Consider the following 50763-nt stretch of genomic DNA (forward strand, 5'->3'; position numbering starts at 1 on the left):
AACTGAAGCAACTCCGCAACGACCTCTCCGAGGCGCTTGAGCGCAAGCTCACCGCGGCCGACATGGCCCGGCTTTGCGGATTGCCGGAGCAGGGCGGCGTCGACACCATCCGACGCTGGGAGGTGAGCGGCCCGACACCATCGGCAACCAAGGTGCTGCGCGTGCTCGCGATGGCGAGCGAGCGCCATCCGATTCTGGAGAAGTTCGACGTCTTCGATCGCCATGACGTGCGCGAGCAAGACCGGCCCGCAAAGCGCGCTGCATTCCGCGAACAGATGCGCGATGAGGCGCGGCGCCGTCTTGGTTAATGAGACACGCGCGCAAGGTACCGGAACAGCGCTGGATTAAGTCTTCCTTCACCACTTCTTAAGCCGGCATTAAGCACGAAAATCATTTACAGGCCAATAAGTTAGGTTGGCTGCCGCTGTGCCATGCATGTGACAGCATTTTCGTCAAAAGCGAGCTATCTGCAAAGCCAACGACGGCGCGGAAAGCGCGCCTGCCGGGGACCAAAGTGTTGGAGTTTGGACTATGAAGAAGATTCTGTTTGCGACCGTTGCGCTGCTCATGGTGGGCGCTGCTGCGCCGGCGATCGGTGCCGATCTCGGTAACCGCAATTATTACAAGACGCCCGCGCCGGCCTATGCCGCGCCGATCTACAACTGGACCGGTTTCTACATCGGTGCGCATCTCGGTGGCGCATTCTCCAGCGACAATAATTTCAACGGCCTCTCCACCGGCAACAACGGCAATGGCCGCTTTCTCGGCGGCTTGCAGGCCGGTGCGGACTGGCAGTTCCACCCGAATTTCCTGGTCGGTGTCGAAGGCCAGTATTCCTGGCTCTCCGGTAGCGTCGGCGCGGTGTTCCCGGGCGGCGTCGCCTACACCAACGACCAGCGAGGCCTCGGTTCGATCACCGGCCGCGTCGGCTACACCTGGGGTCCGGGCCTGCTCTATGTGAAGGGCGGCTACGCCTACTCCGACAACAACGAGAAGGTCACTGTCGGCGGCACCCCGGCGCCCTTCGTCATCGCTGGCGATCACCGCAACGGCTACACCGTCGGCGCCGGCCTCGAATACATGTTCGCCCCGAACTGGTCGGCCAAGGCCGAGTACCAGTACTACAATTTCGGCGACGCGCATTTCATCGGAGGTCCGCTGGCGGGCTCCGGCAACTTCACCACCGACGACCACACCATCAAGGCGGGCGTCAATTACCGCTTCAACTGGGCCAACTCGGCGGTCGCGCGCTACTGAACGGTTACCAAGACCTTATCGTGATGACGGGCCGGCATTGTTGCCGGCCCTTCTTTTTTCGCTGTGCGGAACGCGCGCAACCAATTGAGCAACTTGCGAATTTTTAACCCGCTCCAAGGATACTCCGCGGCGAAAACATAAGATCATGGGTGGGGGAATTTCGATGGCGATCCGTCTTGGTGGCATTCTTGGCCCTGTCCTTGGCCGTTTCAAGCCTCGCTTCAAGATGCCGAAATGGGGCGTGCGCGGCAGCCTGTTCACGGCCTTCGCAGTGATCGCAGGCATGGGCCTCCTGATCGCCGCAGGCGCCGGCTTCGTCTTCAACCATCTCGGCAGCACCATGATGGACCTGAGCGGCCGCGACATTCCGCGCCTCTCCGCGAGCCTTCAACTCGCATCGCAAAGCGCAACGCTCGCGGCGCAAGGGCCCGGCCTCCTGGCATCGCCGTCCGACGAGGCGCTGAACGAACGCACCAAGAAGGTGCAGGAGATTCAGCAGCTCGCCATGGCCAAGCTTGGCGAGATCATCGAGCTCGGCGCCGACAAGCAGATCGCGACCGCACTGCGCGACACCGCCAAGAGCATCGACGAGGCGACCCAGAGCCTGGTGTCGGCCGCGCGCGAGCGGCTCGATACCGGCGCGCTGCACGACAAGCAGTATGAAGCGCTGCGCAAGGCGCAGATCACCTTCGTCGGTGCGGCCGGTCCTGCCATGCTGGATGCGCAAACGCGCCTGAACGCGATTCTCGGCGCGGCGGAAGTTTCCGCCGATGATGCCACCGAAGCCGCCCGCACCGTCTCCCAGGTCGCGACCATCTCCGCCAACGGGAATCTGATGGCCGCCGACATGATGGCGGCGCTGTCGGCCAACAACAGCGACACGCTGGAGGCGATCGAGAAGGAGTTCAAGGCGACGCGCGACCGCGTCAGGTCGAACCTCGAGGACCTGCCGAACATGACCTCGATGCAGGCGGTGCGCGACACCGTGCAAAAGCTGTTCGCCTTCGGCGAGGGCAAGACCGGCGTGTTCAAGATCCGCCAGAAAGAGCTCGACGCCATCGACTACGGCCAGACCATTCTGGACGAGACCCGCAAGCTCAATGTCGGCCTCGGCATCAGCGTGCAGCAGCTCGTCGAGGGCGTGCAGAAGGAGACCAACGCGTCGACCTTCCAGGCGCGGCAGGAGATCTCGCTGGCGACGACCGCGATGCTGGCGCTCGGCGCGCTGATGCTGGTCGGCTCGGCGTTGTTCGTCTGGCTCTATGTCGGCCGCAACATCTTGCGCCGGATCACAGGCCTCCAGCGCGCCATGCAGCTGCTCTCGGCCGGCGACCTCGACACCGAGATCGCGCGCGCGAAGCAGAATGACGAGATCGGCACGATGACGGATACGCTTCAGGTGTTCCGCGACAGCATGATCGAAGCCCGGACCCTCGCCGGCGAGCAGGACAAGGATCGGCTCGCTAAGGCCGAGCGCGCCGCGCGCATGGAGGCGAAGATCGCCGAGTTCGAGGGCACGGTGCGCTCCGCGCTCGACAATCTCGCGCAGTCGGCCAATTCGATGCAGACGACCGCGCAGAGCATGTCGAACACCGCCGACCAGTCCAACGCGCTGGTGAACGCGGTGGCGTCGGCCGCGGAGGAAACCTCGGTCAACGTGCAGACCGTGTCATCAGGCACCGAACAGCTGTCGTCCTCGATCCAGGAGATCAGCAAGCAGGTGATCACCTCCGCCGAGATCGCCAGGAAGGCCGTCGACGAAGCCGGTTCGACGGACGCCACGGTGCAGAGCCTTGCCGACAGCGCGAGCCGCATCAACGTCGTGGTCGATTTGATCCAGACCATCGCCTCGCAGACCAATCTGCTCGCCCTCAACGCCACCATCGAGGCCGCGCGCGCGGGCGAGGCCGGCCGCGGCTTCGCGGTGGTCGCCTCCGAGGTGAAGAGCCTCGCGAGCCAGACCGCCAAGGCAACGGAAGAGATCCGCACCCAGATCGCCAGCATGCAGCAGGTCACCACCTCGGCAGTCGGCGCGATCCAGGGCATCGGCCGGATCATCGGAGAGATCAACGACGTCACCACGACGATCGCCGCCGCGGTCGAGGAGCAGGGCGCGGCGACGCGCGAGATCGCCCGCAACATCCAGCATGCGGCCGGCGGCACCAGCGAGGTCTCCAGCAACATCGTCGGCGTCTCCACGGCTTCGGCGGAAGCCGGCGCAGCGGCGAACGAAGTGCTGGGCGCCTCCGACGCGCTCCGCCGCGAAGCCGACATGCTGCGCGGAGAGATCGACGCGTTCCTCAACAACATACGGGCGGCGTAAGCCGCCGCCGGCCTGTCGTGGCTCCATCCGGGTCACGGAAAAACCCTTGCGGTATGACGGCCATGCGACGGCCGCCGCGCGGCTTTTTTCGGCTGGCGCGCCGCAGCCAGTGGGTTTAAGCCGGTAGAATGAACGCAAAAACCGACACCGTGCAGTCCTCCGCCGAGGCCCTGCGCTATCCATGGGAACAGCATCCCGGCCCCGAAGAGGTCGTCGAGGTGAAGCCGGGCGTATTGTGGGCTCGGCTGAAACTGCCGTTCCGCCTCAACCACGTGAACATCTACCTGCTCGCCGACGGCGACGGCTATGCCATCGTCGACACCGGCTTCGGCAACGAGGAGACGATCGAGGCCTGGACCAAGCTGTTCGACGGGCCGCTGAAGGGCGTCAACATCACGCGCCTGATCGTGACTCATTCCCATCCCGATCATGTCGGTCTGGCCGGGTGGATCGTCGAGCGATTCAACTGCCCGCTGGTGATGTCGCAGGTCGAATATCTGCAATCGGTCTATCACCAGAACCGCGGCACGGAGGAGCGTCAGCAGGCGCAACGGCTGTTCTTCCGCCGCCACGGCATGGACGAATCGCTCACCGAAAAGCTGCTCGGCCGCGGCCAGGATTATCTCAAGCGTGTCTCGGTGCTGCCGCCGTCCTACCGCCGCATCTCGCATGGCGACGACGTCGTGATCGGCACGCGCCGCTTCAAGGTGATCACCGGCGGCGGTCACGCGCTCGACCAGGTGATGCTGTATTGCGCCGACGACAAGCTGTTCCTCTCGGCCGACCAGGTGCTGAGCAAGATCTCGCCGAACGTCAGCGTGTGGGCGGTCGAACCCGACCAGAATTCGCTCGGCGAGTATCTGGCCTCGCTCGCCAGCCTCACCACGACGCTGCCCTATGACGTGCTGGTGCTGCCGGGCCATGGCGTGCCGTTCTACGGGCTGAAGCCCCGCATCAAGCAGCTGGCCGATCACCACGAGGAGCGCTGCCGCCTGATCGCTGAAGCCTGCCGCGAGGTGCCGCAGACCTCGCGCGCCTTGGTGCCCGTCGTGTTCAACAAGCACGTGCTCGACGAACACCAGATGGGTTTTGCCGCCGGCGAGTTGGTCGCCCATGTCAACTACATGATCGTCGAGGGCCGGCTGACGGCGGAGACGAAAGACGGCGTGCTTCAATTCAGAACGAGTTGAGCGTTGACTTCAATTCAACTGATGGCGCAGAGCAACATTGCATCTCGCGCGAACTTGATCGGGATCAAGTTTCAAATCGCACGATAGGGCATTTTGCCCAAATGCCCCGCAGGTCCAAATGTGGGATAGCGCATAGACATTAGAGCTGGAATAGCTCTAAGAAGATGCCGCCCTTTGGTCAGTTCCGTTGCAGGTTTGACGATGGATTACAGCCAGTTTTTCAATTCCGCCCTTAATCGCCTCCACACTGAGCGGCGCTACCGCGTGTTCGCCGATCTCGAGCGCATCGCCGGCCGGTTCCCGCATGCGCTCTGGCACTCGCCCAAGGGCAAGCGCGACGTCGTGATCTGGTGCTCCAACGATTATCTCGGCATGGGCCAGCACCCGAAGGTGGTCGGCGCGATGGTCGAGACCGCGACGCGCGTCGGCACCGGCGCCGGCGGCACCCGCAACATCGCCGGCACGCATCATCCGCTGGTGCAGCTCGAGGCCGAGCTCGCCGATCTCCATGGCAAGGACGCCTCGCTGCTCTTCACGTCCGGCTACGTCTCGAACCAGACCGGCATCGCGACCATCGCGAAGCTCATTCCGAACTGCCTCATTCTCTCGGACGAGCTCAACCACAATTCGATGATCGAGGGCATCCGCCAGTCCGGCTGCGAGCGGGTCGTGTTCCGCCACAACGATCTCGCCGATCTCGAAGCGCTGTTGAAGGCTGCGGGCCCGAGCCGGCCCAAGCTGATCGCCTGCGAGAGCCTTTATTCGATGGACGGCGATATCGCTCCGCTGGCAAAAATCTGCGATCTCGCCGAGAAGTACGGCGCGATGACCTATGTCGACGAAGTCCACGCCGTCGGCATGTACGGCCCGCGCGGCGGCGGCATCGCCGAGCGCGACGGCGTGATGCATCGCATCGACATTCTCGAAGGCACGCTCGCCAAGGCGTTCGGCTGCCTCGGCGGTTACATCGCCGCCAACGGACAGATCATCGACGCCGTGCGCTCTTATGCGCCGGGCTTCATCTTCACCACCGCGCTGCCGCCGGCGATCTGCTCGGCCGCCACCGCTGCGATCAAGCATCTGAAGACGTCGAACTGGGAGCGCGAGCGCCACCAGGACCGCGCCGCCCGGGTCAAGGCGATCCTCAACGCCGCCGGCCTGCCGGTGATGTCGAGCGACACCCACATCGTGCCGCTGTTCATCGGCGATGCCGAGAAGTGCAAGCAGGCTTCCGACCTCTTGCTCGAACAGCACGGCATCTACATCCAGCCGATCAACTATCCGACGGTCGCCAAGGGCACCGAGCGCCTGCGCATCACACCCTCGCCCTATCACGACGACGGCCTGGTGGATCAGCTCGCCGAAGCCCTGCTGCAGGTATGGGACCGCCTCGGGCTGCCGCTGCGCGAGAAGTCGCTGGCGGCGGAGTAGGCGTTTTCCGTCGTCCTGACGGAAGCCAGGACGACATTGGGGCTGATGGCCTGCCGGGCACCTTAACGACAACCCCAGTTCCCGCGCCCGCACGGCATTTCGCTGTCGCCTGCCGCCGGCCAACGCGCTAGATTTGCAGGGAAAATGAGATCGGGCGCTGCCAGCGCGCCCAGGGAGAAGCACGCTCGCCATGCTGCACGACTGGGGCGTGATCGCCGCCGCCTTCGGCTATATCGGCTTTCTGTTCCTGGTGGCGAGCCATGGCGACCGCCGCTCGCCGGCCGGGCGCGGCCGCGCCTCCGGGCTGATTTATCCGCTGTCGCTGGCGATCTACTGCACCTCCTGGACCTTCTTCGGCTCGGTCGGCTTCGCCACCCGCACGTCCACCGACTTCCTCGCGATCTATGTCGGCCCGATCCTGATGATCGGGCTCGGAGCCGGCGTACTCCGCCGCGTGATCCAGCTCGCGAAAGCCCACAACATCACCTCGATCGCCGACTTCATCGGCGCGCGCTATGGCAAGAGCCAGGCGGTGGCGGCGACCGTCGCGCTGATCGCGATCATCGGCTCGGTGCCCTATATCGCGCTCCAGCTCAAGGCGGTCGCCTCCTCGCTCGAAACCATCCTGGGCGAAGACCAGGCCTTCTCTCACATCCCCATCGTCGGCGACATGGCGCTGATGGTGACGCTGGCGATGGCGGCCTTCGCGGTGCTGTTCGGCACGCGGCAGACCGACGCCACCGAGCATCAGCACGGCCTGATGCTGGCGGTCGCAACCGAATCCATCATCAAGCTGGTCGCCTTCCTCACCGCCGGCATCTTCGTCACGTTCTGGATGTTCTCGCCGCACGAACTGATCGAGCGCGCCATGAAGACCCCGGAGGCGGTGCGCGCCATCAACTATTCGCCGTCGATCGGCAACTTCCTGACCATGACGCTGCTGTCGCTGTGCGCGATCATGCTGCTGCCGCGCCAGTTCCACGTCAGCGTGGTGGAAAATTCCTCGGATGCCGAGGTCGGCCGCGCGCGCTGGCTGTTTCCGCTCTACCTCGTCGCCATCAATCTGTTCGTGATCCCGATCGCGCTCGCCGGCCTCATCAGCTTCCCGTTCGGCACCGCCGATCCTGACATGTACGTGCTGGCGCTGCCGATGGAAGGCGGCGCGAATCTGCTCAGCGTCGCCGTCTTCGTCGGCGGCCTGTCGGCGGCGACCGCGATGGTGATCGTCGAATGCGTCGCGCTCTCCATCATGGTCTCGAACGACCTCGTGATGCCGCTGGTGCTGCAACGACGGCCGGAAGGACGCACCGGCGGCGCCGATTTCAGCGACTTCCTGTTGCGCTCGCGCCGGCTCGCGATCTTCGCCATCATGGTGATGGCCTACTTCTACTACCGCGCGCTCGGCAACACCCAGCTCGCGGCAATCGGCCTGCTGTCTTTTGCCGCCATCGCCCAGCTTGCACCAAGCTTCTTCGGCGGGCTGCTGTGGCGGCGCGCGACCGCGCGCGGCGCCATCGGCGGCATGCTGGTCGGATTCGCGGTGTGGCTCTACACGCTGTTCATCCCGAGCTTCATGGATTCCTCGACTTCGGGCATCCTGCTGCTCCAGCACGGCCCGTTCGGGATCGAGGCGCTGCGGCCGCAGGCGCTGTTCGGCGCCGACCTGCCGCCACTGATGCACGGCGTCATCTGGTCGCTGTCGCTCAACATCCTCACCTATGTGCTGCTGTCGCTGGCGCGCCGGCCGTCTTCGATCGAGCTGGTGCAGGCCGATCTGTTCGTGCCCAACACGCTGGCGCCGATCTCGCCGAACTTCCGCCGCTGGCGCACCACGGTCACGGTGCAGGACATCCAGACCACGGTGGCGCAATATCTCGGGCCGGACCGCGCGCGGCATTCGTTCGAGGCATTCACCGCGCGGCGCAATGTGCGGCTGGAGCACGGGGCACCCGCCGATCTCGAGCTGTTGCAGCACGCCGAGCACCTGATCGCCTCCTCGATCGGCGCAGCCTCCTCGCGGCTCGTGATGTCGCTGCTGCTGCGCAAGCGGACGGTCTCCGCCAAGGCTGCACTCAAGCTGCTCGACGATTCCCATGCGGCGCTGCATTTCAACCGCGAGATCCTCCAGACCGCGCTCAACCATGTGCGTCAGGGCATCGCGGTGTTCGACGCCGATCTGCAACTGATCTGCTCCAACCGGCAGTTCGGCGATCTCCTCAACGTTCCCCCGCATTTCATCCAGTTCGGCACGCCGTTGCGTGAAATCCTCGAATTCATGGGCGTGAGCGAGCCGAACGATCCGGTCGAGCGCGAGGCCATGCTGGAACGCCGGCTCGCAGCTTACACCACCGACGGCGAGCCTTATCTGGAGCGCCTGCCCGATCGCCACATGGTGATCGAGATTTTGACCAACCGCATGCCCGGCGGCGGCTTCGTCATCACCTTCACCGACGTCACCCCCACCTTCGAGGCGGCCGCAGCGCTGGAGCGCGCCAATGCGACGCTGGAAAAGCGGGTGCGCGACCGTACCGAGGAGCTGACCCGGCTGAATTCCGAGCTGGCTCAGGCCAAGAGCGCGGCCGAAGACGCCAGCATCTCCAAGACGCGGTTCCTTGCCGCCGCCAGCCACGACATTCTCCAGCCGCTGAACGCGGCGCGGCTCTATGTCACGAGCCTGGTCGAGCGCCAGCACAGCGGCGAGGAGACGCGGCTGGTCGAGAACATCGACGAATCGCTGCAGGCGATCGAGGAGATCCTCGGCGCGCTGCTCGACATCTCCCGGCTCGATGCCGGCGCGATGACGACCTCGATCTCGAGCTTCAAGATGGCCGATCTGATGCGTTCGCTGGAGATCGAATTTGCGCCGATCGCACGCGCCAAGAATTTGGAGCTCGCCTTCGTGCCCTGCTCGCTGCCGGTCGAGTCTGACCGCTTGCTGCTGCGGCGCCTGCTTCAGAACCTGATCTCCAACGCGATCAAATACACACCGCGCGGCCGCGTGCTGGTCGGCTGCCGCCGCCAAGGCCCCTCGCTCAATATCTGCGTCTACGACACCGGCGTCGGCATCCCGCCGGTCAAGCGCAGCGAGATCTTCAAGGAGTTCCACCGCCTCGAGCAAGGCGCGCGGATCGCGCGCGGCCTCGGGCTCGGGCTGTCGATCGTCGAGCGGTTGGCACGGGTGCTCAATCACGGCATCGCCATCGACTCCAATGTCGGCGGCGGTTCGGTGTTCTCCGTAACTGTGCCGACGGCGAAGGCGATCACCCACACCGCCGCAGTGACGAGCGCGACGCCGCTGGCGCGCGCGCCGATCTCGGGCGCGCTCATCGTCTGCATCGAGAACGACGCGGCGATCCTCGACGGCATGCGCACGCTGCTGAAGGCGTGGGACGCCGAGGTGATCGCGGTCGCCGATCCCGAAGGCGCGATCGCCGCGATCGAAACTGCCGGCGGCCGCGTCACCGGCCTGCTGGTCGATTATCATCTCGACCGCGGCAACGGCATCGCCGCGATCCGCGACATCCGCCGCCGGTTCGGCGACGGCATCCCCGCAATCCTGATCACCGCCGACCGCAGCCCCGCCGTGCAAATGGCTGCACGCGACGAAAAGGTCGCGGTGCTCAACAAGCCGGTGAAGCCGGCATCGCTGCGCGCCCTGCTCGGCCAGTGGCGCACCCAGCAGATGGTCGCGGCGGAGTGAGACGCCGCACTCACGGCGCAAGCCGCGTGAAGACGTAATCGCGGCTCCTGACACGGGCTTCGTGGCAGGCAAAGCAGGTGCGATGCAGGGCCTCGTCGACCGGCTTGCCGTTGACGAAGCGGCCAAAACCCCAGCCGCCGGTCGAGGCATATTTTCTGAAATCCTTCACCATCACCTGGACGGTGGTGGGCTCACCGGGGATCGTCGCGGACGAAAATTCGGGCGACTGTTTCCGCTTCCAGGCGCGCTTGACCAGAATGGTGCCGTCCGGGAACGGAAGCTTGTTGTCTTGATAAGCATCGATCGCAGTCTTGTTGCCGACGATGGCACGCAGCTCGGCCAAGGGAGCCGCCTCCTCGGCCGGTGCGATCAGCTGCCACTGCTTGTAGCCGGACGGAACAGTGATGCCGAAGATCGGCGAGGCATCCGCCGGTTCCTCCGCGAAAGCGATCGTGACCAGATACGGCACGCATGTCAGGACAACGACGAGGAGGAGCGCAGCCAGCACGATCATCGTCGTGTAGGACGGAAATTTGGTCTTTTCAGATTTCATCGTCATGACGCTTCATCAAGCTGGGATCACGTGTGAGGCCTCGGCCCAGCCGCGCTGGACCGAGGTGTCGAGCAAAATCCTCAGGCGCCGCCGTCGGCATCGATGACGGCCTTGGCAAAGGCTTGTGGAGCTTCCTGCGGCAGATTGTGGCCGATGCCGCCGGTGATCAGGCGATAGTCGTACCGACCAGAGAATCTCTTGGCATAGGCGCTCGCGTCGGGATGCGGCGCGCCGTTGGCATCGCCTTCCATCGTGATCGTCGGCACGTCGATGACCGGAGCCGCCGCGAGCTTCTTTTCAATATGCTCGTATTTCGCTTCGCCCTGGGCGAGCCCGAGCCGCCAGCGGTAATTGTGGATCGTGATCGCGACATGATCCTTGTTGTCCAGCGCCGCCGCGCTGCGGGCGAAGGTGGCGTCGTCGAACTTCCACTGCGGCGAAGCGAGCTTCCAGATCAGTTTTGCGAAATCATGCGTGTACTTCTCGTATCCGGCGCGGCCGCGCTCGGTCGCGAAATAGAACTGGTACCACCATTGCAGCTCGGCCGACGGCGGCAGCGGCGCGTTGCCTGCGGCCTGGCTGGAGATCAGATAGCCGCTGACCGACACCAGCGCGCGGCAGCGCTCCGGCCACAGCGCGGCGATGATATCGGCGGTGCGCGCGCCCCAGTCGAAACCGGCGACGACCGCCTTCTTGATGTCGAGCTTGTCCATCAGCGCAATGATGTCGACGGCCATGGCGGCCGGCTCGCCATTGCGGGGCGTCTCGCCAGAGAGGAAGTGCGTCGAGCCGTAACCGCGCAGATAAGGGATGATGACGCGATAGCCGGCCTTTGTCAGGATCGGCGCGACATCGACGAAGGCGTGAATGTCGTAAGGCCAGCCGTGCAGCAGGATCGCGACGGGACCGTTCGCAGGACCGGCCTCCGCGTAGCCGACGTTGAGGACGCCGGCATCGATCTGCTTGATCGCGCCGAACGACGCATTCGTCGCGGAGGAGCGCGGCGCTTCCGATTCGGCGCGGGCGAGGCCGATCACGCCAAGGCCGGCGGCGACGGTTCCCGCCGCCACGCCGAAAAACTGACGCCGGTGCTGGTCGATGATCTGTTTCATGATGTTGCTACCTTGTTGATGGTTGGTTGGCGTTGGTGCGTCAGATCAGCGCGACCGTGACGTCGATGTTGCCGCGAACGGCCTTGGAATAGGGGCAGGTCTGGTGCGCCTCATCGATGAGGCCGCGCGCGATCTCGCGATCGAGACCGGGAAGGCTGACATCGAGGCGTGCCCTGAGCGAATAGGCGCCCTCGTCGAGCACGAGGTCGATCTCCGCGTCGATCGCGCATTTCCTTGGAAGCTGGATCTTCCGCTTGCGGGCCGCGATCTCCATCGCGCCCTCGAAGCAGGCCGACCAGCCGGCCGCGAACAATTGCTCGGGGTTGGTGCCGATACCCGCGCCGCCCGGCGGCGACAGCTTGACGTCCAGGCGGCCTTCTGAACTGCGCGACATGCCGTCCTGTCGCCCGCCGCTGGTGTGGGTCCGGGCCGTGTAGAGCAATTTTGCCGCTTGGGTCATCGAGGTCTCCTTGCCGTCGCACAACTGACTAGCAGCGGCGGCCTCAGGACACCCGTTTGGACTTGTGAGAAGTTGTGAGGTCTCGGCTCGCACCCCTCGCAAGGCCTGCATCCGCGGTCTGATGCCGATGCAGGAACGGCCTTGCCGGATCGCGATCATCTGGCTATCCGGTCCCTTCCAAAGGATCAGGATTCCGCCATGATCGAGCCGGCCGGCACCGCAACGGGAACCCTGTCGTTTGGACCATTCACCGTGACGCCGCATGAAAGACTCGTGATGCGCGATGGCGTCGCGCTGCCGCTCGGTGCAAAGGCCTTCGACACGCTGATCGCGCTGATGTCGCGGCCGAACGAGGTCGTCAGCAAGTTTGATCTGATGGCGCTGGTGTGGCCCGGCATCACGGTCGAGGAAGCCAATCTGCGCTTTCACGTCGCGGCGCTTCGCAAAGTCCTTGGCGACGGCAAGGACGGCACTCGCTACATCGCCACACTCTCCGGCCGCGGCTATTGCTTCGTGGCGCCGATCTCGCGGGTGGAACTCCCGGCACAGCGGCGCGCCGCACGGCGAACGGAATTGCCGCCGGTCAAACTGCCGAACCGGCTGCAACGGATGGTCGGGCGCGACGATGAAGTCGCCGCCGTCTCCGACAGGCTGATCGGCTCGCGCTTCGTCACGATCGTCGGCCCGGGCGGCGTCGGCAAGACTGCCGTTGCAGTTGCGATCGCTCACGACCTGCTCGAAACATTCTCCGACGCCGCGCACTTTGTTGATCTTGCCGCATTGAGCGATCCCGATCTCGTGATCACCTCGATCCTGCTGATGCTCGGCCTGCCGGCGCAAACCGACGATCCCCTGCCCGCGCTGCTCGCCCATCTCCGGGACAAGCGGATGCTGCTGATCCTCGACAATTGCGAACACGTCGTCGCAGCCGCAGCGCCGCTGGCCGCCGAGATCTTCCACGCCGCACCGCATGTCCACATCCTGGCGACGAGCCGCGAAGCGCTGCGCGTCGAGGGCGAGCAGGTCTATCGATTGGCCCCGCTTGCCGTTCCGCCCGACAATCCCGGACTGACGGCGGCCGCGGCGCAGACCTATCCCGCGCTTCAGCTCTTCCTCGAACGTGCCACGGCCGGCGGCGCGCAGATCGCGCTCGACGATGCCAACGCCGCAATCGTCGCCGGCATCTGCCGCAAGCTCGACGGCATGGCGCTGGCGATCGAACTCGCCGCCGGCCGAGTCGAAGCCTACGGCCTGGAGCAGACCGCGACGCTGCTCGACGAGCGCCTCAATCTGCTCTGGCAGGGCCAGCGCACGGCGCCGCCACGACAGAAGACATTGCAGGCGACGCTGGCCTGGAGCTACGGGCTCCTGTCCGACATCGAGCGCCTGGTGCTGCGCCGGCTCGCGGTCTTCGCCGGTCACTTCACCATCGACGCCGCACTGGAGATCGTGCCGGACCAACGGGTCGACCGCTCCCGCCTGTTCGACGCCATCGACGGCCTCGTGGCCAAGTCGATGGTCGCGCCGCGGCCGATCGGCGCCATGATGCGCTATCGTCTGCTCGACACGACGCGCGCCTATCTGCGCGATGTCGGGCCTGATGACGCATCGCTCGCCGCCCGCCACGCAACCTACTACCGGCGATGGCTGGAGCAGGCCGGTAGGACATGGGCCACGGTGCCGAGCGCCGACGAGCGCGCGATCCATTTCTCCGCGCTTCACAACGTCCGCGCCGCGCTGGACTGGTGTTTTGGCGTGAACGGCGATGCCGGCATCGGCGTTACACTCGCCGCTGCGGCGGCTCCCATCTTTCTCGCCATGTCGCTGCTGATCGAATGCCGGCGCTGGTCTGAACGGGCGCTGCTTGCAATCGATCCGTCCTCGCGCGGCAGTGCCGAGGAAATGCACATCCAGGCCGCGCTCGGACTGACCTTGATGTTCACGCGCGGCGGCAGCGAAGCGGCACGTGCCGCCTTGAGCCGGAGCCTTGCGATCGCCGAGGCGCGCGGCGACGCGCCGAACCAGCTCCAGCTGCTCGGCCGCGTGCATATCTTCCACGAGCGGATGGGACAGTTCGACGCCGCGCTCGGCTATGCGCAGCAAAGCCTCGCGGTCGCCGAGACACTCGGCGATGCCGCCTCGCTCGCCCTCGCCCATTCGCTGCTGGGTGTCTCCTTGCATCTGGCCGGCGAGCATCGCGACGCGTTGACCATGCTGGAGGCCGCCTGGCACGGGCCGGGCACGGAACGGATCAGCACCGTCTATGGCTTCGATCACCGCAACCGGGCCGGCATCTCGCTCGCGCGAGAGTTTTGGTTGCAGGGCCGCCCCGCCGATGCGTTGCAACTGGCCCGGCAGACGGTCATCGAGGCCGCGCAGATGGACCATCCGATCACGCTCTGCATCGCGTTGATCTGGGCGGTCTCGATCGATCTCTGGAGCGGAGACCTCGATGGCGCGGAAGAGAACATCGACCGCTTCATCGCCCATGCCGAATCGCGCTCGATGGGCCCTTATCTTGCGGTCGGCCGCGGCGTCAAAGGCGAGCTGGCGATCCGACGCGGCGCCGCAGCTAGCGGCGTCGAGACGATCGAGGCGTGCCTGCGCGAGCTTCACGATGCCGGCTACGAGCTGCTCACCACGACGTTCAACATCGCGCTTGTGAACGGTCTTCTGGCGCTCGAGCAAGTCGAACAAGGTGCACGCCTGCTCGACGATGCGATCAGCCTCGTCGAGCAGAGCGGCGATCATCTGTACATGCCCGAGCTGCTGCGCATCAGGGGCAGGGTTCTCCTGGCCCGCCCGCAGCCCGAGGCCGATCAGGCAGAAGCCCACTTCGTGCAATCACTGGAATTGAGTCGCCGCAAAGGCGCCAAAGCCTGGGAGCTGCGGGCCGCGATCGATCTTGCCGGATTCCTTGCCGAACGCGACCGGCGCGAGGAAGCGAAACGATTGCTTCAATCGGCGCTCGAAGGTTTTATCGAGGGATTAGAGACTGCGGATATCAGAATAGCCAACGCTTTGCTGCAGACATTATAGGGCGCACCGCATCGTCATTGCGAGCAAGGGGCGGCATCGCCATCCTCCAATGCACATTTGAACTCGCAGACACGCCTTCGCATCCTCGCGGCGGATTTCACCCGAGCTTTGCTTGGTCGCTTCACCCTCTTGTCCAGGAGGGCGCAGGGAAGGCCGGGTGCCGGCTGGCACCCGCGGTCCGCTGCGCGAAAGGTAGCGCAAGGAAACCGCACAGCAGCATACAGGTGTAGCCAAATCACTCGGCCTTCCCTGCGCAGTGGCTTTACGGCTTATGCCGTGCTCTCCCGGGAGCCGAGTTCCTGTTGGCCTCCCTCGCCTTCACGAAAGTCGCGGACACAGCGCCGGTTGACGCGAATGCCGCATCCGCCAAGGCTTGACCGTAGCAACGACGGCCAGGACCACACGGTTTTGCCGTACGCACGGCTCGCTTGTCGCCACCGGTTTCGACGACGTTGTGCACGTTGCCGCCGACCTGATGACGAGACGAACCTGACAGCGCCGCTCGTCGGCACGAAGCCTCGGGCTCACGGAGAGCAATCCGCCCTGCCCGCACTTTCGGGCCCGACGCTGTCGCGTCCACCGCAAGCCCGGCTCTACGACCATCACGACACATGGTCGCCCCTCAAGGGTGAGCCGGGATGGGCGACACATACGTCAATTCCGAATTTCGGTAAAGCGGAATATTTTCGCGCGGGCGGATTGACAGGGGAGCGACACAGACGCGGTCGCGTAGCTCGCTACAGGCTCACCCCGTCGGAGTGCCCTGCCTCCACTGGCCGCCGGCGATCTTCGCGGCGGCGATCACGGCTTGCGTCCGGCTTTCGACGCCGAGCTTTTGCAGGATGGCCGAGACGTGCGCCTTGATGGTGGCCTCGGAGACGCCGAGCTCATAGGCGATCTGCTTGTTGAGCAGCCCCTCCGACAGCATCATCAGGACCCGCACCTGTTGCGGCGTCAGCGTCACCAGACGGTCGCGCAGCTTCGTCATGTCCGGGTCGGCGGCGGCCGACAGGTCGGTGTCGGCGGGAACCCAGACGTCGCCCTCCATCACCTTGAGGATGGCATCGCGCAGGGTCTCGACGCCGAACCGCTTCGGGATGAAACCCGAGGCGCCGAAATCGAGCGAGCGGCGGATCGTGGCGCTGTCGTCGGAGGCCGAGACGATGACCACCGGGATCGCCGGATATTGTGCGCGCAGATAGATCAGGCCGGAAAAGCCGGAGATCCCGGGCATCGAGAGATCGAGCAGGATCAGGTCGACGTCAGAGTTCTGTTCCAAAAGCTTGGTCAGATCCTCGAACGATCCGGCCTCGTCGATCCTCGCCGAGGTCAGGACGCCCGCCACCGCCTGCCGCAACGCGTCACGGAACAGCGGATGGTCATCGGCAATGACGAGATGGGTGGAAGGAGCGTTCATCGATCTCTTGCTGTCGTTCGCGCCGGGCGGCGAGTCAGCGCCGCGGCACCCTAATTCTTCCCTGAGCGGGCGTGGCATGCAAGGGCGGATTTATTCCTTTAAAGCAAAGGGGTTAATCCGGAGGCCACGCGGCGGCCCGATATCCGCCGTCAGCTGCGCGTCAGTGCGAAAGGCCAAAAGTCGTATTGGGGCGGGTTTCACGCCGATGTTACCTTGAGGGCAAGACCTAGGTTGATCCGGCCCGCCCGGACATCTGGGGCGTGAGGAAACGATTTTTCGGGGAGCGACTCAACATGTCGACAATGGCTGTGTCTCAAGCACGCGAGGGTGGGATGACGAAAGACGAACGGTTCGTCATTCTCGCCTCCTCGCTCGGTACCGTCTTCGAGTGGTACGACTTCTATCTTTACGGGTCGCTGGCCGGCATCATCGGCGCGCAGTTCTTCTCGGCCTATCCCCCGGCAACCCGCGACATCTTCGCGCTGCTGGCCTTCGCGGCAGGCTTCCTGGTGCGCCCGTTCGGCGCGATCGTGTTCGGCCGTATCGGCGACATCGTCGGCCGCAAATACACCTTCCTCGTCACCATCCTGATCATGGGTCTGTCGACCTTCATCGTCGGCCTGCTGCCCAACGCGGCGACCATCGGCATCGCGGCCCCGATCATCCTGATCGCGTTGCGCCTCGCCCAGGGCCTGGCGCTCGGCGGTGAATATGGCGGTGCGGCGACCTACGTCGCGGAGCATGCTCCGAACGGCAAGCGCGGCTACTACACATCCTTCATCCAGACCACGGCGACGCTCGGCCTGTTCCTGTCGCTGCTGGTGATCCTGTTCACGCGCTCCGCCCTCGGCGAACCCGAGTTCGCGGCGTGGGGCTGGCGCATTCCGTTCCTGGTCTCGGTGCTGCTGCTTGGCGTCTCGGTCTGGATCCGGCTTCGCCTCAACGAATCCCCGATCTTCCAGAAGATGAAGGACGAGGGGAAGAGCTCGAAGGCCCCGCTGACGGAAGCCTTCGGCAACTGGCAGAACGGCAAGCTCGTGCTGCTGGCGCTGCTTGGCGGCGTGATGGGCCAGGGCGTGGTCTGGTACACCGGCCAGTTCTACGCATTGTTCTTCCTGCAATCGATCCTCAAGGTCGACGGCTACACCGCCAACCTGCTGATCGCCTGGTCGCTGCTGCTCGGCACCGGCTTCTTCATCGTGTTCGGCATGCTCTCCGACAGGATCGGCCGCAAGCCGATCATCCTCGGCGGCTGTCTGATCGCGGCGCTCACTTTCTTCCCGATCTTCAAGATGATCACCACCAACGCCAATCCTGCGCTGGAAAAGGCGATCGAGTCGGTCAAGGTCGAGGTGGTGGCGGATCCCGCAGGTTGCGGCGACCTGTTCAACCCGGTCGGCACCCGCGTCTTCAGCTCGCCTTGCGACACCGCACGTGCCTACCTGTCGCAGTCGTCGGTCAAGTACACGACCACGCCAGGTGCGGCCGGCTCCGGCGTGAAGGTGATGGTCAACGGCAAGGAAGTTGCCTACGCCAACGCCAAGGACGGTAATCCGGCGCTCCTCGCCGCCGCGCAGGCAGCCGGGTATCCGAAGGCCGGCGATACGGGCATCGTGAAGATGGCGCATCCGTTCGACATCTTCCGTCCGCAGGTAGCCGCGGTTGTCGGACTGCTGTTCGTCCTGGTGCTCTTCGTCACCATGGTGTACGGCCCGATCGCCGCAATGCTGGTCGAACTGTTCCCGACCCGCATCCGATACACCTCGATGTCGCTGCCCTACCACATCGGCAACGGTTGGTTCGGTGGCCTCTTGCCGGCGACCGCCTTCGCCATCGTGGCTTCAACGGGCGATATCTATGCGGGCCTCTGGTATCCGGTCATCTTCGCATCGATTACCGTCGTGATCGGCTTGTTCTTCCTGCCCGAGACCAAGGACGTCGACATCAAGGCGACCTGATCGGCGGCAGATCCAGATCAACACGAACCGGCCGCGGATCGCTCCGCGGCCGGTTTTCTTTTGGGCTCTACTGATTGCCGCCGATGAATTGCAGCACGACCTCGCGCCGGTGCGGGCGCTTGCGGTGCTCGATCAGATAGATCGCCTGCCAGGTACCGAGCATGAGCTTGCCGTTCAGGACCGGGACCTGAAGCGAAGTCTGCGTCAGCATGGTCTTGACGTGCGCCGGCATGTCGTCGGGTCCCTCGGTATCATGCGTCCATCCGGCGTTCTCCGGCGCGAGCCGGGACAGCGCGGTGGTGAGATCGACGAGCACGGAGGGATCGGCGTTCTCCTGGATCGTCAGCGACGCCGAGGTGTGACGGATGAACAATGTCAACGCGCCGTCTCGCGCGCCCGCCTCGGCGACGAATTTCGCAGCTTCGCTGGTGAGATCGGTGAAGCCGCGGCCCGGCGTCTGCACGGTCAGCAGCGACGATGCGATGGCGGTGACTTGCACAGTCGACGGCGCAGAGCGTGCGAAGCGTTTCTCAGATGCCATCAAACTCTCAAATCTTCCCCGAAACGTCCTTCTGCACGCGGTTGGCCATGTCGATCAGCCGGCGCCATGCCTTTTCCAGGAACGACATCACGCGATCGACGTCCTGGTCGCTCGGCAGCGGGATCTCGATCCTGCGGTCACCCTCGGCGGCCTTCGGCTCCGCCTTCTTGAACGGATCGGATTTCGGCAGCGCCTCGTCGATCTTGCCTGATACGGTCGGCCCCGCCGCGAGCCGTCCCTTCAGCGTCTCGACTTCAGCCTGGAGCCGGCCGATCTCGGCGTCGAGCGCGGTCCGCTCGTCGGGCACCGCGTAGCAGGCCCAACCGGCGCCGCTCCGGGTACAGGTCGATACCGTGCCGGTGCGGGTGTCGAGCCGCAGCACGCCCTCGGGGATGGGGGTCATGCTGTAGCGGCCGTTTTCACTGTCGGGTGCGGATTGCGCGGCGAGGCAGCCGCCGCTGATGGTCATCACCGCGGCGAACGCCGCGGCCGCAAGCCATGATGTTGTGGATGAATTCGCTGGTCTCATCGCGCTCTCCGCCACGACGCGAAAGGTGGCACTCTCGCAAATTCTACACCCCCGCGAGGCGATCCGCCGCCCAAAACGCGCCCCTGATATCAACGAGGGCAGTGCCCTCTTTGATCCCGGCAGCGGGGCGAAATGGCGACGGCATCCGCCGATCATGCGGAGAGCTGCTGCGGTGCGGCGTCACGCTGTGTGCAGCGCTGCCGCGCGCGCCAATATTGTAAAATAAATCAGATACATAACAGGAATGGACACAATCGTGACTTGGCTTGACTTGATTATGGCCCATCAGTATGGTCCGCGCGGCTTTTGAGGGTGGCGGGCGTAATTTCCATTCAGCCGCGGCGTTTCGGGTCTTCGTTGCATGACACAGGGCACGGGACACGGCGAGAATGGAGATCGCGATAGATCGCCCGAGGAAGCTGCGCTTTCCGAACGGCTCGGAAATCTTGATCAGCGGTTGTCCGAATTTCGCGGCCGCCACGTCAAGACCGAGCAACCCGCAGGTGACGGTGAGGACAGAGCGGCCAGGGCCTCGGCGATGGCGCTTGGTTTCCGGTTATCCTCCGAGTTGGTCGCCGGGGTCGTTGTCGGAGCGGGGATTGGCTGGGGTTTCGACCGCTTGCTGTCGACGTCGCCTTTCGGATTTATCGTGTTCCTGCTGCTGGGCTTCGTGGCCGGCGTGGTGAACGTGGTGAGAACGGCAGGCGCGGGTCAAAACAGACGCGGTGGTTCTTAAGCGGTCCACACCAGGAGAGGAATGATCGTGCCGGCTTCGCCGGTACGGGCCGGCCCGACCGGCAGACCGAGACCCGCCGGCATTGCCCGGCAGACCAAGAGATGCTGCGCTGATGAAAATCGACCCGATCCACCAGTTCAACATCGAGCCTCTCTTCACCCTGGGCCATATCGGCAATCACACGATCGCCTTCACCAATTCGTCGCTCTACATGCTGGTGGCGGTCGCGATCATCTCGATCCTGATGCTTGCCAGCGGCACGCAACTGGTTCCCGGGCGCCTTCAGTCGGTCGCCGAGATCTCCTACGAGTTCGTCGCCTCGACCATCCGTTCGACGGCCGGCGCGGAAGGCATGAAGTTCTTTCCGCTGATCTTCTCGCTGTTCATGTTCCTCTGCGTCTCGAACCTCGTGGGTATCATCCCCTATACCTTCACGATTGCGAGCCATCTGATCGTGACGGGAGCGCTCGCGCTGCTGGTGTTCTTCACCGTCCTGATCTACGGCCTCTACAAGAACGGCCTGAAATTCTTCAAGATTTTCGTTCCCCAGGGCGTCCCGATCTACATCCTGCCGCTGGTCATGTTCATCGAGATCCTGTCGTTCTTCCTGCGGCCGGTCTCCCACAGTGTCCGTCTCTTCGCCAACATGCTGGCCGGCCACATCGCGCTGAAGGTGTTCGCGGGCTTCGTCGCCATGCTCGGCTTCTCGCTCGGCGCCGTCGGCTGGGTCGGCGGCGTGCTGCCGCTGGCGCTCACGGTCGCGCTGTACGCTCTCGAGATTCTGGTCGCGTTCCTGCAGGCCTATGTGTTTGCGATCCTGACCTGCATCTACCTCAACGACGCCATTCATCCGGGACACTGAGCGGTCCGGGGAATTTCCACCCACAACCCAATCTTTCTTCCAAGGAGTCTAAAATGGATCCGGCAGCAGCAAAACTTATCGGCGCGGGCATCGCATGCATCGGCATGGGCGGCGCGGGCGTCGGCGTCGGCGTGATCTTCGGCAACTACCTCGCCGCAGCCGTTCGCAACCCTTCGGCTGCTCAGGGCCAGTTCGGCAATTTGATCTTCGGCTTCGCCGTGACCGAAGCGCTCGGCATTTTCTCGCTGCTGATCGCGCTGCTGCTGCTGTTCGTTCCGCTCTGAGGACGTGTTTCGCGCCGCTTCAACCGAAGCGGCGCGCATGACTGCAACAGGAGTACTCCATGGCTGAAAGTCATGGCGGCGCAAAAGGTCCGGCGGCGGGCGCCCACACCGAGGCTGACGGTAGTCACCACGGTGGCGGCTTCCCGCCGTTCGAGAGCAGCAGCTTCGCTTCACAGCTGGTGTCGCTCGCGATCTTCTTCGTCCTGCTTTACGTGATCGTGTCCAAGCTCGCTCTGCCGCGTATCGGCGGTGCGATCGAGGCGCGTCAGAACAAGATCGAGGGTGACCTCGCCGAAGCGCAGAAGCTGAAGGACCAGTCCGACGCCGCGCTGAAGGCCTATGAAAGCGAGCTCGCCTCGGCGCGCACGCGAGCACAGGCGATCGGCAACGAATCCCGCGAGAAGGCGAATGCGCAGGCGGAAGTCGAGCGCAAGAAGCTGGAAGAACAGCTGGCGGCCAGGCTCGCCGGGGCGGAGAAGACCATCGCCTCGACCCGCACCGCCGCCATGAGCAACGTCCGCGGCATCGCAGCCGATGCGGCCGGCCAGATCGTGCAGCAGCTTACCGGCGTCGTTCCCGACGCCGCGTCGGTCAATGCCGCGGTCGATGCGTCCTTGAAGGGTTAGTCGATATGTTCTTCGAACCTGAATTTTGGGTCGCCGTCGCCTTCGTCATCCTGATGCTCGTGTTTGCCTATCTCGGCATCCACAAGACCCTGCTGACGACGCTCGATCATCGCGCAGCCCGCATCAAGGCCGAGCTCGACGACGCGACGCGCCTCAAGCAGGAGGCGGCCAAGGTGCTCGCCGACTACAAGGCGCGCACCGCGACGGCCGAGCGCGAGGCTGCCGACATCATCGCCAACGCCAAGTCCGAAGCCGAGCGCATCGCGACCGAGGCCAAGGCGAAGATGGAAGACTTCGTCGCCCGCAGAACCAAGACCGCGGAAGGCAAGATCGCGCTCGCCGAGGCCCAGGCGGTGGCCGATGTCCGCGCCGCAGCCGCGGAAGCCGCCGTCCAGGCCGCCTCCACGATCCTGTCGCAGTCGGTCAAGGGCAACGTCGCCGACGATCTGCTCGCCAAGGGCATCACCGAGGTTCGGCAGAAGCTGAACTGAGGGGTCTCGCTTCACCAATCAGAAAGCCGGCGCGATGAGTGCCGGCTTTTTTGTTTGTCGGGCACTGCATCGGCAAGCCTGATGTCATCGCCTGCGAAGGCGGGCGATCCAGTATTCCAGAGACAGTCCTGATCAATCGAGAGGCCGCGGCGTACTGGATGCCCCTTCGCGAGGCATGACAACTATCTTTTCGTGGTTACTTCTTCTTCCCCCGCGCCTTCGGCTCGGGCGAGAGCGCTTGCGGGTCGAAGCCGACATAGAAGATGTAGGAATCGGCGGCCTTGGCCGAAGGCGTCGGGTAGGCCAGATCCTCGGCGACGAACGTGAAGGGCACGCTGCCGCCCTCCGACATCTCGACCGTGGTTCGGTAGGCCTTCGAGGCGATCACCTTCTCGCCGACGCCGCCCTGCACCACGGCGATGCGCAAGGGCACCTCGACGGTCGCAGGCGCACCGGCGGGACCGGCGATGACGCGGCCCTGAATGCCGATCCGGGCCGTGATATCGGCACCGTTCCGGGTACATTCACGCGCCATCTTGGTGATCGTAGCCTGGAAGCGAATCTCATTGCCGACGGCCGGCTTGCCGGCGGCCCCAACCGCGTAGGTCGAGGCCCCCGCGCGCACTGTAACCTGCGGACAATCGACGTCGTCATCCGCCGCCGGCTGGCCTGGCGCAGGCGCCGGCTTGGGCTGTGCCGGCTCGTCGGACTTGCCGCCGAACAGGCCCTTGAATCGATCGGTCAGCGATTGCGCCGCGGCCGGCGAGACGGAGACGAGCGCAACCGACAACGCCAACGCGACCGCTGTCCCCCGCCGCAACGCATTCCGCGATGACCGAAACTTCTGCACCATCAACGCCCATACTCCACGACAACATCCCGGCCGATCGCCGGCCGGCCTTGCGCCGTTATATCGTCAAAACCGGCGAACCCAAGGCAAGCACAACAAGGCAGCAAACAAGGAAACTCTGGCCACATGAATGAACGGGCTCAGCCGCGGAAATCCTCGTGCAGCAGACCGAACAGCAGATGGTCCTGCCAGACCCCGTTGATGCAGAGATAGCGGCGCGCCAGCCCTTCGCGGGAGAAGCCGCACTTTTCCAGCACCCGGATCGACGGCGCATTGGTCGGAATGCACGCGGCCTCGACCCGGTGCAGATTGAGTTCGCCGAACAGCGTCGGCAGCAGCACCCGCAGCGCGGCCGTCATGTAGCCGCGCTGGGCGTTGGGCTTCCCGACCCAATAGCCGATGGTGCCGGCCTGGACGATGCCGCGCCGGACATTGGCGAGCGTGATGCCGCCGAGCATGGCGCCGTCGAGCTCGCGGAAGATCAGAAAGGGATAGGAACGGTCCGCGGCGATGTCCTCGGAATAGCGGCGCAGGCGGCGACGGAAGCCGGAGCGGGTGAGATCGTCCGACGGCCAGATCGGCTCCCAGGGCGTCAGATAATCGCGGCTCGACTCGCGCAAATGCGCCCACTGCAGGAAGTCCGACATCTGCGGCGCACGTAGCAACAGGCCGTTGCCGCGCGGCGCGAGCGCGGCAGGTCCACTGGATGGCAGGCGAAAGAGGGCCATGGTGATGCTTCCCGGGGCAGATCAGCCCGTGCGCGGCTCCTAATGCAGCCGCGCTTTGGCGCGTGCCCGGGTCAATCCTTCCGCAAAAGACACCGCCGTGTCCAGACCCCTGCCGCTGCCTAATGCGACAACCGCAGGGCGGCTGCGCGAAAGCAGCGCACGCGCCGCATCCCGGGTCGATTCGACGCTGACGGCGTCGATCCGGGCCACCAGCTCCTCGGCGGTCTGGGGCCGGCCATAGGCCAGCACATGCCGGGCGAGCTGCTCGGCGCGCGACGAGCAGCTCTCCAGCGCCATCAGCAGGCCCGCCTTCATCTGCGCCTTGGCCCGCGCGATTTCGACCTCGGTCAGGGTCTCCACCGAATCGTTCATGATGTCGACCACGACTTCCATCATCTCGGGCGCATCGGCCGGATCGGTGCCGGTGTAGAGGCCGAAGAATCCGGTGTCGGTATAGGGCGCGTGGAACGAGTAGATCGAGTAACAGAGGCCGCGCTTCTCGCGGACCTCCTGGAACAGCCGCGACGACATCCCGCCGCCGAGGATGTTGGTGAAGACCTGGAGCGAGAACAACGACAGATCGCCCTGCGGCACGCCTTCCAGCGCCAGCGTCAGATGCGCCTGCTCGAGCTCGCGATGCACCACCTTGGTGCCGCCCTTGCCGAACTGTGCGGATTGCGGCTTGGGACCCGGCGTCCCCTCAAAACTGGCAAAGCGGTGCTCGACCTCGGCGACCACCTGCTTGTGATCGACCGCGCCGGCCGCCGCCACCACCATGTCGGGCCCGCGATAATGCGTCGACAGATAGTCGCGCAGCGAGTCGCGGCTGAAGGCACGCAAGGTCTTCGCAGTGCCGAGTAGCGAACGGCCCATCGGCTGGTCGGGATAACAGAGCTCGTTGAGATGCTCGAACACCACGTCGTCGGGCGTGTCCTGCGCCGCGCCGATCTCCTGCACGATGACGTTCTTCTCGCGCTCGAGCTCGTCGGGCTCGAAGGCGGGATTGGCGAGGATGTCGGCGAGCACGTCGAGTGCGAGCGGCACGTCGGCCTTCAGCACCCGCGCGTAATAGGACGTGGTCTCGGTCGAGGTGCCGGCATTGAGGTCGCCGCCGACCGCCTCGATCTCCTCCACGATCTCGCGCGAGGAGCGTTTCGTCGTGCCCTTGAACGCCATGTGTTCGAGAAGATGCGAGATGCCGTGCTCGTTGGGCTTCTCGTCGCGCCCGCCGACGCCGGCCCAGACGCCGAGCGCCGCCGTTTCGAGATGCGGCATCTTGTCGGTGACGACGGTCAGGCCGGACGCAAGCTTGGAAATCTCGACGCTCATCCGGCAACTCCCTGTTTCGCGGCGCGGCTGACCGACAGCACGAACCGCTCGACCTCGGCCTGGTCGTTCTTCATCACCTTCATGTGTTCGGATTTGGTCATCAGACCGTCGAGCCAGGCCGGCAGTTGCGGCCGCTGGCCGCAGGCCGCCTCGACCGCGTCGGGGAATTTGGCCGGATGGGCGGTGGACAGCACGATGCTGGGAACCGTCGTGTCGGTGGTGTCGCGATCGGCGACCGCGAGCGCGACCGCGGTGTGGGGATCGACCAACTCGCCCGCCTCGCGCCAGGCGGCGCGGATCGCGGCCGCGGTCTCGGTCTCGTCGGCGCGGCCCGCGTCGAATTCCTCGCGGATCGCGGCCAGCGTCGCATCGGGCAGCACGAAGCGCCCCGACTGCTTCAGCGAATCCATCAGCCGGCGCACGCCGGCGGCATCGCGCCCGCCAGCCTCGAACAGCAGCCGCTCGAAATTCGAGGAGATCTGGATGTCCATCGACGGCGACGCCGTCGCGTGCACCTCGCGCACCTCGTAGATCCCGGTCTTCAGCGTGCGCGCCAGGATGTCGTTGACGTTGGCGGCGATGCCTAGAGTCCGCACCGGAAGACCCATGCGCTTGGCGACATAGCCGGCAAAGATGTCGCCGAAATTGCCGGTCGGCACGACGAAGTCCACCGCGCGCGCCGGCGCGCCGGCGGCAATGGCGGAGGTGAAATAGTAGACCACCTGGGAGACGATGCGCGCCCAATTGATGGAATTGACGCCGGACAGCGAGGTCGCATCGCGGAAGCGATGGTTGTTGAACATCCCCTTCACGAGCGCCTGGCAATCGTCGAAATTGCCTTCGATGGCGAGCGCGTGGACATTGGCCGCGCCTGTCGAGGTCATCATCCGCCGCTGCACCTCGGAAATGCGGCCGTGCGGAAACAGCACGATGAGATCGACATTCTCGAGCCCCGCGAACGCGTCGACCGCAGCACCGCCGGTGTCGCCGGAGGTCGCGACCACGATGGTGGTGCGCTGGCCGCGCTTGGCAAGCACATGGTCCATCAGCCGCGAGATCAGCTGCATCGCCACATCCTTGAAGGCGAGCGTCGGACCGTGGAACAGCTCCAGCACGAACTGGTGCGCCGCCATCTGGCGCAGCGGCACCACCGCCGGATGGCGGAAGGTGGCGTAGGCCTCGTTCGCCATGCGGCCGAGTTCGGCATCCGATATCTCGCCGCCAACAAAGGGGCGGATCACCTCGACCGCGACCTCCCAATAGGGACGACCGAAGAAGCCGGCGATGGCCTCAGTCGAGAGTTGCGGCCAGACGGCCGGCACATACAGGCCGCCGTCGCGGGCAAGCCCGGTCAGCATCACGTCGCAGAAGCCGAGTTCGGGGGCCTCGCCCCGGGTCGAGATATAACGAGTCAAACTGCCCTCCAAAGGCCGGCCGAGCCTGAGCTCGATCCGCAAGCCTTTGATTTTACGAAACTACTTGTTAACAGCCAGAGGCTTTGGGCCACCATAAAGTGTTTTACGGCATCGGGAAACCGCTTCGCGTCCCTGCCGATCCAACGAAAAAGGGCTGCCCAATCAAAAGGGCTGCGGCAATGCCGCAGCCCTCTCCTGGAAGGTCTGTCGTTGATGTGTGCAGACCAGTTTGCCTCTTGGGGTCGCTGACCCGCTAAAACTGTTCGCGCAAGCTTTCGTCGCCTGTCACGACATCGTCAAGAGCCAAAACGGCGCGTGAGAGAAGATGTTCCTATTTTTCCCGGCAATGCCTCGGCGTCGACAAATGCTCGCGAGCGATTTCTTGGCGCACATTGCCATTATTTCCCGAATGACCGGACAGTTCCGGAACGAACTGCCGGCTCGGTCCATTGTGTCGGCGGATGGTATCGGCGCTATCCATGCATTGCCCGGCTCAGCGCCGAGACCGCTCCGCCCGCCGAACCGGCAGCATCCTGGAGCAGCCGGTTCGGCGCTCTGGGCGTGTCAGCTCATCCCGATTTCCACCGCGATCCGGATCAGATCGGAATGGTTCTTGGCACCGAGTTTCTGCTTGAGCAGGGACGTGGTGTTGGCCACGGTCTTGTAAGAAATGCCGAGCGCCTCGGCGACCTCCACGATCTTGTCGCCTCGCCCCAGCAGGCGAAGAATCTCGAGCTCCCGCGGCGTCATCTGCGAGGCCGGGTTGGCCTTGATCGCCGCGCCGGAAAACGTCACGGCTTCCGCGAGCTGCGGCGAGATGAAATTGTCGCCCGCGACCACCTTGCGCACCGCCTTGAGCAGGATCCGGGGATCGTCGCCCTTGGAGACATAGCCCTGAGCCCCAAGCTCGACCGCCCGCACCACGAAGGCCGGATCGTCATTCATGCTGAACATGATGATCTTGGCGTCCGGATCGTCCTTGCGAATGCGCCGCATCAGTTCGAAGCCGGAGACATCCGGCAGGCTGATGTCGATCACGGTGACGTCGGGCCGCTTGCTGACATAGGCGCGATGCCCGGATTTGGCGTCGGCCGCCTCTTCGATCCGGATCGAATGGTCGGAGGCGAACAGGGTGCGGCAACCGGACAGCACCACGGGATGGTCGTCAACGATCAGGACTCGGGTTGCCGGCTTAGTGGAATCTTGCATCGCAGCTCTCTTGCTTTTCGACTCATAGACCCCCGGGAACAAATGGAAAGAGCAAATCCGGCCGATGCGCGTTAGAATTGACCTAATGTGGCAACGCCTCTCGTTCAGAACCCAACTGTTCCTGCCGCTCGGGATCGGCTTCCTCGCCGCGCTGATCATGGGCGGCGTGCTGCTTCAAACCTTCGCGGCCGGGCAACTGGCCGACGAGAACGAGCCGGGGCGGCGTTTGACCCAGACGGTTGCAGCCGCGCTCAACAACACCCTGCGCACCTCGAACACTCCTCGGCAGACCCTCGACGCCTTTGTCCATTCTTTGGACATCTCCTCTGATATCCAATTCCGTGCTGTGGACGCGGGTCCCGCATCTGCAGCGAAGGACGATCTGCGCAAGCCGCATGGCGTGCCGCAATGGTTTGTCGACCTGCTCACCATTCCGGATATGGACACGGCAACTCCGGTGATGATCGGCGGCCAGCGTGTCGGCGATCTCCTCTTCCTGCCGGACCTGTCGGCCGACCTGTTCGAGAAGTGGATCGGCTTTCTCGCGCTGACTACCCTCGTCGCCGTGCTGATGGTGCTCACCGGCACCATTGCCTATGTTTTCGCCGGATCGGCCTTGCGCCCGCTGCAATATCTCGGCGAAGGCCTCACGCGGATACGGCGCGGCGACTACGCGACGCCGATCCCGGTCGGAGGACCGCCGGAAATCCGGCAAAGCTGCGAGGAGGCCAATGCGCTGGCCGCAACGCTGGCCCAATTGAGCCAGGACAATCGCGACCTGCTGCACCGCCTGGTGTCGCTCCAGGACGACGAGCGGCGCGATCTCGCGCGCGAACTGCACGACGAACTCGGCCCGTTGCTGTTCAGCATTCGCGTCGGCACGATCGCATTGGTCGAGGCCTCGCCTACGGCGGGACATCTCGGCAATTCGGCGGAAGAGGTGTTGCAATCGGTCGAGGCACTCCAGCAGACCAACCGCCGCATCCTCGACCGATTGCGACCGCTCTACATCGAGGAATTGGGTCTGAAGACCAGCGTGCAGACGCTGCTCCGCAACTTTCGCAAGCAAGCCCCGTATGTCGGCCTGACGGACACGATTGATCCGGATCTCAACGGGATCGACGGGCCGCTGGCTCAGACCGTCTATCGCGTGATTCAGGAGGCGCTGACCAACGTGCTGCGCCATGCCGGCGCCAGCAATGCCCATGTGCAGGCGACCTTCGCCGGCGAGACGGTCGTCATCGAGATTTCCGACGACGGCGGCGGCTTTCCCGAAGGCGATTTGTTCGGCCGTGGCCTGACCGGCATGCATGAGCGCGTGCGCGCGCTCAGCGGATCGCTGTCACTGCTGCGCGCGGATGAACGAACCTATGTGCGCTGCCGCCTTCCCGCCGAACCGGCAGGCGAGGCACCGGTCACCGATTAGCACGCACAGCCAAGGTGCGTGTTCTGTCGCGCCGGCTCGCACAGCGTGGTGCGTATCTTGCCGTCCGGGCTGAAGCAAAACGAGGCGCGGATGCGCAGCGCGCCGGCGACGGAATATTCGAGATCGACGCCGTGGGGCGCGGGATGGATTTCCTCCAGCCCGAAACCTGCCGACGAGAAAGCGCTGAGCCGCGGCTGCCAATAGGCTTCGAGCTCGGTGCGGCCGCGATAGCGCTGCGTGCCGTTACACGTGCATTCGACCTGGCCGTCGTCCGCATAGAGGTCGAGCAGCGTCGCGAGATCGCCCTTCCTGCAGGCATCCACCCAGTCGACGACAATTCCCATCTGGTCGAAATCGCTCACGCCGCAATCCTGTCTGCCGCGAAAAATCACTGGTGGCTTAGGACCACACTCGTGAATGTGCGCTGAATGGTAAACCCCGGGCGATACCGGGTTCCCTCGGGGTATCTGCGGAGCTCAGCTCTGTCGCCGCCCTTTAGCCCACACGGCGAAGGCGATCAGCACGGCGCCTGCGAGCGTGAACCAGGTGATGGCGTATTGCAGGTGATCGTCCTTGAGATGGATGTCGAGGGGCCCCGGCCGCGGAATGCCGTTCTCGGGTGCGGGCTGCTCGAGGTCGATATAGAATGGCGCAGCCGCGCCCCAGCCCAGCGTGCTCGCGATCGCCACATGATCGCGCACGAACCAGAGCCGCTTGTCGCGGTTCTCCGCCGGGGTCAGCCAGCCAGGTGCCTCGGGAAAGCGAAGATAGCCGGTGAACGAGACCACCTGCCCCGTGATGAGCTTCTTGACCGCGCGATCCTCGACACTGCGATCCTGCATGGTGTTTTCGACGAAGCCCGCATCGATCACGACCGTTTCGCCGCTTGGCAGCCGCGCCGGCAGGAACGCCCAGGTACCGGGGCTTGCGGCATCCTTGCGCACGGCGGACCCGGGCGAATAGACCATCGCATCGGGCAACGGCGCATACGTCGCGGTAAAGCTGACACGGCGGAATTCATCGCGCGCGGGACTTAGCGCGGCCCATCGTGCTGGCGGCGGCAGCGCGACCGGTGCCTCCGCAAGACGCTCGGTGAGCGCTGTGATCAGCTCGTGCTTGGCGAGGCGGCGCTGCAATTGCCAGAGGCCGAGCGCGACGCAGACCGCGGCCAGGAAAAGCGTGAACAGCGCAAAGCCGGCCACGCGTGGCTTGCGCGCGGTCTCGTTCATTTCGCGCGGTCGACCAGCCGGCCCGGCGCCGCCTTGTGGTGGAATTGCAGCGCGATCAGCAGCGACTTCATCGCGCGCAACGGCAGCAGCGTGGTCGCGAGGATCAGCGGCAGCCACAGCACCGCGTGCAGCCAATACGGCGGCTGATACTTGACCTCGACCACGAGCGCGCAGCCGACCACGATCGCGCCGGCCAGCATGATGATGAAGATCGCAGGACCGTCGCCGGAATCGATGAAGGCGTAGTCGAGGCCGCAACGGTCGCAGGCGGGCGCAAGCGTCAGGAAGCCCGCATAGAGCTTGCCCTGGCCGCAGCGCGGGCATTTGCAGGCAAGCCCGCGCAGCGCGCTTTGCAGGACAGTGGTTTGTGGCTCGGACGTATCGGAGGCTTCGTTCATGATGAAGGAGTCTATCACAGTTCTGCCGAAACCTCCGGCGCGTCGAAGGCAAAAGGGCGGCCCTGCGGCCGCCCTTTCTGATCAATCCAAGGCTGCTCAGTGCGCGCCGTGGGCCATGGACTCGGCGCCGTGTCCCCACACATAGATGCAGAGGAACAGGAACAGCCAGACCACGTCGACGAAGTGCCAGTACCAGGCGGCAAACTCGAAGCCGAGATGCTGCGTCGGCGTGAAGTGGCCGGCATAGGCGCGGAACAGGCAGACCAGCAGGAAGATGGTGCCGATCAGCACGTGGAAACCGTGGAAGCCGGTCGCCATGAAGAAGGTCGCGCCGTAGACGTTGCCGGCGAACGAGAACGCCGCGTGGCCGTACTCATAGGCCTGCACGCAGGTGAAGAGCGCGCCGAGCACGACGGTGATGATCAGGCCGTATTTCAGGCCCTGGCGGTCGTTCTCGAGCAGCGCGTGATGGGCCCAGGTCACCGTGGTGCCGGAGGTGAGCAGGATCAGCGTGTTCAGGAGCGGCAGATGCCAGGGATCGAAGGTCTCGATGCCGTGCGGCGGCCAGGTGCCCGGCACAGCGCAGGCGCCGGCCGCGGTACCGAGACCGCAGCCGAATATCGCATCGCGGGTGGCGTGGACGGCGTCGGCCGGGAACAGCGCTGCGTTGAAATAGGCCCAGAACCAGGCGACGAAGAACATCACCTCGGAGGCGATGAACAGGATCATTCCGTAGCGGTGATGCAGCTGCACCACGCGGGTGTGGTCGCCCTTGTACTGGGCTTCCTTGATCACGTCGCCCCACCAGCTCGCCATGGTGTAGAGCACGCCGACGGTGCCGACGCCGAAGATGATCGGCGCCGCCGAGAACATGTGGTGCATCCAGGCGATCGCACCGACCGCCATGATGAAAGCCGAGATCGAGCCGACGACCGGCCACGGCGAGGGATCGACCAGATGGTAGTCGTGATGCTTGGTGTGCGCCGTTGCCATTTGCGGTCTCGCTCCTCAATCCCGTGCCTGTCCGGCACTTATCCCCTTGTGTCCAATCCCCTGAGCGTGAGCCCGGCGATCAGAGATTTCCCTTGCGTTTGTCGCCCTCGCCAGAGGCGACGGGCTTCACCACCGGATCGCGCACCGGATAGAACGTGTAGGACAGCGTGATCGTGTTCAGCCCGTCGTTGTCGTGGTCGTCCGCGATCGACGGGTCGACGTAGAACACGACCGGCATCTCGCGCTTCTCGCCGGGCGCCATGGTCTGCTCGGTGAAGCAGAAGCAGTTGATCTTCTGGAAATAGGATCCGACCGTCAGCGGCGCGACATTGTAGGCGGCCTGGCCTGCGGTGGTCCGCGCGGCCTGGTTGGTCACCGTGTAAAAGACTGTCACGACCTGACCGATATTGACCTCGATCTCGCTCTGCTCCGGCTCGAACTTCCAGGGCAGGCCGGGCGCGACGTTGGAATCGAAGCGCACCGCGATCTTCCGTGCGATCGGACCGCTCGCCGGCGCCGAGGTCGCGACCTGGGTCGTGCCGTTGAAGCCGGTGGCACGGCAGAACCAATTGTAGAACGGCACCGCCGCGTAGGAGGCGCCGACCATCAGCGCGACCACGCCGCCGCAGATCGAGGCGACCAGCACGTCGCGGCCGACACCCATGAAAGGCCGACGCCTCTTGGTGGCCGTCCGGCTCTGACCCGGCGATATGGTCGGCTTCTGATCCATGTTTCCTACATCGGCCGGATGAGCACGGCCGGTCCCTTGACCATGGTCACGGCGAAGAACAGCACCACGAGCACGCCGAGCGCGAGCGCGATCGCGATCGAGCGCTGTCGACGGCTCTTCTTCTGCGCCTCGGTGAGGACGATTCCATCGATTTCGGGTTTGTCGGCCATTCCTGCGATCATGCGCCCCCTACCATCGGAGCAAGCGCCCGGAACACGACCTCGGCCAGCAAAGTCGCGAACAGCGCGAACAGATAAAGGATGGAGAACGCAAACAGCTTTCGCGTCGCCCGCAACGATTGGCTGCGCTCGCGGCGGATATAGACGTTGATGGCGAACGCCAGCATGCCGGCGCCGAGGATCAGCGAGACGATGCCGTAAATGGCGTCAAAATAGCCGAGCGCCCACGGCGCAGCGGCGACCGCGATCAGCACGATGGTGTAGAGCAGGATCTGAAGCCGCGTCGCGTCGGGGCCGGCGACATTGGGCAGCATCGGGATGCCGGCACGCGCGTAATCGTCGGAGCGAAACAGCGCCAGCGCCCAGAAGTGCGGCGGCGTCCAGAAGAAGATGATGGCGAACAGCAGCAGCGGCTCGACGTCGACCGTGCCTGTGACCGCGGCCCAGGCCACCACCGGCGGCAGCGCGCCGGCGGCACCGCCGATCACGATGTTCTGCGCGGTCCGGCGCTTCAGGCCGATCGTGTAGATCACGACGTAGAAGAAGATGGTGAAGGCGAGCAGCGCGCCCGCGATCCAGTTGACCAGGATGCCGAGCGTCATCACCGAGAAGAAGGCGAGCGTCATGCCGAAGGTCATCGCCTCAGGACGGGTGATACGGCCGCGCGGAATCGGCCGGTTCGCCGTGCGCGACATCTTGGCGTCGATGTCGCCTTCCAGCGCCATGTTGAGCGCGCCGGAGGCGCCGGCACCGACGGCGATGCAGAGCAGCGAGGTGAAGGCCAGCACCGGGTGGAAATGCCCGGGTGCCAGCGCCATTCCGACCAGCGCGGTGAAGATCACCAGCGACATCACGCGCGGCTTCAAGAGCGCGATGTAGTCGCCAACCTCCGCTTCGGAGATGCGGGGATTGATGTCGACGGCGTTGTGGTCGAGGACGGACACTTAGTTTGACTCGCTTTGTTGTAGAGCCGCGGCGCCCGTCACGGGCGCCGCGGGAGATTGATTACTGCACGCGGGGCAGCACTTCGAACTGGTGGAACGGCGGCGGCGAGGGCAGCGTCCATTCCAGCGTGGTCGCACCGGCACCCCATGGATTGTCGCCAGCCGGCACCTTTTTCGCGAAGGCGTCGATCACGCAATAGAGGAAGATCAGCACACCGAAGCCGGAGATGTAGGAACCGAGCGACGAGACCAGATTCCAGCCCGCGAACGCGTCGGGATAGTCGACGTAGCGGCGCGGCATGCCCGACAGGCCGAGGAAGTGCTGCGGGAAGAACACCAGGTTGACGCCGATGAAGGTGACCCAGAAATGAGCCTTGGCCAGCGTCTCGTTGTACATGTAGCCCGACATCTTCGGGAACCAGTAGTACCAGCCGGCAAAGATCCCGAACACCGCGCCGAGCGACAGCACGTAGTGGAAATGCGCGACGACGTAGTAGGTCTCCTGCAGCACGCGATCGACGCCGGCATTCGCCAGCACGACGCCGGTGACGCCGCCGACGGTGAACAGGAAGATGAATCCCACCGCCCAGAGCATCGGGGCGCGGAACTCGATCGAGCCGCCCCACATCGTGGCGATCCACGAGAAGATCTTCACGCCGGTCGGAACCGCGATGACCATCGTGGCAGCGACGAAATAGGCCTGCGTCGCCGAGGACATGCCGACCGTGTACATGTGGTGCGCCCACACCACGAAGCCGATGCCGCCGATCGCGACCATGGCGTAGGCCATGCCGAGATAGCCGAACACGGGCTTGCGCGAGAAGGTCGAGACGATCTGGCTGACCATGCCGAATGCCGGCAGGATCAGGATGTACACTTCGGGGTGGCCGAAGAACCAGAACAGATGCTGGAACAGCACGGGGTCGCCGCCGCCTTCGGGGTTGAAGAATGTCGTCCCGAAATTGCGGTCGGTGAGCAGCATGGTGATGGCACCGGCGAGCACCGGCAGCGACAACAGCAGCAGGAACACCGTCACCAGGATCGACCACACGAACAGCGGCATCTTGTGCAGGGTCATGCCCGGCGCGCGCATGTTGAAGATGGTGGTAATGAAGTTAATGGCGCCGAGGATCGAGGAGGCACCGGCAAGATGGATCGACAGAATCGCGAAATCCACTGCCGGCCCCGGGTGGCCCGAGGTCGACAGCGGCGCATACATCGTCCAGCCCGCGCCGACGCCGTTGGCACCCGGCTCGCCCTCGACGAAGGTCGACATCAGCAGCAGCGCGAACGAGGCCGGCAGCAGCCAGAACGAGATGTTGTTCATGCGCGGGAACGCCATGTCGGGCGCGCCGATCATCAGCGGTACGAACCAGTTGCCGAAGCCGCCGATCATCGCGGGCATGACCATGAAGAAGATCATGATCAGGCCGTGAGAGGTCACGAACACATTGTAGGTGTGCGTCTCGTGGAAGATCTGCACGCCCGGATACATCAGCTCGGCACGGATCGCGATCGACATCGCGGCGCCGATGATGCCGGCGATGACCGCGAAGATCAGGTACATCGTTCCGATGTCCTTGTGGTTGGTCGAATAGACGTAGCGCCGCCATCCAGTCGGATGGGCGTGCTCGTCATGTCCGTGGTCTTGCGCGTGATCGCCGTGTGCCGCTGCGCTCGTTGCCATTTTCAAATCCTGCCTTGCGTCCCGATCGGACCCTTTGGAGGTCCCGCCTTTATGTCGCTTTCAGTCCCCTCGAGCCCCTCGCCCGGCGCTTACTGCGTCGGGCCGGCCGTGGAGGCGTAGGTGCTGGTGCCGCCGCTCGCAAATTTCTTCTTCGCCGTCTCAACCCAGGAGGCGAACTCCTGGTCCTCCACGACGCGAATCGCGATCGGCATGAAGGCGTGGTCCTTGCCGCACAGCTCCGAGCACTGGCCGTAGAACATGCCGGTCTTGGTGGCCTTGAACCAGGTCTCGTTCAGCCGTCCCGGAATGGCGTCGATCTTGACGCCGAAAGCCGGCATCGCGAAGGCGTGGATGACGTCGGCGCCGGTGACCTGGACACGAATCACCTTGTTGACCGGCACCACCATCTCGTTGTCGACACCGAGCAGCCGGGGCTGCTTGTCCTGGGCCAACAGCGAGTCGAACTCGAACTTGCCGTTATCAGGATAGGCGTAGGACCAGTACCACTGCTTGCCGGTCGCCTTGATCGTGATGTCCGCCTTCGGCACGTCGAGCTCCAGGAACAGCAGGCGGAATGACGGCACCGAGATACCAACCAGAATCAGCACCGGAACGAGCGTCCACGCCACCTCGATCAGCGTGTTGTGCGTGGTCCGCGACGGCACCGGATTGGCCTTCGAGTTGAACTTGACGACTACGATCACGAGCAGCGCCAGAACGAACAGCGTGATCACGGTGATCAGCACGAACAGGAAATTGTGGAACCAGACAATATTGTCCATCACCGGGGAAGCGGACCGCTGAAGCGTCCACTCCCACGGCGCCGGTTGCCCGAGTTCGGCGAATGCCGCGCCGCTCGTCGCCAGCGTCAGACCCGCCACGGCCAATCCCAGCAAGTGCCGGCCCACCGGGCCCATCGACAACTTCATGCCGTTCGCGCTCCCCTAACGAAATCACCCCAAGTGCATTCCCCTAATTTTCGGGAAACGCATTATTCGATCCGCCCGTCTGACAAACCGCCGCGCAAGAATACCTCTAAGAGGAACTGGGGCCGGATCGCTAGAACGCCGAAATCAAGCCTCTCAAACCATAATTCTTGATCTATCGCAATGCAGTCTTAAGCCCGGTCTGTCAGTCATCGCCCGCAAGATATTTCCTAGTAACATCAGACAAAAGTACCGTTTCCCGGGACGCTGCGGCTTGACAGCGGAATTGCCCGCGTTAGGCACTGGCAGACAGCCGCACCGGAACCTGATTCGTGCGGGCGACGGCGGCCGTGGCGGCGTGGAATTTGCTTGCGAATCGCCTTCAAGACGCCGTCATTCCCGTATCAGTCCGCCAGGTGCGAGCGACCCAGGCGAGCAGAGGGACCGACCCGATGGGGTTTTCGAGATGCATGGCAAGGCCGGCGAGAAGGCAGGCTAGCGGCCTCACGAAGCTGGCTGCCCTGCTGGCTGCTGTCGTCGTCCTGGCGTTCCCGGGCCTCGCCCATGCGCAGGGCGCGGTGCGCTCCGTCCATGGCGACTGGCAGATTCGCTGCGACACCCCGCCGGGCGCCCAATCCGAGCAATGCGCGCTGATCCAGAGTGTGGTGGCCGAAGACCGCTCCAATGCCGGCCTGACCGTGATCGTGCTCAAGACCGCCGACCAGAAAAGCCGCCTGATGCGGGTCGTCGCCCCCCTCGGCGTTCTCCTGCCCTCCGGCCTCGGCCTCAAGCTCGACAACCAGGACGTCGGCCGTGCCGGCTTTGTCCGCTGCCTGCCCAATGGCTGCGTCGCCGAGGTCGTCATGGACGACAAGCTGCTCGGCCAGCTCCGCACCGCCAAGACCGCGACCTTCATCATCTTCGAGACCCCGGAAGAAGGCATCGGCTTCCCGCTCAGCCTGAACGGACTCGGCGAGGGCTACGACAAGCTGCCATAGGCGGCTGGGCCGGCCTCGTCTAGTAAATCTCAAGGCAGGCTGTGCCGTTGTCGCTCTCGAAGGATTCGATCGTCTACGCATGTCGGCGAAGCAGAGCCGCGATTGCCGCCGTGGTTTGATTGCCGGTCCGCAGCCAGATCACCTTCGCCGGAGACCCCAACAAGCTTGCCATGTCGGCAAAATCGACGTCCTGGGTCACAATCGCGAAGCCATTTGCCTTCGCAAACTCCCAAAGCGCACGGTCCGAAGCTTCCGATAGTCTGTGAGACCGGACGTGACTGGAATCTGGAAAAAGGTCGGCGATCATCTGACAAAGCATGAAGCTGAGGTTCTGATCGAACAGCAGCCTCATATCGGTGCGGTCACCAATCGCCTCTCGCGGTCGGCGGCATAGGCCAGGCAGGCGCGGATATCGTCCTCGGTCAATTCGGGGAAGTCGTCGACGATTTGAGCGTGGGTGTGACCAGCAGCCAGCCAGCCGAGCACATCCGCCACAGCGATCCGCATGTGGCGGATGCAGGGTCGCCCCCCACGCTTGCCAGGCTCAATCGAGATGATGTCTCGGTAATTCATGAAAGCAACATAGCATCGATCTGTATCAGCGTCAGGGCCCCTTGCTTCCAGCCCAATCCTATCGTTTCCGTAATGTGACGGCCAAGCCCCTCGCGGAACCGCCGGGAAACCATTATCTTGCCTCACATCCCCCGATAATGGACGGACGCATGACAAATCCTGCCACAACCTCCCTGCTCGACCGCGCCAATCTCGACCGCGACCAGGTTCGCAACGAGCTCGCGCGCGGGCTTGCCGGTGCCGACGACGGCGAATTGTTCCTGGAATATAGCCAGACCGAAGCGCTGATGTTCGACAATGGGCGGCTGAAGCAGGCGACCTACGACACTTCGCAGGGCTTTGGGCTGCGCGCCGTCAAGGACGACGCGGTTGGCTATGCGCATTCCTCTGACGTTTCGCTGCCGGCGCTGATTCGCGCCGCGGACGCGGTCGCGGCCGTGCGCGGCGGTTATTCCGGGAGCTTCGCGGCGCCTCCAGCGCATACCAACGTGCGGCTTTATAGTGACGACAATCCGCTCGATGCCCCCGGCTTCGAGACCAAGGTAAAACTGCTTGCCGAGATCGACGCCTATCTGCGCGACAAGGATCCGCGGGTACGGCAGGTCAGCGTCAGCCTGGGCGCGACCTGGCAGGTGGTCGAGATCCTGCGGCCCGACGGCGAAAGCTATCGTGACATCCGCCCGCTGGTGCGCGTCAACGTCTCCGTCGTCGCCGGCCAGGGCGACCGCCAGGAGAGCGGCAGCAAGGGTTATGGCGGCCGCGCCGGCTACGCCGAATTCATCGAGAGCAAGAACTGGCGTGACGCCGCCGACGGCGCGCTGCGCGAGGCCCTCGTCAATCTGGAATCGATTCCCGCCCCCGCCGGCGAGATGGACGTCGTGCTCGGGGCCGGCTGGCCCGGCGTGATGCTGCATGAAGCGGTCGGCCATGGCCTCGAGGGCGACTTCAACCGCAAGAAGACGTCTGCGTTTGCGGGCCTGATGGGCCAGCAGGTCGCGGCCAAAGGCGTCACCGTGGTCGACGACGGCACCATTGCCTCGCGCCGCGGCTCGCTGTCGATCGACGACGAGGGCACGCCGACCAACCGCACCGTGCTGATCGAGGACGGCGTGCTGGTCGGCTACATGCAGGACCGCCAGAACGCGCGCCTGATGAACATGAAGCCGACCGGCAACGGCCGTCGCCAGGGCTATGCCCATGTGCCGATGCCGCGCATGACCAACACCTACATGCTCGCGGGCGACCGCGATCCGGCCGAGATTCTCGCCTCGGTGAAGAACGGCGTCTTCGCCGCGAATTTCGGCGGCGGTCAGGTCGACATCACCTCGGGCAAATACGTGTTTCAGTGCACCGAGGCCTACAAGATCGAAAACGGCAAGATCGGTGCGCCGTTGAAGGGCGCCATGTTGATCGGCAACGGGCCGACCGACCTGCATCGCATTCGCATGATCGGCAACGATCTCGCGCTCGATACCGGCATCGGCACCTGTGGCAAGAACGGCCAGGGCGTGCCGGTCGGCGTCGGCCAGCCATCGCTTCTGATGGAACGCATTACGGTGGGTGGAACGGGCGGATGAGTGTCGAGAAGGTAACTGTCACCACGAAGCGGAAGGGCAGCGGCTGGGCCGGCCAGCTCGTGCAGCTCGCCGGCATCGTCGCCGCGGTGTTCATCGCCAAGGGCGCGCTGGCCGAGCCGTTCTACGTGCCTTCGGGCTCGATGGAGCCGACATTGTTGATCGGCGACGCCTTGATCGCCTCGAAATTCCCCTACGGCTACGGCACCTCGTCGCTGCCGATCCAGATCAACCTGCCCGAGAGCGGCCGCGTCTTCGCGGAAACGCCGAAGCAAGGCGACGTCGTCGTGTTCCGCTGGCCCGGCGACCGCTCGCAGGCCTGGGTCAAGCGCGTCGTGGGTCTGCCCGGCGACCGCATCCAGTTGCGGCAGGGCCAGCTCTTCGTCAATGACCGTCCCGCCGAGCTGAAGCCGGACGGCGTTGGCGCCGCCGAGGACGACAATGGCGGCAGCGAGCCCGCCTATCGCTATGTCGAGACGCTGCCGAACGGCGTCTCGCATCTGATTTTCAAGATGCGCGACAACGGTCCGCTCGACAACACGCAGGAAGTGACGGTGCCGGCAGGCCATCTCTTCGTGCTCGGCGACAACCGCGACAATTCCGCCGACAGCCGCGTGCCCTTGCGCTCCGGCGGGGTCGGCCTGTTGCCGATCGACAATCTGGTCGGCCGTGCCGATGCCGTGCTCGGCTCCTGGGATCTCGGCATCCGCGGCCAGCCGGTGTGGACCTGGCTGTCCGGATTTCGCATGGCGCGGTTTTTCACCGCCGTGCATTGAAGGCCGGAATGTCTCGCCCTCTCCCGCGCGCGGGAGAGATTGCTTAGCTATGCCCGCAATGACGGCGGTGAGAGCTGCACGCTAGCGCACCACGCCCGACGTAAACCCCGCCTTCCGGCGCGGCGGCTTGATTTCCTTTTTCAGGAAGCAGCGCGCTTCGCGTCCGGTGTAGCCGGGGCGTGCATAGGTGAAGGCGCGGCATTTGTTGTCGGCGGTGCAGGCGGCCTTGCAGGCCTCTCCGCCTTCGCCGGCCTTGATCTCGAAATTGCGCAAATCGCCGCCGGGACGGTCGATCGAGGTCTCCACGCCTGCGACGCGCGGCTCGATCACGCCGGCGCCACGCACACCGGAGATGCAGCAGCTTTCCGGCACGCGCGCCGGCACCGCGTTCTTGAGCCAGCACACCGCCGAGCCACCTTCGACGTCGGGATAGCTGAAGCTCCAGGAGCGGCAGCGGCGGTCGCGCTCGCATAGCAGCGCGCAATCCTCGGGATCACCTGACGTGACCGGCGTGCTGAAATAGTCTCCGCCGGGCCGATCGAACGCCGTCTGGGCGCGCACAGGCCAGCTCGCAAACACGAGCGAAAGCAGCGCGGCACATGCCACGACGCTTGCCAGGACGCTCGCCATGACGGCCAGGCGGCCCTTCCCCATCGAAACAGCTTTCGGGTTATTGACGACGCTCAGGTTTTTCAGGCGGTCATTTGATCGCCGCAAACCTGTATGGGCGATGAACGGCTCGGGTCCTGATCGTCGGCCTCTCAGGTCTAGAACGCGTATTCCGCGTAGGCTGGTTCCACCGAGCCGTTCCAGGGACCGTTGAACTTCTCGAGCATCTCCTCGGCCGGCGTGCGGCCGGAATCGATGATGCGATCGAGCGGCTCCAGATGCCGGGTCTCGTCGCGGCCGAGCTGATCGATCCGGCCGCGCCGGCGCAGGCCGGCATGTGCCAGAACGAGGCATTCCTTGGCGATCTCGAACAGATAGCGGTCCTTGATCCGCGACTTGAAGCCGAAGCGCGGCACGTCGTCGCGCAGGCCCTGACGCTCATGCGCGGTCCAGTGCTTCACAAGGTCCCAGGCGGCATCGAGCGACACGTCGTCGTAGAGCAGCCCCGCCCAGAACGCCGATAACGCCGGCAGACGGCCCCATGGGCCACCGTCGGAGCCGCGCATCTCGAGATAGCGCTTGAGCCGCACCTCCGGGAAGATCGTCGAAAGATGGTTGGCCCAGTCCGACAACGTCGGACGTTCCCCGGGCAAATTGTTGTTGCGGCCATCGAAGAAGGCGCGGAACGAAGAGCCGGAGACGTCGATGTAATCCTCGTCGCGCTTGACGAAGTACATGGGTACGTCGAGCGCGTAGTCGACATAGCGCTCGAAGCCCATGCCGTCCTCGAACGCCCACGGCATCATGCCCGAACGCGCATTGTCGGTATCGCGCCAGATCTCGGACCGGAAGGAGAGGAAGCCGTTCGGCTTGCCCTCGGTAAACGGCGAATTGGCGAACAAGGCGGTTGCGACCGGCTGGAGCGCGAGCGAGACACGCAGCTTCTTGACCATGTCGGCTTCGGAGGAAAAGTCGAGATTGGTCTGCACCGTGCAGGTCCGGTACATCATGTCGAGGCCGTATTGGCCGACCTTCGGCATGTAATTGGTCATGATCTTGTAGCGGCCCTTGGGCATCACCGGGATGTCGGCGCGCGACCAGGACGGCGTCATGCCGAGCCCGAGGAAGCCGATGCCGAGCGGCGTTGCGATCTCGCGCACCTGCGCCAGATGCGCCATCAGCTCGCTCTGGGTCTGGTGCACGTTCTCGACCGGCGCACCGGAGAGCTCGAACTGTCCGCCGGGCTCGAGCGAGATCGCGCCGCCGCCGGTGACGTCGTAGAGGCCGATGATGTTGCCCTTCTCCATGATCGGCTCCCAGCCGAGCAGGAGCTTCATGCCTTCGAGCAGCGCACCGATACCGCGCGCGCCTTCGTAGGGCACCGGGCGGTGGCCTTCGAGCGTGAACGGCGTCTTCTCGTGCTCGGTGCCCATGCGGAATTCGGACGGGTCCTTGCAGCCTTCCTCGAACCACGTGACGAGTTCGTCACGTGATTGCAGCGGCGTCATATCGATCTGGTCTCGCGCCATGTCAAACTCTAATTAAAAGGGCGCTTCGACAGAAGGCGCGCGGGTGACGGGGACGGTCCGCGCACCCATCGGGTGCACGGACGAGCTGGTGTGCCGCGCGCTCATCGCGACGGCGTGGTTTCGTTGGCGTGGACGACCGGCGGCAGTTTCATCTCGCCGCACGAGCAGCCGAGGCGGTCGAGCAGACCGCTGAGCTTGACGGCATCCGCGTCGGACAGTTTCGAACCGACATATTTCTCGATTGCGGCCGAATAGGCGCCCCACATCCGCTTCTGCAATTCGCGGCCGGCTTCGCTGATCTCCACGAACTGGCCGCGCTTGTCGATCTTGCATTCACGCCGCGAGGCGAGGCCTTCGTCGACCAGACGGTCAATCAGCCGCGATGTCGAATATTGCGGGATCAGCATCTGCCGTTCGAGTTCGACCGGGCGCAGCTCACCCGAAGGCGCGCGCGACAATTCGAGCAGGGCGTCGTACCATGCCAGCGGCGGGAACCCCGCCTTCTTCAGGTCCTGCTCGACGCAATCGAGCACGCGGCTCTGCACCCGCATCAGGCGGATCCAGGCGGAAGTCGCCTCGGTCGATGGTTTGCGTTTCATGGTCCCGCTCAAGCTCGTCGCCCGTCTCTTACCCTACTCGATGCACCTGCATCAATCTTGACTATTTCAAGCAGATGCATGTAGTCGTTCTTTCGCCTGAACCAAGCAACAAGAGGAGAAAATTCCATGAAATTGTACTATTCGCCCGGTGCCTGCTCGCTATCCCCCCACATCGCGCTCCTGGAAGCCGGCCTGCCGTATGAGCTGGTCAAGGTCGATATCCGGGCGAAAAAGCTCGAAAATGGTGAGGATTATCTGAAGCTGAACCCCAAGGGCCAGGTCCCTGCGCTGGGTCTCGATAGCGGAGAGATCGTGACCGAAGGCCCGGTGATTGTCCAGATCATCGCCGATCAGGCCTCAGCCAAGGCGCTGGCGCCGGCCCACGGCAGCTCAGAGCGCTACAAGCTGCTCGAATGGCTGAACTTCCTCACCTCGGAGGTCCACAAGAGCTTCGGTCCGATGTTCGCGCCGGCGCTGAACGACGAGGCCAAGGCGTTTTTCCGGGATCGCGTCATGGGCAAGCTGAAATACATCGACAGCCAGCTCGCCGGCCGCGATTACCTCATGGGCAAGCAGTTCACGGTGGCTGACGGCTATCTCTTCACGATGCTGACCTGGGGCGACCGGATGAAGTTCGACCTCTCGGCGATGCCGAACCTGGTCGCGTACAAGACCCGCGTCGCGGCGCGGCCGCAGGTGCAGGAAGCGATGAAGAAGGAAGGGCTGATTCAGGCCGCCTGAGACGCAAATGCGAAAGGCCGGATCGAGAATCCGGCCTTTCGTATTTTTCATCCCGGCTACGGATTCAGAGAATTACGCCGCCGCTTTCTTGGGGGCGAAGCGGCCGTAGAAGGTTTCTCCCTTCGCGGCCATCTCCTCGAGGAGTTTCGGCGGGGTGAAGCGCGAGCCGTATTTCGCCTCCAGCTTGTGGCAGAGCTCGACGAAGGTCTTCGGGCCCATGAAGTCGATGTAGGACAGGGTGCCACCGGTGAACGGCGCGAAGCCGAAGCCGAGGATCGAGCCGACATCGGCCTCGCGTGGATCGGTGATGACGTGATCCTCGACCGTGCGGGCGGCTTCCACCGCCTGCACCACCAGGAAGCGCTGCTTCAACTCCTCGATGTCGAGCGTATCGGGGTCGAGCTGCTTCGGCTGCAGCGCCGAGAGACCCGGCCACAGGCTCTTCTGGCCCTTGCCCTTCTCGGGGTAGTCGTAAAACCCCTTGCTGTTCTTGCGGCCGAGACGGCCCTGCTTCTCGACCATCTCCACCATCAGCTTCTTCTGATCGGGATTGATGGCGTTGGGACCGAGGTCGGCTTCCGTCGCCTTCATGATCTTGAGGCCGAGGTCGAGCGCGACTTCGTCGGAGAGCGAGAGCGGGCCGACCGGCATGCCGGCCATCTTGGCGCAGTTCTCGATCATCGCCGGCGGCACGCCCTCGAGGAACATCTCGTTGCCCTCGGCGACGTAGCGGCCGACGCAGCGATTGGCGAAGAAGCCGCGGCTGTCGTTGACGACGATCGGCGTCTTGCCGATCTGCCGGACGTAGTCGAGCGCAGTCGCGATCGCGAGATCGCCGGTGTTCTTGCCCTGGATGATCTCGACCAGCATCATCTTCTCGACCGGCGAGAAGAAGTGGATGCCGACGAACCTGCCCTGGTCCTTGAAGCTCTCGGCCAGCGAGGTGATCGGAAGCGTCGAAGTATTGGACGCGAAGATCACGTCCGGCTTCATATGCTCCTGCGCCTTGGCAAAGGTATCGGCCTTGACCTTGCGGTCCTCGAACACGGCCTCGATGACGAGGTCGACGTCCTTCAACGCGGAATAGTCCGCGGTCGGCGTGATGCGGGCGAGCAGGGCTTCTGCGTCGCCGGGCTTGGCGCGGCCCTTCTTGATCTGCTCCTCGATCACCTTTTGCGCATGCGCCTTGCCCTTGTCGGCGCTCTCCTGGTCGCGATCGATCAGAACGACATCGAGGCCGGCACGGGCCGAGACATAGCCGACGCTCGCGCCCATGAAGCCGGCGCCGATCACGGCGATCTTCTTCACCTTGGTCGGCGGCACATCCTTCGGACGGCGCGCGCCCTTGTTCAATTCCTGCATCGACAGGAACAGGCTGCGGATCATCGCGGCCGCTTCCTTCGAGCGCAGCACCGAGGTGAAGTAGCGCGACTCCACCCGCAGCGCGGCGTCGATCGGCAGCTGCAGGCCTTCATAGACGCAGCTCATGATCGCGCGCGCGGCCGGATAATTGTCGTAGGTCTCGCGGCGATAGATCGCGTTGCCGGCCGGGAACATCATCATGCCGGCCTTGGAGAACACCGGACCGGCGGGGAGCTTGAAACCCTTCTCGTCCCAGGGCGCAACAGCCTTGCCGCCGCCCTTGATCCAATCCTTCGCCGCCTTGACGAGATCGGCGGCGGGAACGATGGCATGGATCAGATTGAGCGCCTTGGCCTTCTCAACCGTGACAGGATCGCCCTTGAGCAGGATCGTCATCGCGTCCTGCGGCGGCACCAGGCGCGGCACGCGCTGCGTGCCGCCGGCGCCGGGGAACAGGCCGACCTTGACCTCGGGCAGGCCGAGGCGGGTCTTGGGATTCTCCGCGGCCACGCGATAGTGGCAGCACAGCGTGATCTCGAAGCCGCCGCCGAGCGCGAGGCCGTTGATCGCCGCCGCCCACGGCTTGCCGGAGGTCTCGATTCCGCGCAGCACCAGCGAAAAGCGCCGGCTCTGGTCGAACAGCATCTGGTTTGCGGCGGTCTCGCCCTGCTCCTTGAACAGTTTTGCGTAGGCCTGGTTCATGCCTTCGAGCATGGACAGGTCCGCACCGGCGCAGAACGCCTCTTTCGCAGAGGTGATGACGACGCCCTTCACCGCGGCGTCAGCCGTGGTTTCCTTGACGATCGCGTCCAGCTCGCTGGTCGAGGTCTCGTCGAGCACGTTCATCGAACGGCCCGGGATATCCCAGGTGACGAGCGCGATGCCGTCGGAATCGGTCTCAACCTTGAAATTCTTGTAAGCCATGTTGGTTGCTCCCTACCCTTAGACGCGCTCGATGATGGTCGCGGTGCCCATGCCGCCGCCGATGCACAACGTCACCAGCGCGGTCGCCTTGTTGGTGCGCTCGAGCTCGTCGAGCACGGTGCCGAGGATCATCGCACCGGTCGCACCGAGCGGATGGCCGAGCGCGATCGCACCGCCATTGACGTTGATCTTGGCGTTGTCGATGTCGAAGGCCTGGATGTAGCGCAGCACGACGGAGGCGAAGGCCTCGTTGAGCTCGAACAGGTCGATATCCGACTTCTTCATGCCGGAGCGCGCAAACAGCTTTTCGGTGACGTCGACCGGGCCGGTCAGCATCATCGCGGGTTCGGAGCCGACATTGGCGAAGGCGCGAATTCTTGCACGCGGCTTCAGGCCGTATTTGCTGCCGGCTTCCTTGCTGCCGAGCAGAACCGCGCCGGCACCATCGACGATGCCCGACGAATTGCCGGCGTGGTGCACGTAATTGACGCGCTCGATCTCGGGATGCGACTGCACCGCGACGCCGTCGAAGCCGCCCATCTGCGCCATCATTGTGAACGCCGGCTGCAGCTGCGCCAGCGACTGCATCGTCGTCGAGGGACGCATGTGCTCGTCCTTGGCGAGGATGGTGAGGCCGTTGATGTCCTTCACCGCGACGATCGACTTGTCGAAGCGGCCTTCATCCCAGGACTTCGCCGCGCGCTGCTGGCTCTGCACCGCATAGGCGTCGACGTCGTCGCGCGAGAAACCGTATTTGGTGGCGATCAAATCAGCCGAGACACCTTGCGGCATGAAGTATGAGGGCACCGCCATTGACGGGTCCATCGGCCAGGCACCGCCGGAGGCGCCGATGCCGACGCGGCTCATGGATTCCGCGCCGCCGCCGATCACGAGTTCATGCTGCCCGCTCATCACTTGGGCTGCGGCAAAATTCACGGCGTCCAAGCCGGACGCGCAGAAGCGGCTGATCTGCACGCCGGGCACGGCCTCACCGAGGCCCGCCTTCAGCGCCGCAAAGCGCGCGATGTCGGAGCCGGCTTCGCCGACCGGATCGACCACACCGAGAATGACGTCATCGACGGAATCTTCCGGGAGGTTATTGCGGTCCTTCAGCGCCTTCAGCGGCACCGTCGCAAGCGCGAGCGCGGTGACTTCGTGCAGCGCGCCGTCCGCCTTGCCGCGGCCGCGCGGGGTGCGGACGTGGTCGTAAATATAGGCATCTGCCATGGGAGCCTCCTGATTGCGGTGATTGGTTACGACCGCCGCGCGGTCGCTATCATTCGTGGGGCGGAAATCCTCAGAACGCTTCCGCGGGCAGTTCCATGATGGTGGCGCAGCCGGCCTGGATGCGCGCAAGATTGGCGGCGGTCTCCGGAAGCATCCGCTCCATGAAGAAGCGGCCGGTGACGAGCTTGGTCGAGAGATAGGGGGTTGCCCCGCTGTCGGCAATCTTCACCTGCGACACCTTCGCCATCTTTGCCCACATGTAGCCGAGAGCGACGAAGCCGAAGAGATTCAGGTAATCGGTCGCGGCGGCACCGGCATTGTCGGGCTTCGCCATCGCGTTCTGCATCAGCCAAGTGGTGGCCTGCTGGAGATGGCCGAGCGAAGCGGAGAGCGGGGTGATGAAAGGCTTCATCGCCTCGTCGCCGCCGTTCTCCTTGGCGAAGGCCATGACCTCGCCGAAGAACGCCATGATGGCGCGGCCGCCGTCGCGCGGCAGCTTGCGGCCTACGAGGTCGAGCGCCTGGATGCCGTTGGCGCCTTCATAGATCATGGCGATGCGGGCATCGCGCACGAACTGCTCCATGCCCTGCTCGGCGATGTAACCGTGGCCGCCATACATCTGCTGCGCCTGCACCGCGTTGGCGAAGCCGTAATCGGTCAGGAAGCCTTTCAGGACCGGCGTCATCAGGCCCATGTGATCGTCGGCGGCCTGGCGGTCCTTAGGGTCCTCGGAGCGGTGGGCGACGTCGCTCTTCAGCGCGGTCCACATCACGAAGGCGCGCGCAGCCTCGTTGAAGGAGCGGATCGACAGCAGCGTGCGGCGTACGTCGGGATGCACGATGATCGGATCGGCCGGCTTGTCCGGCGCCTTGACGCCGGTGAGCGAACGGCCCTGGATGCGATCCCGCGCATAGGCGACGGCGTTCTGATAGGCGACCTCGGACTGCGCGAGACCCTGCACGGCGACGCCGAGGCGGGCCTCGTTCATCATCACGAACATGCCCTGCATGCCCTTGTTCTCTTCGCCGATCAGCCAGCCGATGGCATTGTCGTAGTTCATCACGCAGGTGGAATTGCCGTGGATGCCCATCTTGTGCTCGATCGAGCCGCAGACCACGCCGTTGCGTGTGCCCACCGAACCGTCGGCGTTGACCATGAATTTCGGCACCACGAACAGCGACACGCCCTTGATGCCGGCCGGCGCGCCCTCGATGCGGGCAAGCACGAGGTGGATGATGTTGGGCGCGAGGTCATGCTCGCCGGCCGAAATGAAGATCTTGGTGCCGGTAACCTTGAAGCTGCCGTCGGCCTGTCGCACCGCCTTGGTGCGGAGCATGCCGAGGTCGGTGCCGCAATGCGGCTCGGTCAGGTTCATGGTGCCGGTCCACTCGCCCGCCACCATCTTCGGCACGTAGGTCTGCTTCTGCTCGGGCGTGCCGTGGACGATCAGCGCCGCTGTCGCGCCCATGGTGAGGCCGCCATACATCGAGAAGGCCATGTTGGCGGAGATCTGGAATTCGTTGACCGCCTGGCTCAGCGTCACCGGCAGACCCTGGCCGCCGAACTCGGTCGGGGCCGACAGGCCGAGCCAGCCGCCCTCGGCGACCTGCTTGAACGCGTCCTTGAAGCCCCTCGGCGTGGTGACGCTGCCGTCATCGGCGCGCTTGCAGCCTTCGAGATCGCCCACACGATTGAGCGGCTGGAGCACCTCTTCGGCGAGCTTGGCAGCTTCGCCGAGAATGGCTTCGCGCACGTCGCTCGACGCGTCGGAGAAGCCGGCCAGATTGTCATAGCGGTCGATCTGGAAGACGTCGTTGAGCAGGAAGTTCACGTCTTCGACGGGGGCTTTGTAGATCGGCATGGCGTTCTCCCGGCATAGATTTGAAGTGGTGGAATTTTTTATGATTGAGCGGCGAGCTGCTCCGCCATCAGGCGATGCAGCATGTTGATCGCCTTGAGCGGCCGCACCATCACCTTGAAATGGGTGATGCGTCCCTCGCCGTCGAAGGTGATGATGTCGACGCCGTTGATCTCGAGGCCGTCGATCAGGGTCTTGAATTCGAGCACGGCGCCGCTCTCACTTGTCCACTCTCCGACATAGGTGAAGCCGGGACCGCCAAGCACCTTCTCGGCACTCGCGAGATATTTGAAGGTGATGTCGCGTCCGCGCTGCGGCGAATGCACGACGGGGCTTTCGAAGACAGCGTCGGGATGCAGGAGGTCCCAGAGCGCTTTGCCGTCGTGGGACTTCATGAAGGCGTACCAGGAGTCGAGACCGGTCATTGTCAGAATGCCTCCCGTGGATAAAAAGGCCTTGGCAAAAACTCGAAAACAACCCCATGCACAGTAGCTATGAGATTGATTCCGCTGGGTTTTCGGACCGGGTCTTTTGCCCCGACCTTAGCCGGTCCATATGCACATTGACGCATATGCACCAATACGCATAAAGTCAAGTCAATTGGTCGAGAGACCTCGAACGGGAGCTGGCGCCATGGCACTGGGCGACGCGATCCTCGCATGCCTGACGGAACGTCCGATGACGGGCTACGAGCTTGCCAAGACATTCGACTCCTCGATCGGCTTCTTCTGGAAGGCCGACCACCAGCAAATCTACCGCGAACTCTCCAAGCTGCGCGACCGCGGCTACATCCAGGGCCGCGAGGTCGTGCAAACAGGCAAACCCAATAAACTGATCTATACGCTGACTCCCGAGGGCCGAACAGCGCTGCGGCACTGGGCCGCGCGGCCAAGCACGCCGCCCTCGATCAAGGACGACCTCCTGGTGCGGCTGCATGCGCTCGACAGCATCGACATCGAGCCCCTGCGCGCCGATCTGATGGCCCGGCTGGAGCACCATCGCGATCGGCACGAGAATTACGAGCGGATCCTCAAGAAGCGATTTCCGGAAGGCGCGGCGTCGGGCGTGCTCGACCTCGGTAATTTGCTCCTGCTTCAGCTCGGTGCCCGGCACGAGCAGATGGTGGCCGATTTCTGCGAAGAGGCGCTTGAGGCCCTGTCGGCCACGAGCGGCAAGGGCACCGTGGTGCCGCTGGAGGAAGGCAAGCGCGAGGGCAAGGACTAGACCGGCTTCGGTGGTGCTCGTCGCTTCTCCCGCTTGCGGGAGAGGTCGCGCCGAAGGCGCGGGTGAGGGCTCTCTCCTCTTGGGGGTTCTCGATTGCGGAAGCACCCTCTCCCCAATCCTCCCCCGCAAGCGAGGCTATCGGATTCACACATCGGCCATTCGCAGTGAGGCGCCAAATTTGATGCGCTGGAAGGCTTCGAGCCCCAAGCGCATGGTT

48 protein-coding genes (1 of these 48 cut by a window edge) are annotated in these 50763 nt (G+C 64.4%); 19 read left to right on the forward strand and 29 right to left on the reverse strand.

The window, feature by feature from the left end; translation table 11 throughout:
- The 6 genes from ABIB06_RS29540 to ABIB06_RS29565 form a co-directional block, all read left to right on the forward strand.
- Positions 1-308 carry the 3' portion of a hypothetical protein gene (locus ABIB06_RS29540; protein ID WP_247344301.1) on the forward strand. It extends 13 nt beyond the left edge of the window, so the window shows 308 of its 321 coding nt (coding positions 14-321); its start codon lies beyond the left edge, outside the window; its stop codon occupies positions 306-308.
- A gap of 223 nt (positions 309-531) precedes the next feature.
- Complete coding sequence (locus ABIB06_RS29545; RefSeq protein WP_354051340.1) at positions 532-1257, forward strand: outer membrane protein; 726 nt, start codon at positions 532-534, stop codon at positions 1255-1257.
- Between the two features lie 163 nt (positions 1258-1420).
- A complete protein-coding gene (locus ABIB06_RS29550) occupies positions 1421-3580 on the forward strand; it encodes a methyl-accepting chemotaxis protein (protein WP_354051339.1) in 2160 nt (719 codons plus the stop codon).
- A gap of 128 nt (positions 3581-3708) precedes the next feature.
- Positions 3709-4770 (forward strand): MBL fold metallo-hydrolase, encoded by a 1062-nt coding sequence (locus tag ABIB06_RS29555; RefSeq protein WP_247344308.1) that lies wholly within the window; start codon positions 3709-3711, stop codon positions 4768-4770.
- Positions 4771-4971: 201 nt separating this feature from the next.
- Positions 4972-6201 (forward strand): 5-aminolevulinate synthase, encoded by a 1230-nt coding sequence (gene hemA / locus ABIB06_RS29560; RefSeq protein WP_354051337.1) that lies wholly within the window; start codon positions 4972-4974, stop codon positions 6199-6201.
- Positions 6202-6391: 190 nt separating this feature from the next.
- The gene (locus ABIB06_RS29565; protein ID WP_354051335.1) at positions 6392-9901 is read left to right on the forward strand and encodes a PAS domain-containing hybrid sensor histidine kinase/response regulator; all 3510 of its coding nucleotides are present in this window, start codon (positions 6392-6394) and stop codon (positions 9899-9901) included.
- Between the two features lie 10 nt (positions 9902-9911).
- On the opposite strand, the gene ABIB06_RS29570 is transcribed toward ABIB06_RS29565, so the two are convergent.
- The 3 genes from ABIB06_RS29570 to ABIB06_RS29580 form a co-directional block, all read right to left on the reverse strand.
- Positions 9912-10415 carry a cytochrome P460 family protein gene (locus ABIB06_RS29570; RefSeq protein WP_354051412.1) on the reverse strand — a complete coding sequence of 168 codons (504 nt, stop codon included), beginning with the start codon at positions 10413-10415 and terminating at the stop codon, positions 9912-9914.
- A gap of 119 nt (positions 10416-10534) precedes the next feature.
- Entirely contained in the window at positions 10535-11566 is a 1032-nt protein-coding gene (locus ABIB06_RS29575) for an alpha/beta fold hydrolase (protein ID WP_354051333.1), read from the reverse strand.
- Positions 11567-11606: 40 nt separating this feature from the next.
- Complete coding sequence (locus tag ABIB06_RS29580) at positions 11607-12026, reverse strand: organic hydroperoxide resistance protein (protein WP_354051332.1); 420 nt, start codon at positions 12024-12026, stop codon at positions 11607-11609.
- A gap of 198 nt (positions 12027-12224) precedes the next feature.
- Here ABIB06_RS29580 and ABIB06_RS29585 point away from each other — a divergent pair, with 198 nt between their 5' ends.
- Positions 12225-15065 (forward strand): ATP-binding protein, encoded by a 2841-nt coding sequence (locus ABIB06_RS29585; protein ID WP_354051330.1) that lies wholly within the window; start codon positions 12225-12227, stop codon positions 15063-15065.
- 745 nt (positions 15066-15810) lie between these two features.
- Here the strand turns inward: ABIB06_RS29585 and ABIB06_RS29590 are convergent.
- The gene (locus ABIB06_RS29590; protein WP_354051327.1) at positions 15811-16482 is read right to left on the reverse strand and encodes a response regulator; all 672 of its coding nucleotides are present in this window, start codon (positions 16480-16482) and stop codon (positions 15811-15813) included.
- A gap of 332 nt (positions 16483-16814) precedes the next feature.
- Between ABIB06_RS29590 and ABIB06_RS29595 the strand changes: the two genes are divergently transcribed.
- Positions 16815-18440, forward strand: a complete 1626-nt coding sequence (locus ABIB06_RS29595; RefSeq protein ID WP_354051325.1) for an MFS transporter — start codon at positions 16815-16817, stop codon at positions 18438-18440.
- A 67-nt stretch (positions 18441-18507) separates the two neighbouring features.
- On the opposite strand, the gene ABIB06_RS29600 is transcribed toward ABIB06_RS29595, so the two are convergent.
- Together ABIB06_RS29600 and ABIB06_RS29605 are read right to left on the reverse strand one after the other, a co-directional pair.
- Complete coding sequence (locus tag ABIB06_RS29600; protein WP_354051323.1) at positions 18508-18981, reverse strand: secondary thiamine-phosphate synthase enzyme YjbQ; 474 nt, start codon at positions 18979-18981, stop codon at positions 18508-18510.
- Between the two features lie 7 nt (positions 18982-18988).
- Complete coding sequence (locus tag ABIB06_RS29605; RefSeq protein ID WP_247448415.1) at positions 18989-19510, reverse strand: hypothetical protein; 522 nt, start codon at positions 19508-19510, stop codon at positions 18989-18991.
- A 361-nt stretch (positions 19511-19871) separates the two neighbouring features.
- On the opposite strand from ABIB06_RS29605, the gene ABIB06_RS29610 reads away from it, so the two are divergent.
- The 5 genes from ABIB06_RS29610 (at position 19872) to ABIB06_RS29630 (ending at position 22509) form a co-directional block, all read left to right on the forward strand.
- On the forward strand, positions 19872-20246 hold the full coding sequence (locus ABIB06_RS29610) for an AtpZ/AtpI family protein (RefSeq protein WP_018459992.1): 375 nt from the start codon (positions 19872-19874) through the stop codon (positions 20244-20246).
- Between the two features lie 112 nt (positions 20247-20358).
- A complete protein-coding gene (locus ABIB06_RS29615; RefSeq protein ID WP_247448414.1) occupies positions 20359-21108 on the forward strand; it encodes a F0F1 ATP synthase subunit A in 750 nt (249 codons plus the stop codon).
- Positions 21109-21161: 53 nt separating this feature from the next.
- Positions 21162-21392: a F0F1 ATP synthase subunit C gene (locus ABIB06_RS29620; protein WP_007599451.1), complete on the forward strand. Its 231-nt coding sequence runs from the start codon at positions 21162-21164 to the stop codon at positions 21390-21392.
- Between the two features lie 59 nt (positions 21393-21451).
- Positions 21452-22018: a F0F1 ATP synthase subunit B family protein gene (locus ABIB06_RS29625; protein WP_354051321.1), complete on the forward strand. Its 567-nt coding sequence runs from the start codon at positions 21452-21454 to the stop codon at positions 22016-22018.
- A gap of 5 nt (positions 22019-22023) precedes the next feature.
- Complete coding sequence (locus ABIB06_RS29630; protein WP_247352370.1) at positions 22024-22509, forward strand: F0F1 ATP synthase subunit B family protein; 486 nt, start codon at positions 22024-22026, stop codon at positions 22507-22509.
- Positions 22510-22705: 196 nt separating this feature from the next.
- Here the strand turns inward: ABIB06_RS29630 and ABIB06_RS29635 are convergent, their stop codons facing one another.
- The 5 genes from ABIB06_RS29635 to ABIB06_RS29655 form a co-directional block, all read right to left on the reverse strand.
- Entirely contained in the window at positions 22706-23362 is a 657-nt protein-coding gene (locus ABIB06_RS29635; RefSeq protein WP_354051319.1) for a hypothetical protein, read from the reverse strand.
- Between the two features lie 137 nt (positions 23363-23499).
- The gene (locus ABIB06_RS29640; RefSeq protein WP_247448411.1) at positions 23500-24087 is read right to left on the reverse strand and encodes a GNAT family N-acetyltransferase; all 588 of its coding nucleotides are present in this window, start codon (positions 24085-24087) and stop codon (positions 23500-23502) included.
- A 39-nt stretch (positions 24088-24126) separates the two neighbouring features.
- Positions 24127-25416, reverse strand: coding sequence for a M16 family metallopeptidase (locus ABIB06_RS29645; protein ID WP_247352364.1), 1290 nt, complete (start codon positions 25414-25416; stop codon positions 24127-24129).
- On the reverse strand, positions 25413-26831 hold the full coding sequence (thrC, locus tag ABIB06_RS29650; protein ID WP_247352362.1) for a threonine synthase: 1419 nt from the start codon (positions 26829-26831) through the stop codon (positions 25413-25415). The genes ABIB06_RS29645 and thrC overlap by 4 nt, the downstream gene beginning before the upstream one ends.
- 564 nt (positions 26832-27395) lie before the next feature.
- Positions 27396-28040, reverse strand: a complete 645-nt coding sequence (locus ABIB06_RS29655) for a response regulator transcription factor (protein ID WP_247352361.1) — start codon at positions 28038-28040, stop codon at positions 27396-27398.
- Between the two features lie 85 nt (positions 28041-28125).
- Between ABIB06_RS29655 and ABIB06_RS29660 the strand changes: the two genes are divergently transcribed.
- The gene (locus ABIB06_RS29660; protein WP_354051316.1) at positions 28126-29466 is read left to right on the forward strand and encodes a histidine kinase; all 1341 of its coding nucleotides are present in this window, start codon (positions 28126-28128) and stop codon (positions 29464-29466) included.
- On the opposite strand, the gene ABIB06_RS29665 is transcribed toward ABIB06_RS29660, so the two are convergent.
- The 9 genes from ABIB06_RS29665 to coxB all read right to left on the reverse strand — a co-directional run bounded on the left by ABIB06_RS29665 (position 29463) and on the right by coxB (position 36555).
- A complete protein-coding gene (locus tag ABIB06_RS29665; RefSeq protein WP_247352356.1) occupies positions 29463-29828 on the reverse strand; it encodes a nuclear transport factor 2 family protein in 366 nt (121 codons plus the stop codon). The genes ABIB06_RS29660 and ABIB06_RS29665 overlap by 4 nt on opposite strands.
- 114 nt (positions 29829-29942) lie before the next feature.
- On the reverse strand, positions 29943-30695 hold the full coding sequence (locus ABIB06_RS29670) for an SURF1 family protein (RefSeq protein ID WP_354051314.1): 753 nt from the start codon (positions 30693-30695) through the stop codon (positions 29943-29945).
- The gene (locus ABIB06_RS29675) at positions 30692-31093 is read right to left on the reverse strand and encodes a DUF983 domain-containing protein (RefSeq protein ID WP_354051312.1); all 402 of its coding nucleotides are present in this window, start codon (positions 31091-31093) and stop codon (positions 30692-30694) included. The genes ABIB06_RS29670 and ABIB06_RS29675 overlap by 4 nt, the downstream gene beginning before the upstream one ends.
- Before the next feature lie 96 nt (positions 31094-31189).
- Positions 31190-32086 carry a cytochrome c oxidase subunit 3 gene (locus tag ABIB06_RS29680; protein WP_247352351.1) on the reverse strand — a complete coding sequence of 299 codons (897 nt, stop codon included), beginning with the start codon at positions 32084-32086 and terminating at the stop codon, positions 31190-31192.
- Between the two features lie 79 nt (positions 32087-32165).
- On the reverse strand, positions 32166-32816 hold the full coding sequence (locus tag ABIB06_RS29685; RefSeq protein WP_354051310.1) for a cytochrome c oxidase assembly protein: 651 nt from the start codon (positions 32814-32816) through the stop codon (positions 32166-32168).
- A gap of 5 nt (positions 32817-32821) precedes the next feature.
- The gene (locus tag ABIB06_RS29690) at positions 32822-32998 is read right to left on the reverse strand and encodes a cytochrome c oxidase system small membrane protein (protein WP_247352347.1); all 177 of its coding nucleotides are present in this window, start codon (positions 32996-32998) and stop codon (positions 32822-32824) included.
- A complete protein-coding gene (locus ABIB06_RS29695) occupies positions 32995-33939 on the reverse strand; it encodes a heme o synthase (RefSeq protein ID WP_354051308.1) in 945 nt (314 codons plus the stop codon). Before ABIB06_RS29695 ends, ABIB06_RS29690 begins: the two co-directional genes overlap by 4 nt.
- Before the next feature lie 61 nt (positions 33940-34000).
- On the reverse strand, positions 34001-35626 hold the full coding sequence (gene ctaD, locus ABIB06_RS29700; protein ID WP_354051306.1) for a cytochrome c oxidase subunit I: 1626 nt from the start codon (positions 35624-35626) through the stop codon (positions 34001-34003).
- Between the two features lie 89 nt (positions 35627-35715).
- Positions 35716-36555 (reverse strand): cytochrome c oxidase subunit II, encoded by an 840-nt coding sequence (gene coxB / locus ABIB06_RS29705; RefSeq protein WP_247352342.1) that lies wholly within the window; start codon positions 36553-36555, stop codon positions 35716-35718.
- Positions 36556-37004: 449 nt separating this feature from the next.
- Between coxB and ABIB06_RS29710 the strand changes: the two genes are divergently transcribed.
- Positions 37005-37550 carry an invasion associated locus B family protein gene (locus ABIB06_RS29710; protein ID WP_354051304.1) on the forward strand — a complete coding sequence of 182 codons (546 nt, stop codon included), beginning with the start codon at positions 37005-37007 and terminating at the stop codon, positions 37548-37550.
- 73 nt (positions 37551-37623) lie between these two features.
- Here ABIB06_RS29710 and ABIB06_RS29715 read toward each other — a convergent pair whose 3' ends face one another.
- Both ABIB06_RS29715 and ABIB06_RS29720 read right to left on the reverse strand, forming a co-directional pair.
- Positions 37624-37902, reverse strand: a complete 279-nt coding sequence (locus ABIB06_RS29715) for a DUF5615 family PIN-like protein (protein ID WP_354051302.1) — start codon at positions 37900-37902, stop codon at positions 37624-37626.
- A complete protein-coding gene (locus ABIB06_RS29720) occupies positions 37899-38123 on the reverse strand; it encodes a DUF433 domain-containing protein (protein WP_354051300.1) in 225 nt (74 codons plus the stop codon). Before ABIB06_RS29720 ends, ABIB06_RS29715 begins: the two co-directional genes overlap by 4 nt.
- A gap of 149 nt (positions 38124-38272) precedes the next feature.
- Between ABIB06_RS29720 and tldD the strand changes: the two genes are divergently transcribed.
- Positions 38273-39700 (forward strand): metalloprotease TldD, encoded by a 1428-nt coding sequence (gene tldD / locus ABIB06_RS29725; protein WP_026233924.1) that lies wholly within the window; start codon positions 38273-38275, stop codon positions 39698-39700.
- Positions 39697-40473: a signal peptidase I gene (gene lepB / locus ABIB06_RS29730; protein WP_354051299.1), complete on the forward strand. Its 777-nt coding sequence runs from the start codon at positions 39697-39699 to the stop codon at positions 40471-40473. Before tldD ends, lepB begins: the two co-directional genes overlap by 4 nt.
- An 81-nt stretch (positions 40474-40554) precedes the next feature.
- Here the strand turns inward: lepB and ABIB06_RS29735 are convergent, their stop codons facing one another.
- The 3 genes from ABIB06_RS29735 to ABIB06_RS29745 all read right to left on the reverse strand — a co-directional run bounded on the left by ABIB06_RS29735 (position 40555) and on the right by ABIB06_RS29745 (position 43210).
- Complete coding sequence (locus tag ABIB06_RS29735; RefSeq protein WP_247352332.1) at positions 40555-41127, reverse strand: PAN domain-containing protein; 573 nt, start codon at positions 41125-41127, stop codon at positions 40555-40557.
- 113 nt (positions 41128-41240) lie between these two features.
- Complete coding sequence (locus tag ABIB06_RS29740; protein ID WP_247448399.1) at positions 41241-42611, reverse strand: glutamate--cysteine ligase; 1371 nt, start codon at positions 42609-42611, stop codon at positions 41241-41243.
- Between the two features lie 101 nt (positions 42612-42712).
- Complete coding sequence (locus tag ABIB06_RS29745; protein ID WP_247352328.1) at positions 42713-43210, reverse strand: MarR family winged helix-turn-helix transcriptional regulator; 498 nt, start codon at positions 43208-43210, stop codon at positions 42713-42715.
- Positions 43211-43336: 126 nt separating this feature from the next.
- On the opposite strand from ABIB06_RS29745, the gene gstA reads away from it, so the two are divergent.
- Positions 43337-43951, forward strand: coding sequence for a glutathione transferase GstA (gene gstA / locus ABIB06_RS29750; RefSeq protein ID WP_247352326.1), 615 nt, complete (start codon positions 43337-43339; stop codon positions 43949-43951).
- Positions 43952-44023: 72 nt separating this feature from the next.
- Here gstA and ABIB06_RS29755 read toward each other — a convergent pair whose 3' ends face one another.
- The 4 genes from ABIB06_RS29755 to ABIB06_RS29770 form a co-directional block, all read right to left on the reverse strand.
- Positions 44024-46237, reverse strand: a complete 2214-nt coding sequence (locus tag ABIB06_RS29755) for an FAD-dependent oxidoreductase (protein WP_354051295.1) — start codon at positions 46235-46237, stop codon at positions 44024-44026.
- Positions 46238-46255: 18 nt separating this feature from the next.
- Entirely contained in the window at positions 46256-47464 is a 1209-nt protein-coding gene (locus tag ABIB06_RS29760; protein ID WP_354051293.1) for an acetyl-CoA C-acetyltransferase, read from the reverse strand.
- Positions 47465-47534: 70 nt separating this feature from the next.
- The gene (locus ABIB06_RS29765; protein WP_354051291.1) at positions 47535-49325 is read right to left on the reverse strand and encodes an acyl-CoA dehydrogenase C-terminal domain-containing protein; all 1791 of its coding nucleotides are present in this window, start codon (positions 49323-49325) and stop codon (positions 47535-47537) included.
- Positions 49326-49363: 38 nt separating this feature from the next.
- A complete protein-coding gene (locus ABIB06_RS29770; RefSeq protein ID WP_247448394.1) occupies positions 49364-49747 on the reverse strand; it encodes a nuclear transport factor 2 family protein in 384 nt (127 codons plus the stop codon).
- 208 nt (positions 49748-49955) lie between these two features.
- Here ABIB06_RS29770 and ABIB06_RS29775 point away from each other — a divergent pair, with 208 nt between their 5' ends.
- Positions 49956-50546: a PadR family transcriptional regulator gene (locus ABIB06_RS29775; protein ID WP_247448393.1), complete on the forward strand. Its 591-nt coding sequence runs from the start codon at positions 49956-49958 to the stop codon at positions 50544-50546.
- Positions 50547-50763: the final 217 nt, after the last annotated feature.

It is taken from the genome of Bradyrhizobium sp. LB8.2 (genome assembly GCF_040548035.1).
GTDB lineage: Bacteria > Pseudomonadota > Alphaproteobacteria > Rhizobiales > Xanthobacteraceae > Bradyrhizobium.

What these genes read in the sequence shown, in the direction of transcription:
- ABIB06_RS29545 (WP_354051340.1), top strand. Translation starts at nt 532, where the DNA reads ATGAAGAAGATTCTGTTTGCGACCGTTGCGCTGCTCATGGTGGGCGCT.
- ABIB06_RS29550 (WP_354051339.1), top strand. Translation starts at nt 1,421, where the DNA reads ATGGCGATCCGTCTTGGTGGCATTCTTGGCCCTGTCCTTGGCCGTTTC.
- ABIB06_RS29555 (WP_247344308.1), top strand. Translation starts at nt 3,709, where the DNA reads ATGAACGCAAAAACCGACACCGTGCAGTCCTCCGCCGAGGCCCTGCGC.
- hemA (WP_354051337.1), top strand. Translation starts at nt 4,972, where the DNA reads ATGGATTACAGCCAGTTTTTCAATTCCGCCCTTAATCGCCTCCACACT.
- ABIB06_RS29565 (WP_354051335.1), top strand. Translation starts at nt 6,392, where the DNA reads ATGCTGCACGACTGGGGCGTGATCGCCGCCGCCTTCGGCTATATCGGC.
- ABIB06_RS29570 (WP_354051412.1), bottom strand. Translation starts at nt 10,415, where the DNA reads ATGATCGTGCTGGCTGCGCTCCTCCTCGTCGTTGTCCTGACATGCGTG.
- ABIB06_RS29575 (WP_354051333.1), bottom strand. Translation starts at nt 11,566, where the DNA reads ATGAAACAGATCATCGACCAGCACCGGCGTCAGTTTTTCGGCGTGGCG.
- ABIB06_RS29580 (WP_354051332.1), bottom strand. Translation starts at nt 12,026, where the DNA reads ATGACCCAAGCGGCAAAATTGCTCTACACGGCCCGGACCCACACCAGC.
- ABIB06_RS29585 (WP_354051330.1), top strand. Translation starts at nt 12,225, where the DNA reads ATGATCGAGCCGGCCGGCACCGCAACGGGAACCCTGTCGTTTGGACCA.
- ABIB06_RS29590 (WP_354051327.1), bottom strand. Translation starts at nt 16,482, where the DNA reads ATGAACGCTCCTTCCACCCATCTCGTCATTGCCGATGACCATCCGCTG.
- ABIB06_RS29595 (WP_354051325.1), top strand. Translation starts at nt 16,815, where the DNA reads ATGACGAAAGACGAACGGTTCGTCATTCTCGCCTCCTCGCTCGGTACC.
- ABIB06_RS29600 (WP_354051323.1), bottom strand. Translation starts at nt 18,981, where the DNA reads ATGGCATCTGAGAAACGCTTCGCACGCTCTGCGCCGTCGACTGTGCAA.
- ABIB06_RS29605 (WP_247448415.1), bottom strand. Translation starts at nt 19,510, where the DNA reads ATGAGACCAGCGAATTCATCCACAACATCATGGCTTGCGGCCGCGGCG.
- ABIB06_RS29610 (WP_018459992.1), top strand. Translation starts at nt 19,872, where the DNA reads ATGACACAGGGCACGGGACACGGCGAGAATGGAGATCGCGATAGATCG.
- ABIB06_RS29615 (WP_247448414.1), top strand. Translation starts at nt 20,359, where the DNA reads ATGAAAATCGACCCGATCCACCAGTTCAACATCGAGCCTCTCTTCACC.
- ABIB06_RS29620 (WP_007599451.1), top strand. Translation starts at nt 21,162, where the DNA reads ATGGATCCGGCAGCAGCAAAACTTATCGGCGCGGGCATCGCATGCATC.
- ABIB06_RS29625 (WP_354051321.1), top strand. Translation starts at nt 21,452, where the DNA reads ATGGCTGAAAGTCATGGCGGCGCAAAAGGTCCGGCGGCGGGCGCCCAC.
- ABIB06_RS29630 (WP_247352370.1), top strand. Translation starts at nt 22,024, where the DNA reads ATGTTCTTCGAACCTGAATTTTGGGTCGCCGTCGCCTTCGTCATCCTG.
- ABIB06_RS29635 (WP_354051319.1), bottom strand. Translation starts at nt 23,362, where the DNA reads ATGGTGCAGAAGTTTCGGTCATCGCGGAATGCGTTGCGGCGGGGGACA.
- ABIB06_RS29640 (WP_247448411.1), bottom strand. Translation starts at nt 24,087, where the DNA reads ATGGCCCTCTTTCGCCTGCCATCCAGTGGACCTGCCGCGCTCGCGCCG.
- ABIB06_RS29645 (WP_247352364.1), bottom strand. Translation starts at nt 25,416, where the DNA reads ATGAGCGTCGAGATTTCCAAGCTTGCGTCCGGCCTGACCGTCGTCACC.
- ABIB06_RS29655 (WP_247352361.1), bottom strand. Translation starts at nt 28,040, where the DNA reads ATGCAAGATTCCACTAAGCCGGCAACCCGAGTCCTGATCGTTGACGAC.
- ABIB06_RS29660 (WP_354051316.1), top strand. Translation starts at nt 28,126, where the DNA reads ATGTGGCAACGCCTCTCGTTCAGAACCCAACTGTTCCTGCCGCTCGGG.
- ABIB06_RS29670 (WP_354051314.1), bottom strand. Translation starts at nt 30,695, where the DNA reads ATGAACGAGACCGCGCGCAAGCCACGCGTGGCCGGCTTTGCGCTGTTC.
- ABIB06_RS29675 (WP_354051312.1), bottom strand. Translation starts at nt 31,093, where the DNA reads ATGAACGAAGCCTCCGATACGTCCGAGCCACAAACCACTGTCCTGCAA.
- ABIB06_RS29680 (WP_247352351.1), bottom strand. Translation starts at nt 32,086, where the DNA reads ATGGCAACGGCGCACACCAAGCATCACGACTACCATCTGGTCGATCCC.
- ABIB06_RS29685 (WP_354051310.1), bottom strand. Translation starts at nt 32,816, where the DNA reads ATGGATCAGAAGCCGACCATATCGCCGGGTCAGAGCCGGACGGCCACC.
- ABIB06_RS29690 (WP_247352347.1), bottom strand. Translation starts at nt 32,998, where the DNA reads ATGATCGCAGGAATGGCCGACAAACCCGAAATCGATGGAATCGTCCTC.
- ctaD (WP_354051306.1), bottom strand. Translation starts at nt 35,626, where the DNA reads ATGGCAACGAGCGCAGCGGCACACGGCGATCACGCGCAAGACCACGGA.
- coxB (WP_247352342.1), bottom strand. Translation starts at nt 36,555, where the DNA reads ATGAAGTTGTCGATGGGCCCGGTGGGCCGGCACTTGCTGGGATTGGCC.
- ABIB06_RS29710 (WP_354051304.1), top strand. Translation starts at nt 37,005, where the DNA reads ATGGGGTTTTCGAGATGCATGGCAAGGCCGGCGAGAAGGCAGGCTAGC.
- ABIB06_RS29715 (WP_354051302.1), bottom strand. Translation starts at nt 37,902, where the DNA reads ATGAGGCTGCTGTTCGATCAGAACCTCAGCTTCATGCTTTGTCAGATG.
- ABIB06_RS29720 (WP_354051300.1), bottom strand. Translation starts at nt 38,123, where the DNA reads ATGAATTACCGAGACATCATCTCGATTGAGCCTGGCAAGCGTGGGGGG.
- tldD (WP_026233924.1), top strand. Translation starts at nt 38,273, where the DNA reads ATGACAAATCCTGCCACAACCTCCCTGCTCGACCGCGCCAATCTCGAC.
- lepB (WP_354051299.1), top strand. Translation starts at nt 39,697, where the DNA reads ATGAGTGTCGAGAAGGTAACTGTCACCACGAAGCGGAAGGGCAGCGGC.
- ABIB06_RS29735 (WP_247352332.1), bottom strand. Translation starts at nt 41,127, where the DNA reads ATGGGGAAGGGCCGCCTGGCCGTCATGGCGAGCGTCCTGGCAAGCGTC.
- ABIB06_RS29740 (WP_247448399.1), bottom strand. Translation starts at nt 42,611, where the DNA reads ATGGCGCGAGACCAGATCGATATGACGCCGCTGCAATCACGTGACGAA.
- ABIB06_RS29745 (WP_247352328.1), bottom strand. Translation starts at nt 43,210, where the DNA reads ATGAAACGCAAACCATCGACCGAGGCGACTTCCGCCTGGATCCGCCTG.
- gstA (WP_247352326.1), top strand. Translation starts at nt 43,337, where the DNA reads ATGAAATTGTACTATTCGCCCGGTGCCTGCTCGCTATCCCCCCACATC.
- ABIB06_RS29755 (WP_354051295.1), bottom strand. Translation starts at nt 46,237, where the DNA reads ATGGCTTACAAGAATTTCAAGGTTGAGACCGATTCCGACGGCATCGCG.
- ABIB06_RS29760 (WP_354051293.1), bottom strand. Translation starts at nt 47,464, where the DNA reads ATGGCAGATGCCTATATTTACGACCACGTCCGCACCCCGCGCGGCCGC.
- ABIB06_RS29765 (WP_354051291.1), bottom strand. Translation starts at nt 49,325, where the DNA reads ATGCCGATCTACAAAGCCCCCGTCGAAGACGTGAACTTCCTGCTCAAC.
- ABIB06_RS29770 (WP_247448394.1), bottom strand. Translation starts at nt 49,747, where the DNA reads ATGACCGGTCTCGACTCCTGGTACGCCTTCATGAAGTCCCACGACGGC.
- ABIB06_RS29775 (WP_247448393.1), top strand. Translation starts at nt 49,956, where the DNA reads ATGGCACTGGGCGACGCGATCCTCGCATGCCTGACGGAACGTCCGATG.